The sequence below is a fragment of the Lancefieldella rimae ATCC 49626 genome (assembly GCF_000174015.1).
Classification (GTDB): domain Bacteria; phylum Actinomycetota; class Coriobacteriia; order Coriobacteriales; family Atopobiaceae; genus Lancefieldella; species Lancefieldella rimae.
Window position 1 is genome coordinate 115344 of the sequence record NZ_ACFE01000004.1, and the last position, 57671, is coordinate 173014.

A 57671-nucleotide genomic window follows, 5' to 3' on the forward strand; every position below is an offset into this window, starting at 1 on the left:
TTTTTAACGTTCAGTATTGTGCTGCTTATCACAAGAAATCTTGCATGGGCCACATGGGCAATGGGTCTGACGGCACTGCTCACCCTTGTTGCGGTTACCATACCTCTAGCGCTTCTCGAGACCGAAAAAAGCACGCCGCTCACTCTCAGAGGCATTAAGAGGATTTTTGTACAATGCTGGCCACTCTTTTTGGGCCTCTTTTTGTATAACCTTATTGATTCAATCCCAAAGTTTGCCATGGAAATCTCGCTTTCCTATGACAATCAGCTCTACTTCAATGCCCTATACTTCCCTGCGCATATGATTTTAATGCTATCAATTTTGATATATCGACCGCAGCTTGTTCGACTTGCCAATATCTGGGAGAATCCCGACTCCAAGCATCGCTTTGGCCTCGTAGTACTTGCAATGCTTGGTGTCATTATTCTCATTACTGCGGCCACGGTACTTTTTGTTGACAGCATTGGCATTCCGCTTAATACCTTCTTGTATGGCGTTGATTTTGAATCATATAGAGGTCTGGCGCGCGTGATGGTTATTACAGGCGGTATCTGCGCTGGTATCGACTACCTCTATCAAATTATTACGATTTTGCGCGCGCAGAAAAGTGTAACCCGAATCTATCTCATCTCAGTCATCATTGCCGTTCCCGTTGTCTTTATGATGGTGGGCTTTGACGGACTAAACGGCGCCGTCATCGGAAGCTTTACCAGTATGTCGATACTCTTCTTGTTACTGATAAGCGACTATATCAGTCTTCGACACCGTCAACGCCACGAATAAATCCATAAATACGCAAGAAGCCCGAGCATCTACCGCCCGGGCTTTTCTTACAGCACAGCTCACACTAATTGATTTGATTTACTGACTTGATTTAGAAAGAGCAACTTCCACCAATGGTGCAAGATCCACCGGCAGGTGCTGCATCGTTCTTCTCGCTTGAATCTACATGGTCAACACCAAATGTTTTACTCAGATAGGCAATGATATCGTTTGACTCATACATCGCAGTGCCGTCAATGAAAAGGCACGGCACCTGACGCTTGCCGCCGACCTCAATGAGACGATTACGAGCAGCTTCATCGGAGTCAATATCATGCAGAGGAAGCTCAATATTGTGATCCTTCATAAATGAAAGAACCTTGTGGCAATATGGGCAGGTAGGCTTAAAGAAAAGCTCTAGAGTAGGAGTAGCCATAATAGCTCGCTTTCTTCTATACAGCACACATGGCTGAGTGTTTCAATACATCCCTCATATACCCGCTTCAGGTCAAGCCTTTCAAGCATTCTCGTCTTGAGGCAACGCTTACCGCAAAATAAGGTAGGATCACCGATGAACTGTGTGCATCTTATACAAAAAGCTATACACTTTTTGTATAACTTGTCGGCTTATCAGCTTGTCGGCAGCAAGGCAGGAAGCCGGTTGCACAGATAAAACAATGCGGCACCTGCAAATTTGCGTCAAAAGGAGAGAAGATGTTGTTCAACGTATATGGAGACCACGCCATCTTTCAGTGGCTTGGTTGGATTGCGGTCTTTGTAGCGCTTATCGTCACCAACGAAATTGCACGACGCTCAAAGGCGGGCGGCATTTTTATGTTTGTTGTCCTACCGCTTGCCATGACCATCTATTGCATTGCAATTGCAATCGGCGTAGCAAACGGACAAGAATGGGCCATCAACAATCCAACCAACGTATATCAAAACAGCTGGTTCCATTATGCCAAGGTATATGCAGCGCTTACCGGCTGCCTCGGATTTATGGTCATTAAATATCACTGGGGAAAGCTCGGCAAAGCGCACTGGTTTAAGGCATTTCCTTTTGTCATCGTTGCCATCAATATTTTGATTGCCGTCGTCTCCGACTTTGAAAGTGCGTATCACTTCTTTGCACTTGGCGAGCAGACTTGGGTCACCTCCGAAGGCGCCACTCAGGTTGCCGGCTGGAACAATGTGTTTAACGGCATCGCCGGACTCTTGAACATCTTCTGCATGACCGCTTGGTGGAGCGTCTATACCTCCAAAGATGAGCGCGACATGCTTTGGCCCGATATGACCTGGGTCTTCATCATCGCGTACGATATCTGGAACTTCTGCTACACCTATAACTGCCTGCCGCATCACGCATTCTTCTGCGGCTTTGCACTCCTTCTTGCCCCAACGGTCGCCAACGCTCTGTGGAACAAGGGTGGTTGGATTCAGAATCGTGCAAACACGCTGGCCATCTGGTGTATGTTTGCTCAGGTCTTCCCTGCCTTCCAAGAGAACAGCGTATTTGTGACTCATTCGGTACTCAATTACAACACCAATGTCATCGTGTCTGTCATTGCGCTGATAGCAAATGTCCTCGCACTTGGCTATATCATTTACCGCTCTAAGATGCAGGATATCAACCCCTACACGCACGATGTCTTCCGGGGTACTCGCGATTTTGAGCAGGCAGTCGCCCGTATTGCTCCCGGTGAGATGGAGTAGAGTCCGGGCATTCCTCTCGGATAGTTTGAGGACTACCCTGCTATCAGCATTTGTTATCTGCACTAAGATATCCGGCTTGCACATGCAGGCCGGATATGTCATATGTATTACATTCATTTCGGCGTACTAAGGAGTACCATGTCAGAGATTTACCTTGCGGGCGGATGTTTTTGGGGACTCGAAGAATACTTCTCTCGCATTAACGGCGTCACAAAAACTACCGTTGGGTATGCAAATGGAACCACCGAGGCTACCGACTATCAGCAGGTACATACTACCGATCATGCCGAAACTGTTCATGTTACCTATGATGAAGCCGTAATTTCTCTTACGGATATTTTGCGTTATTACTTTCGCGTTATTGATCCTCTCTCGATTAACAGACAAGGTAACGATGTTGGGCGGCAGTATCGCACGGGTATTTACTACAGCGTGGATACAGACCTTCCGGTCATTAATAGAGTTGTCGCAAGCCAAAAGAAAAAGCTTAGTACTGAGCTTGCCGTTGAAATAGAACCACTTCGTAACTATATTCTTGCCGAGGATTACCACCAAGACTATCTCAAGAAAAACCCTGGCGGTTACTGTCATATTGATGTCAACAAAGCACATCAGCCGTTGACCCCAGAGGAATAGAGTTCGAAGAGAAAACCGCCAGAAATCACCGGTAAACTTAACTTTTAAAAATTCTGCTCTGATTTCACGGTTTACGGGTGGTTTTTAAAAGCAAAACTTGTGTTTAGTGGTGGTTTTTCTCGGATTTGAGCGTTTAGTGGTGAATCAAATCACCCGTAAACATTCAATTTGATACCAAACCGTTGTCTCATATGAAAAGCACAACTAAAGCAAAACGGCTGCCTGCAGATTTGCAGACAGTTGTTGATACGCAATTTCAACGATTGCGAGAAAACCTTACGAGCATAATCATACTGCCGAGCGCTGCCAAAAATGCGCCAAGTATGGCTTATATTGCCATATTTACTGCAAGTTTGGCATATATTTAACTAAACTTGCTGCAAGTATGGTTAATCGTGCCCAACTTGCTGCAAGTTTGGCAGCGCTGTTCCGGTAACACTAACTTGGCGCATTTCTGGCAGCGCCGTTCTGGCAACACCAAGGCAATCAAAGCGCTTCAAGCATCTCACACAAAAAAGGTAGCCGCCACAAAGCGACTACCTGCGATTTCATGGAGCCAGCTACCAGACTTGAACTGGTGACCCCCGCTTTACGAGAGCGGTGCTCTACCAACTGAGCTAAGCTGGCACACGATACGTTGTAAGGTCTCTTAAGACAAACCATACAAGCATGTGCGGCTAACAACTATACGGGGAACACCGGCGCATTTCAAGCCATAATTTAGAGAAGACGCAAAATACCCCTCACAAGCCGCTCAAAATCATCCGCGTAGTGCTCTGCCGCTTCAAGAACGCTCTTGTGCGTAGTACCCCGAGCACCGGCAGGATTGGCTGCCAGTGTAAGTCCCAACACATTCATGTTCAGCGCACGAGCCATAATAACTTCAAGCGCCGTTGAAACGCCCGTGTATGAGACATTCATGGCTCGTAGCATGTTCACTTCTGCTGGTGTCTCAAAGTTAGGACCGAGAAGACCGGCAAAAATCCCTTCTTCTACCGTAATACCCAGATCGTCGGCCACGCCTCGTGCAAGCGTACGGAGATAGGGAGAATACGCATCATTCATATCAACAAAGGGAGTTTCAACATTCTTGAGGCCGGCCCACTCAGCAAGAGGATTGGTACCGGTAAGGTTAATCTGATCGGTAATAATGCCAAGACCGGTACCGGCATTTCCCGGAACGGCTCCCGTGGCACCTGCAAAAATGATATCGCGACAGCCCAAATGATGTGCGTGCTGCACTAACGCCGTTACTTCGGCTGCGGAATATCCCTGGTATAGATGTACGCGACCCGGATATACCACAACGGGCACGCCGTCGATGGTTCCTATGGTAGCCTCAAAGCTATGTCCGGTAACCGGCTGGGCATCTACCGGAAATCCCTCAATATCACGGTAATCAATGCGACGCACCGGCTTCACGAGGTTTGCTAAATGTCCAAGACCGGTTCCCAACACAAGAGCAACAGGATGCTCAACGGATGGCTTTATCTCTTCGACGGTCTTCTCGGTAACCACACAAATCCCCTCCTCTTCTAAGTGACGGGCAAAAATACCCTCACCGGGAATGAGTTTTCCTGAATATGTACCATCATAGACCTCATGAACTCCGCAAGACGGGCTTTTAGCCTTCAAAACGGCAAGCGTTGCTCCAAATTCTCGAGCGGTGGCAAGGGAGCAGAGCGCTCCTTTCTGAAAGCTATCGGTAACCTCAGTGCCGTCCTTAAGCCATATACGACCATCCCGCTGTTCTGCCGGCGGCCGTGGGGTTGGCAGTCCGGAGCGAACCTCCGGACACAAGTGCATTGCTTCAACCTTTGAAGCAAGCTCCTGGACCGCACGAGATGTTTTTGCGCCGCCGTCATATCGAACGGGAAAGCCAAGCAGACACGCGCTTATTACAACCTTCATCACGCTTCCTATCTCCAAAATAAAACCTGTAATCATGATACTGATTACAGGTTTTATGGATTAGTGGCTACATGATTTTGCTCCACAAATTACACGACATACATCGCAGAGCATAAACCACCGAAACACAGACTATAGTGCGAGAGAGTAAATAGACACGGAGGACTTTTCGAGCAATTTATTTGCCGCATCGCGCCACTCTGCAGTTGCCTGAGCCGCCACCTGCTTGTAGTTGCTGCCGGCAACCTTGTAAGCCTCCAGAGCTGCCTCATACGTTGCAGAATCGTTAGAAATTGAATAGCTGTTCAGCGCCTTGTAATAAGGACCATCGGTAGAAGCCCACGTGTTCTTATCGGCACTCCACTCATCGCCTGCAAGATCAATAATGTACTTGGCATAATCCGCGTTTGCTGTATCTTGCTTGCCGTCGGATGGTGCGGTTGGCATGGTAGGAGCAGCGGGAAGTTTGGTGGTAATAACGGACTCGCGATACTTCTGTATGACTACCGCCTGGCGGAGAAGTTCCTTGGTAGCATCAGCTGAAAATCCGTACTGCTTACCGATAGCCTCATAATCATCGGTCTGAAGATTCTTCTTGGCGTATTCGCTTATCTCATCGTCGGATGCGGAAAAACCAGCCGCCTCAGCGCCCTTGAGAATAACCTGATTGCGAGCATAGGCAAAAGTCTTATCCATAGAAGGAAGCGTATACGTACCGTCTTTCTGCTTAGCGCCATCTACGCCGGTTGAGGAATCAAGAACCTGTCGAGCGGTGATATTTTCAGTCTTTCCGTCAACCGTATATGAACCAATAGGAGAATCAAGCTCAGCTTCGGAAACCGCGGTCTTACCGAGTACTGAAGTGGATCCGGCTCCTCCCGGAATAGGAAGGAAATGACCAATTACCACTCCAATAACGAGAGCAACCACAATCGCCACAGGCAGCACGATTTTGATGTTCATGTGCTTTACATCTACGTTTGGCATAACAAACCTTTCATACTCATACAATGCATACTTCAATTACTTACTTCGTAAGAAACCGTAAGAAGTGTACCCTATTGTGAAGGGTTGTGTGTCTCACGCACACTCTCCTTCACATATACATGCTCTCTTCTCTTCACATCCACCGTGGCGAGAAAAACTTCTTGCAGAAAAATAAAGCTATTGAGCAGCCGCCACGATCTCAGCAGAGAATTTCTGTATATATCCCGTTGCATTTTCTGCGTCGAACGCAAAGCGCTCTTTAAGGGCTGCTTTCGTCTCTTTAGAAATGGCGCCTTTCGCAAAATTCAAAGTTCCGACAAGCATGTCATAGTATTCTGCATCACCGTGGTAGCACTGAATTGCCTCATTTAAAAGCGGCCATGCCTGATCGGAGTGCTTTTGCGATGTTGCACCATAGCGTGTCAAAAACAGAAACGCCGCAAGACGAACCGTTGATGAAGTGTCATCAAAAAGTGATGCCTCTGCACCGTCAAACGCTTTGATAACTTCATTCCCATAAGACTCACTTAAGCTTGCTAAAGCGGCAAGAATCTCCCAACGAGTCTGAGCTTCCGGTCGATACAGCGCATCAATAAGATCTTCAACCCTACCTTCAAATGCTTCGGGAGTTGTCTGCGCAATCTCTGCAATTTCATGAGCTGCTTCTTGACGCCGGCGGCGGCTTGGGTTTGAAAGACTTTCAATAAAGGACTCAATTTCTTTCTTCTGAGTGGCAGTGAGACCCTTTGATTTTGAATCCTTTTTTGTGGGACTCACCGGAGCAGAAGTTTCTTCTTTAGAAGCCTTTTCTTTAGGGGACTCTTCTTTGGAAGCCTTTTTAGCCGCAGGCTTCTTAGTGGAAGTTTTCTTAGCCGCAACTTTCTTATCTGCGGACTCCTTAGCAGCAGGCTTCTTGGCTGTAAACTTCTTAGTAGTCCCAGAGGCCCTCTTACTCTTTTTATCGGTCTTCTCGCCGTCCTTATGGTCGGCTTTCTCAACGACCTTCTTATCAGTCTCTTTTTTAGTAGCCATCGAAGCAATTCCTTTCTCTGCTCTTCGGCTTACTCATCACTAAAACCGTCTACCATTGTTCCGGTTTTTTCATCCTTATGAATTTTAATAAATCCTAATCGCGAAGCTTCCTGAAGTAAAGCAGTAAACGTACGATATCCATATGTCGTTTCAGAGAAATCGGGACGCTTACGTTTCATGGTCAGCTTGAGTTGTGAGGCATAAATTGCCTGGTCATTTTCGCTTTGAAGCGAATCAATTGTCTGGAATAACAACTTATAGCAGCTCTGTTTATCTTTTGCGACTTTATTCTTATAGCTTGGGAAACGAGTAACCGCGCTAAATTTCTCTTTTTTCGCAATATCTTCATAAAAGATAAACTCATCACATACATTTTCAAGCAAGGATGCCGTTCCCTTTTTGCGCCCAATACCAATAACGGTTTTGTCATACTCCTTGAGCTTTGCCACCAAGGGAGAGAAATCCGAATCTCCTGAAAGAATGGCGAAGGTATCAATGTGATCTTTGGTAAGGCATGCCTCCAGCGCATCAACAGCCAAATGAATATCGGCGGAGTTTTTCCCTTTTTGAGAATTATCAGGAATCTCAATAAGCTCAACGCCAAGCTCGTGCAGGGCAGGCTTTACCGCCTCGTGACGACTCCAGTCGCAGTATGCGCGTTTTATGGTAATTCGCCCTTTGTCAACAAGCCGCTCAAAAACAAGCTTTAAGGCACCTCGAGACCCATTGGAACCTACCGGAAAATTTTCATAATCAATAAATACCGCAATGGAACTCTGCGGAGTTGTTATATCGCTCAATGTTGCTACTTTCTAGTGTTTATGGTGGTGATCGCAGGTGTGCTCATGACTGTCGTGGTGGTGACCACCGCAGCAATCATGGCCTTCATGATGGTGCTCACCACAGCAATCATGGCCTTCATGGTGATGATTGCCGCAGCAATCGCCGTCCTCGTGGTGGTGACCGCCACAGCAGTCGTGATCCTCGTGATGGTGGCCACATTCCTCTTCTTCGGAATCAAGCAGCGACCAATCAATCCCGGCGGCAGTTCCCGTTTGTTCATCACTATACAAAAGGGTAAGAGCTTGCGTACCCATACGGGATCCACCCACTTGACACAGCATATCAAAGAGGGCAAATGCCGTCTCAGTGCCCGGAAGCGTAATATCCAAATCCTCAGATTGTGCAAGTGCCAGCGCAATATCTTTGCGGAAGTGCTCGGCCAAAAATCCGGGAGTAAAATCACCCTCGAGAGACTTAGGTGCAAGTTCTTGAAGTGCGCGAGAAGAACCCATGCCGGACGCAATCATCTCAAGTGTCTGTTTGACATCCAATCCTCCTTGCTGGGCAAGAGCCATTGCATCTGCATAGCCAATCATGCAAGACGCAAGGGAAATCTGATTGCACAATTTGGCAATCTGACCCATACCTGCTTTGCTCATGCAATAAATTTTTGCAGAAAACGTTTCAAGAAGCGCTCGTATGGGCTCAATATCTTTCTCTTTAGCTCCGGCGATAAGCGTGAGCGTTCCGGACTTTGCACCGGCCTCACCACCGGTAACCGGACAATCTATTGCGTGCTTGTCGTCAATCTCTGCGGCATCATGAATATCGCGAGCCAACTGCGGAGACGAAGTCGTTAAATCAATCATCCAGGCCCCACGTTTACTTGCACGAAGAATGCCATCGGAAGAGAGATAAACATCCTCAACATCGCTCGGATATCCAACCATAGTAAAAATCACATCGGCATTGGTAACGGCATTAACAACACCATCAGCCCAATGAGCCCCCTTGGCGAGAAGTCCCTCAGCCTTAGATTGCGTTCTTGTGTACACCGTAACGTCGTACCCGGCATCAAGAATATGCTCCGCAATGGGCACGCCCATTATTCCTGTACCAATAAAGGCGATTTTAGAACTCTTGCCTAACAACATGTGTAAACCCTTTCATATACAAAAAACTGCTTATGGTAAATCCGTTTATTTTTACCCGCATAAAACAATTACGTACTATTGCTTGTTACCGCGAACCTTACTTGCAATCTTATCGGCAAGAGAGAGCTTCTCGCGGCGATCGGTACCCCAAAAGACAACCGCAACCATACCGGGTCCAACATGAGAGCCAATAACTGGGCCAACGGTACTCTGGATGATGGTGATACCCTCACAGCCTTTCTCTTTTCTCAGCTGTGCCTCAACCCACTCGGCATCTTTCTTTGCGTCTGCCGAGACGATAGCCACAGGAAGCGAGAGATCGTATGAGTAGTTATCACGAAAGTCCTGGATAATAGCGCGGAGCGCTTTTTTGCGACCGCGACAAATACTCTTGAGCGAGAGTGCTCCAGCAGCATCGTAGGATATCTCAGGTTTGACATCCAGCTTGCCACCAATATTTGCCGCAGCAGGCGGGATGCGACCTCCCGCTGCAAGAGCGTCAAGCGTTTCAAGCGTAAAATATCCATGCAAGAAGTAATGAGCATCGTTTGCCCACTTGGCAAGCTCATGTGCCGTGAGTCCGGAATTTGCCTGATGAACCGCCTCGATAGCAAGTAATTCTGCCGCTACTGACGGAGCACCATTATCTATCACATATAACTCAAAATCCGGATATTGCTCCTTAATCATCTGAGCTGCCTGCTGAGCCGCATAAAACGACGAGGAAAGAGCCGCCGGAAAGCAGAGATACACCGTTGGTATACCGGCCTTTGCCGAACGCTCAAAAACCTCAAAGTAATGACCAGGGGTTACCGCGGAAGTTTTATAGTGAAGCTGCTTGTTCTTGCGCATACTTTCATAGAACTCATGCGCGGAAGCACTCTTCCAACCATCGTCGAACTTCTCGCCATCAGGTCCTGTATACGGGAACTGGATGACCTCAACTCCCAGCTGTTCTGCAACCCCTGGCGCAAAGTCTGCGGTTGAATCCACAATAATGTGGACACCACTTGGCTTGTGGTACGCCGTACTAAGCGTATGGTTTTGGTTAGCCGTAACCTGCTCGGTTGCAGAAGTTTGTACACTCGTCTCATCGACGTGTTTAGTCATTCTGTTCCTCAATCCTTGGTTTAATGATGCCGTATCCACCGTTCTTACGATGGTAAATAACATTCGTCAAACCTGTTGTAGAGTTCACAAAAACGTAAAAATCATGGCCGAGAAGATCTGTCTGAACGAGTGCTTCCTCTTCTGTCATAGGCAACAGATCAATGTACTTCTCACGTACAAGCTGATCATCAAGATCTTCAGCCGGTGTTTCAATGAGGTTGGCCAGCTCTTCTTGAGACAGCGCACGTCCACGCGTATTTTGGGCATGATGGTGCTTATCAACAATGCGCGTCTTATACTTGCGAAGCTGACGCGTAACCTTTTCTGCGGCCTCATCAATGGCACCATACATATCATCGCCACTTGAAACCACACGTACAACGCTGTTTCTCACAAATACCGTTACCTCAACCGACTTACGTTCAAGATTTGAGGGGTTTTTATCCACACGAAGTACAACGTCACACGTCATAGGTTGGATATCAAAAACCTTTAATGCGTCACCAATTTTTTCTTCAACATGAGAACGCAGTGCATCAGAAACCGTTACCTTGCGCCCGGAGATTTTGATATCGACCATTCGGACCTCCTATCGATGACAAACGCAATCTTTGATACAAAGATTGTTGCTCATTTGATACCCATTAGTACCCCAGATGTGTCCGTAGATACCAAAATAACGGTAAACGGAAGAGGATATTCGGCAGACGTCTTTTGTTAATGCTCTTATACCTGCCACATCGGTACACGTTTTTCCGTATGCTCACAACACTCATATAGCGTTTTGTATCAGAAAATAAAGTGCCTTTCCAGCTGACCTGGTATTTGACCCCACACTCGCGCACTGGAGCGTTTGCTCAAGAGTTTGCTCAAGAAACACTATCACTCAAAGCTCTCTCGTCTGTGAGACTACCTGTCTCAAATATATCAGACGGTGCGACTTACTTCTAGGACGAGCCATGCTCGTTTGGAACCGCTCTTGGGTTTCAAACTTACGTGGATCCTTTTGACCTCGTCTGCCTTGGACTAAAGCGGACACCTGCGCATTTACGTCGTTTGTGTATTTACACATCCCTGCAATCACACATTCTCGTCTGCTCGCAACCACAGACCTGGAAAGGCTCTTTAAGTATACCCTTTGCGCACCAAGCATCTCTCGCTAAATACGTGCAGATATCCCCTCATACACGCCCGCAGGTTGACCGAATACCTTACGTTTCACCAAACGCGCGCAAGTGCCCCAACCGTTACCGATTGCGCACCGTGAGCCAACAAAACACGAGCTGCCTCCCTCGTTGATGAGCCTGTTGTAATGACATCGTCAAGCAGCAGCAAACAGGCGCCTTCCACATCAGAAACTGAAGTTATCGTTCCGCGTAAATTTGCAGCGCGATCATGCGCATTGAGAGTTCGCTGATCTTGTGCGGCCGGGCGTGCAAGTACGTCAATGAGCGGCAGCTGTGATTGTTGGCAAAATGCCTGAGATACCAAGTGCATATGGTCAAAGCCGCGGCGGATAAACGCCTTTTTCGTAGCGGGTACAAAGCATACTCCGTCAATAGTTCCTGCATCCCATCGAGGCAGACCGTCACGAGCTTCCCACTGCGCCGCCTCCTCCAATGCAGTCAATATTGCGGCAGCCACAACAGGCGCAAGCCTGAGTTCATGAGCATCTTTGAGATTGGTTACAATGCGCGCAGGAGGTCCTTTAAACCCCATCGCACAAACGGTACTTCTACTCTCCCATACCACATGAGGTTCTTTTCTGGTTATACACTCCGAACAGACAAGAGAGCCAAACGGAGCGCCGCAATTTGGACAGGCCCACCTTTGTTCAATCCACGGAAGCTTGGAGATGCATTCTTTACAGAGAAGCTCCCCGGGCATGTCACACGCCACACAACGCGTTTGCCACAAAAGCTCGGATACGCCATCAGAAACGTAATGGAACACCGGAATTAAAGACATACCAACCCCCGTATACTGGGGGTCTTTTCTTGTAAGCACTATAGCATAACGACCTTGCTCAAAATCCCAAGACAGCACTGAGGAAGCATCCGGCACATTTGATATGCACAACTATGCCAAGACTAAGCTGCGACACGGCCGCTTCTACGCCGTCAGCACAACCATTCCTAAGATAAGCCCGAACCCAATGAAATCGGTCACGCTAAAGGAAGTCCCCAGAACAATAACGGTCGTAATCGTAGCCATTACCGGCTCAATGGTTCCAAGGAGCACCGCACGCATGGAGCCCGCATCCTGAACGCCTTGTAGATATAGTCCGTATGCAAAAAAAGTGCCGACGGTAATACCAACAACCACAAGAATCCAACCAAAAGAATCAAGCGGCGGCATATGGTTCCACGGTTGATATACAACGGCAAGACACACTGAAGAAAACAAGAACGCAATCCCGTTAAAGACAAAGTTGCCCCACTGTTCCATAAGTTTTTTAGGCAGAATCGACAGCGAAGTTTGTGCACAGGCACACAGAGCTCCCCAAAATACGCCGCGCAAAGGTAAACGTAAGCTTGAAAGATCTCCGCCCGTAACCAGCAGATAAGTGCCGATAAGAGCCATGGCAATCCCAAGCACTTCTCGCTTACGAGGCCCCCTGCGTGCCTTAAAACATACAAAGAATAAGACCCCAAGCATGCCGAGTGCCTGCATGATAGTTGCCGTGGCTGAATTTGTAGCATCAACCGCATATATGTAGGCAATCTGGGAAAAAAGAATTGCCGTAAAACTTACTGCAAAGATCTTACCCAAAGCCTGTCTGTCATGTATCGCCTGCGTCAGACGTTTGCGATCAACAACAGTCGCTGCTCCTAAAAAGAGTAATGCCGAGAAGAACTCACGTACGTCAATGAGCCAAAGCGGTTCAACGTGATACACGTCCAGCAGATATTTTGCGGCCGTACCAAAAGCTCCCCATGCCGCGCCTCCAATAAGCACACACAGCATACCTCGGTGAATGCGCGCCTTATGTCTATCCGATACAAGGCCAATGGAAGCCTCAGCTGCCTCCTGTTCAAACGTTTGGGCGTCCTCAGAGGTCTCTTGCACCACGCGCTCTGAAGTCGCGCCAGATTGAGGAGACATATGGGACCAAGAAGACGAATCTGATGGAGAGGGACAAGTCATAGAGATATAAATCTTTCGTTACAAATGGCGCACAAGCCATACTATCGTGTGCCAAACAGGTACAGTTAAACATATAGGTAACCATACACGACTCAACCTATGTAATACGCGAGAATCACGCGAGAATTCGAGGAGCGTTCCATGACAATAGATACATCACAAAAACTCCACGTCAATGACCATATCGGTGACTTCGTTGTTACAAGCATCGAAAAGTTACCTGAGATATCCGGAACCGCGTTTGTCTTTTCCCACGTGCCCTCAGGGGCTCGCTTGCTCTGGCTTGCCAACGATGATGAAAACCGCTCATTTGCCATCGGCTTTAAGACGCCTCCTCAAAACGACACCGGCGTCTTTCATATTCTTGAGCACTCCGTACTGTGCGGATCAAAAGCCTACCCGGTTAAAGAGCCATTTGTAAACCTGCTGAAGACTTCCATGCAGACGTTCTTAAATGCCATGACGTTTCCTGATAAGACAGTCTATCCCGTTGCCTCAACAAACATTACCGATCTTGAAAACCTTATGAGTGTTTACCTCGACGCGGTTCTCCATCCTGCAATCTATCAGCGTAAACGTATTTTTGAACAAGAGGGTTGGCATCTTGAGGCAGACGACGAAGGGGTCTTGTCCTACAACGGCGTTGTCTTTAATGAAATGAAAGGCGCCCTGTCAGATCCCGACCGCGCGCTCTATAGCCACATCAGCGCCCGACTCTTTCCCGATACCGCATACGGAAAAGAATCGGGCGGGATGCCACGCGCCATCCCTCAGCTCACGTACGAGGAGTTTCTTGATACACACGCACGTCACTACACTCTTTCAAACAGCTATACCATTCTCTATGGAGACCTTGACATCGCGCGCGAACTGTCCGTTATTAGCACACATTTTGCAGGTGCCGAGAAGCGCAATGCTGCTGCACCCAACCCTCTCCACGCACAAACGCCCGTCTCGCCGGAGCCTGCCAAATTTGAAATGGCAACCACACCCGACAACTCTGCCATAGGCCTTGGGTATGTTTTGGGAAGCGCAGATCAACGCACGCGCATGCTTGCCGCCGACATTCTCTTTGATACCCTCATGGGCTCTAATGAGGCTCCTCTTAAACGTGCCATACTCGACACAAACCTTGCCGACGATTTCAGCTACTACTTATCCGACGGCCTTCTTCAACCCTTCTTGTTCCTTGAGATCAAAGGCCTCCGCAGCCAAGAGGCTCCGCAGAGCTTCCGCACACTTGTCGAGAATACCTGCGCAGAAATTGCAGCTGCTGGCATCCCGTATGCCAAACTTGAAGCGTCCGTCGCGCAAGCCGAGTTTAATCTGCGTGAACACGACCTACCTTTCTCCGACGGCATCGAATATACGCAAAAATCGCTTGAAAGCTGGCTTTATGACGATGCTCGTCCATACGATTACATCAAGTATGAGGATGCCCTGACAGAAGTTAAAAAAATGCTTGCCGGTTCTGGGTGCCCCGGAGGAGCTTTTGAAACGCTACTCCTTGAACTTGTCTGCCACAACTCCCACCGTGCCCAAGTCGAGCTTGTACCAACAGAAAAGGAGCAGGTGGATGAAGAAGTAGCGGAACTCAAACGGCTTCGCCAGCAGATGGATGCAAACGACATCGAGCGCATCCGCGAAGAGGTCAAAGAGCTTCGCAAAGAGCAGGAAACACCTGACGATCCTAGCGATATTGCAAAGCTTCCGTTTCTCTCGCTCTCTGATATTGGGCCCGCAAAACCGCAACCACAGCCGATTGTGGTAGAGGCGCCGCTCCCCTGTCTTGCCCATGAGCTTGATACCCATGGTATTGACTATGCCTATCACTACTTTGATCTCACACACGCCGTTTCCTACGATGAACTTCCTCTCGTAGGAATTCTCTCCGATGTGCTCGGTAAGCTTGATACCGTTCAACATTCAGCTTCTGACCTGGACACTCTTATTGAAGCAAATCTAGGAGCGCTTGCATTTTTTACCGAAGTTTATTCGAAGGATCGCACCGACTTTGCACAGCCGGTACTTGTTGTTGGCGCCTCCGCTTTGACAGATCACACACAGCAGCTTGCGTCCATCCCCGCCGAAATATGGAGCAGTACAAACTTTACCGACCTCACGCGCCTAAAAGACATCCTTACGCAACGACGCATAGGTCTTGAACAGTATTTTATAAGTTCCGGACACGCCGCCGCAATCAACCGCACACTCACTTCTTACGCCGCCTCAGCGGAGGTTACCGACATGCTCGGAGGTATCTCGTTCTATTGCTACCTCAAGGATCTGCTCGCCCACTGGGACGAACGTGCACAAACCCTTCCCGCACAACTTGCCGATCTTAGTGCACGCATCTTTTGCGCCAATGCGGTCACGGTCAGCTTTACCGGATCGGCAGCAAGTCGCGAGAAGTTCTGGCAAACCGCAGGAACTCTCGGACTTCCCACACAACCCGCGCACGACCACACGCTTATTGTGCCCGCACCGGCACTCAAGCGAGAGGGCTTCACTATCCCCTCAAACGTCAGCTATGTGGGCTTTGGATTTTCCAACGCGCGCGATGGACAACGTGAAACCGCCGGCGCATGGCAGGTTGCAAGCCGCGCCATCACCCTCGATTATCTCTGGAATGAAGTGCGTGTTAAAGGCGGGGCGTATGGTGTTGGCTTCAGGCCTTCTCTTATGGGTCTTGACTCGTTCTTCTCGTATAGAGATCCATCCGTGGATGCCACTCTTAATCGCTACCTTGGCACCAATGAGTGGCTCTCACAGTGGACTCCTGACAAAAATGAGCTTGAGGGCTATATAGTTGCCTCGGTTGCAACCGTTGACGCTCCTGTTCGCCCTCGTGCCCTCGCACGTCGTCAGGATATCGAGCGCTTCAACGACCGTCCTCAAAACCGCCTCGATCAGCTCCGTGAGCAAATGTTGCATACCGATGCCAAAAGCTGTCAATCTCTTGGTCAGTCGCTTCCAACGAACGCTACCGACAAGTCCATAGTGGTTTTTGGTCCGCGAGAAGCGCTTGAAGCGTCGGAGCTTGACCTTGAAATTATCGATTTGATGTAGTTTGTCAGATTGTTTACGTGAAAAAACCTCCCGTTATAAAACGAGAGGCTTTTGTACCTTACATATGGCCGCTTAACTCTTAATCACGAAAGTGTTTAGCTTTATATGTGCGCACTGCAGAGGCACCGACAAACGCTGTGCCAAGCAGAGTAGCAGCACCGATGCCAAGTGCGCTGGCATCGCCTGTTTCAGGCAGGGTCTGTGCGTTCTTCTTATGAGCGCTCTTTTTGCCCGCCTTTTTCTTAACTTTTACTTCTTTTTTCTGCGAATCTTTAGCGGGCTGAGTCTGTGGGGTTGCCTCTTTTTCAGCAGACTGCCTGAGCATATGAAGATTTACCTCGGCAGCAAGTTTGTCGGAATCTGCCTGATCAGCTTTTGCTTTTGCATCATCATAAGCAGCTTTCTTTTTGGAAAGAGCTTCATCCGCTTGCTGAGCAGCATCGACGGCGCTCCTCAGACGCTGGATATACTGATTGAGATGGGTAAATTCGGCATCGGTTATATTGGGGGTGTCTGTACCCTTATAGTCAAGCGCTTGCGCACGCGTATTGGTATCGCGAGCGGAGCGCAGGCGAGCTTTTGCGGCAGTAAGACGTGCGGGAGCATCGGCAGCATTCTGCTGTGCGTCTGCAAGTGCAGTCTGCGCCTTTGCAAGCTCCTTTGACGCCGCGTCCGCTGCAGCACGCTTGTCAAGCACCTCCTGCCAGATACCTAGGTGCTCATCATAGTCATCACGGAGTTCCTCGTACTTCTCCTGAGCGGAAGCAGATTTTGCAGCGGCGTCATCAGCCTCAAGCGTTGCCTTATCCAGATTCTTTCGAGCGGTTTCCTCTACAGCACGGGCTTTATTCAGTGCTTCCTGGGCGGCTGGGCGGTCCTCAGGAGCTGCGTCTCTTAAAGCCTGTTCCTTAGCGGCAAGATCGGCTCCGGCTGCAACGGCTGCTTTATGAGTGGCCGTAAGCTTCTCCTGCGCTTTCTGTACAGCTACTTCAGCATCGTCGAACTTCTTCTTGGCATCGTCCATCTTTGCCTTATCCTGCGCAACGACTGCCTCAGTCACACCAGCATACGCAGCGTTTTTCTCGGCTGTTTTGAGCTTGCTTTTTGCATCGGCATCTTTAGCGGTTGCACCGGTAACGTTCTTCTGAGCATCAGCGATGTTCTTGGCTGCATTATCAACGTCAGCCTGTGCTGTATCAACCGCAGACTTTGCAGCATCCTCAGCAGCCTGTGCGTCTGATTTTGCCTTATCAAAAGCACTTTGCGCGTCAGTATGAGCCGTATCTTTCGCAGCATTGGCCTTATCTGCAGCTTCCTTTGCCACATCAAATTCACTCTTTGCAGTTTCTTTTGCAGCACGAGCAGCATCCGCAGCAGCGGTTGCTTCAGCGACTTGCTTCTCGGCCTCAGGAATGGTAGTGGGTCTACCATTTGTGCTCTTGGCTTCAGTGGCCAGAAGACCACTTGTCAAAGCTTCTTGAGTGGGCTGAGCAAATGCGGGGGCGGCACCAGCGGCCACAATGGCAGCTGTGGTAATTGCCGCAGTCACCGTGGCAATACGTTTGGGTCTTTTGACTCTTTTGACGTTCATGTCACCTTCCTGTTCACGTTCATAACCTTTTACGCAATGTTTATCTATGACCAGATAAACGACGTTTAACCCTATCATAAAAGGTTTTTGTTTACGAGTAAGGGTATGCTTACTCGCTTCTGAGCGCCCGAACAGGATTGGATTTAAAAGCTCTTCTCGCCGGTAAAAGACCTGCAAGCAAGGTAGGTACCATGCTGATACTAATTAAAATAAACGCCGTGTATATAAGCTTACTTATCTTTGTTGATATCGGCATCCTTGGAAAGTGTCTCGTGATAGTTACCCGGCAAAGATGATTCATTTGCTTTGGAAGAAGCCTTTTGAGAAGTCTTGGGGTGAGAAGAGCTGTCCGCAAGAAGATCTTCGTCCTTGCTGTCCTTCTCGCCTACCCTTATTTGCATCTTGGTTTGAGCCCAGCTGAGCCCATATAAAAAGCCAAAAACTCCTATTGCCATGGGCATCATAATTGCCACCACAAGCAACAGCGAAACAATAACTTTAAAGAGGTGGATAGGGATGCTGAAGATGACGGGTGAAAAAACCATCAATCCAAAAACAATTCCTGCCAGCACTCGAAAGACTATCTTGGTCACGTATGAAAGCTGTATACTGGTAAAATTGCTAATCAGAAGGCTGATAAGCGCCAGTGCGGAAAACCAAAGCATGGCAGAAGAAAGCGCGTACATCATTAAGAGGAAGACATTTTCCGGCTGAACTTCTGGTTTTGTGACGATAAAAACAATCGAGCACAGCGCAATTAAAACTAACAGAATGGCATTGGTAAGAATTGCCGGAGTTTTCCATATTTTTTTCATAGCGCACAGCTCCTTTGTGCTCTTCGCCCGATTATACTTGAACTTGCTTATTGTTCCCTGATGGCCTGTGCTTTAATCAATAAAGCACAGCTATGGATTGAGACGCAAGGAGAAACACTATGACTGATGAGGTTTTGAAAGCCCAGGTTGACGCCTATGTTGACGAAAACTGGGAAAACATTATTGAAGACATTCGCTATCTTGTTCAAGTAGAATCCGTGGAGGATCTCTCCGCTGCAGAAGCAGGAAAGCCCTGGGGGCCAAAGTCGTTTGAAGCACTGCGCCGTGGCCTTGAGCTTGCTGAGCGCCTTGGCCTTAAAACCACCAATGTGGACGGATATCTTGGTTTTGGAGATCTTCCCGGAGCGTCACAGAAGTACATCGCCACCATTGCTCACACCGATATTGTGCCGCTTGGCCTTGGGTGGACGGTTGACCCGCTCGACGTCACACGCAAAGACGGCTATCTGCTCGGCCGAGGCGTTTTGGACGACAAGGGTCCTTTTGTGCTTTCTCTTTGGGCTGCGCATTTCTTTGTCGAACACGTCAAAAAAACCGGCAAACTTCTCCCATACACCCTGCGCGCAATTGTCGGCAACAACGAGGAAACCGGTATGGGCGATGTTCCCTACTATCTTGAGCGCTATCCCGAGCCTGCATTTTGCTTTACACCTGATGCTGAGTTCCCGCTCATTTGTGGCGAGAAGGGCGTCTATCACGGCGAGTTTACCTCTGCCGCCATCGCGGGCGAGAAGATCGTGGAGCTTGACGGCGGCACGGTCCCCAACGCCATCCCCGGTCTTGCATGCGCAGTGGTACGCGCCGATTCCACTACATTGCCCAAGGCTCCCCACATTGATGTCGAAGACGCAGGCGTTGATGACCAGGGCAACCACCTCACCCGTATTTCTGCTCACGGAAAGGGCGGACACGCCTCTATGCCTGCGGGAACCGTGAATGCCATTGGTCTTCTCGACGCATATCTACTTGAGCACAATCTATGCAGCGACACCGAGCGTGCCTTCCTTGAATTTTCTGCCCTGCTCTGCTCAACAACCGACGGTACCGGCACAAATATCCAAAGTTCAGACGATAAATTCGGACCGTTGACCTGCATATCCGGAACCGTCCGTACCAAAAATGGCTGCTTTGTCCAAACCATCGACTCGCGCTATCCCACCTCTACAACCGGTAAAGCCATCACCTCTGCGATGGAAGATCTCGGCAAAACATATGGGTGCACCTACCGGGTAGTTGCAGACGACGTGCCCTTCTATATTGATCCCAAGTCCCCTGAAATTGCCACTCTTTTGGATACGTATCATGAATACACGGGACATGAGGGCAAAGCATTTGTCATTGGCGGCGGCACGTATGCCCGTCATTTCAAGCACGCCGTTGCATTTGGCCCCGTTGAAAGTGCCGAAGCAGATCAAATTCCTGCATGGGTAGGTGCAGAACATGGTCCTGACGAGGGTGTGTCTGAAGAATGGCTCCGCCGTGCATTAAAGATTTACATTGTCAGTATCGCCCGTCTTATGGAATTGGATCTATAAACACCGAATAGTACTCGGTTAAAGTTCTCTTCCAAGCCATGTCTTTCGGCTTTATTGTGCGCGGTGTCTGCTCGTTTTTAAGCAGGCACCGCTTTTACGTCTTGCCTGTTGGGCAAATCCAGGCGAGAAGTGCTTAGGATACTGTATGGTCTTTCTTTGTATGAGAGAGCACCTTTGCGACAATACTGTCCGGCAGTCCCATTTCAATACGAATTCCCAAATATAGCGTAATGAGGTTATATACAATAGCGCCCACACTACTTGCCTGCACTTCCGAAAGACCCAAAAAGAGGGCACTTACTATAAGGGCGGCCACATTAAAAGATGTCACCAAAAACTGAATGATCACAAACGGTCTGATATAACGCGCGTTGTTTGATCCGCGTAAGGCTATTGCTGCCACAAGTAACGTAAACAACGCAGAGATTGTATCCAACAAAAGTGACAGAGGGCGTATCCCCGCAACAAACACCCGTATTTCTGTTGTATACGGTATTGAAACATAGTTACTCATATCCGCCGCACCAAGCAGAAAGGCGTACACCACAAAATAAGCAACGTTGATTACAATGGTGGTAACTGCGATAAAGTGCAGGACACGCTGGTAGCGAGAACGTATAAAAGTTGTTCCGGATATACCGGCGTCATATTCGCTCTTTACCCTTTCCCCTAAATTTGAAAGAATTCCCACATAAACAATGGTAGTAATAATAACCATCGGATCAAAGATAATAATCTTTCCATTGCCCCACGCCCAAAGCGCCACCACTACCAAAAGAAGTGCGATACCGTAACAAAGCGCTCGAAACGGATTGACCTTTGCGGCATCATTTGCCGCACGAATACCCAAAAATCCCGTGAGCATCTGAAGCATTCCCAGTGCAATGACAAAGCCATAAAACAAAAGGTACTGATTACTTCCTCCCACCAAATATCCACCTAAGTGTGTAATATCAGTAGAAAATGCAGGAGAAATTCCCATAAGTACCGCATACCCCGAGATAAGAGACGTAACAATATCCGTAATACCAAAGAGCAGAGCAATCCACGAAATCACATAGAGCGTATGCTGTGCGGTAGTTCTTGGGATGGAAGCCTTAATGTCGTTGCCTTGGGGAGACGCAGCTGAATCACGCTCTTCTGCCACTAAAATCTTCTCGGCAGCCGAAGCCGCATCACCAAGGGCGGCTGCTCCTTTGGCGAGAAGTTCTTCCCCTTCTTGAATGTGCTTGGTAACTTCACGGCCCAATGACGCTTGTGGCTTTTTTTGATCCATACTCCATCGTTTCCCCACGTGTGTTTGGATACCAGTGTATATGTGTTCAGCCTAAGCGCGCCACGTATTTTTATCATGTCACAACACGCACAGACCAAACCCTAAAATCCGTTGTGTGAACGATCGATTAAATCATTTTATGAATGAGCCATAAGCCCTTGTATGACATATCTTTTTTGCTATGATAGCAGGCTGTTGGTATCAATAAGCAGTCTACCTGTATATCTTTTCTTTATTGGCGGATTGAGACAACAGCATCAATCAATCGTATGCACTGAAAGGGAGCTTTAGGGTTATGTTTTTGTGATGACACATTTTCGCATTGCGCTTCATATTCGTGATACAGCCTGCATATGCCGAGCTATACGTCTTGACGCATGCTGCACAACATGAAACTGAACGGTTCTACGAAAGGGTGTTATGGAACAAAACAAACTCTTTGCAGAAACTCCCCCGCTGCAACTCTTTTTACGCGCTGCCATTCCCGGCGCCATCGCCATGCTCGCATCCATGCTCTACGATACCGCTGACGGTATTTTGGTTGGTCGCTTTCTTGGAGCCGACACCTTTGCTGCCGTTGCCATTTCGCTTCCGCTGGTCATTATGAGCTTTGCCGTTTCTGATTTGGTAGGCGTTGGATCGGCTGCCGTCATTGCCGTTGAACATGGAAAGCATAACTATGATCGTGCCAACGACGTATTTACCACCTCAGTTGTTATAATTTTTGCAGGTGGTTTCATACTGGGTATTCTCTTTTTCCTCTTTGCCCCAAACATTTTGACTCTTTTAGGAGCAAAAGGTGAGCTTGTAGAAAAAGGTTCAATCTACCTCCGTGTATATGCAGCCTTCCTACCATTTGTCTCTATTAACTACGCTGCCGATAATTTCCTTAAGATTTGCGGGATGATCCGTCGTTCAATGATCTTGAGTTTTATCATTGCCATTCTCGGTACGATTCTTGAGTTCTTTTTTCTGGCTGTTCTTCATCTTGATGTCGCATATTCGGCCCTTGGATATTGCATAGCACTGCTCTTCTCGGCCGTCTTTGGTATGTGGCCGTTTGTGCATAACAAGCAAATCCTCAAGTTTGTACAACCTCACTTCTCTTGGGAGATCATTCGTGAGGTCTGTGCTAACGGTATGGCCGTCTTTTTGCAAAACATTTCGGGACGCATCTATAGCCTTATCATGAACTCCACGCTCCTCGCCCTCGGTGGTGCAAATGCCGTTACAACCTATGGAGTCATTTTCTTTTCCGCGGGTATCATTACGCCGCTTGTCTATGGCGAGGCAGATGCTCTGCAGCCTGCCATCGGCTATAACTGGGGTGCCAAAAACAAACATCGGGTGATTGCCCTTACCCGATATGTTTTTATGGCGGCCGGTCTTATCGGCCTCACCTCGGCATCACTCATGTTCTTCTGCCCCGAGCTTCTCGTTCATCTCTTCATTTCCGATGCAACACCCGAGCTTGTCGCCATGGCGGTTCCCGCTATACGCACCTACGCAGCTGCAATTCTCATCAACTGGATCTACTTCTGCACGCAGGAATTTGTTATCGCGCTGAAGCTCACTCGTATCTCAAGTGTTCTCAGCGTGCTTGCAACTTTTATCTACCCCACTACTGCCGTTGTGCTTCTCGCTCCATTCGGACTCAACGTACTTTGGTGGGCACCTGTGATTGGTGCTGCTCTCACGGTACTTACCAGCATCGTCATTTTGATTCATATTCGCACCACGCACTTTGCCGGAATACCCGTACGTCACTCACGAGAAATCCGCTAGTAAACATACCGTGAAGAATTTGTGAGAAGCAAAGGAATCTTTGGCTGAACTTACTGTCCTACGGTATAGAGCGCCTTGAAATACCCGTCTCGTGCCATAAGTTCATCAAAGGTTCCCTTCTCGCAGATGGAACCGTCGCGTAAAACGACAATACCGTCAAATTGCTTCAACTGAGCAGCGTCGAGGCGATGTGTTACCACCACGCGTGTTGTGTCCGTCAAATCCAAAACGGAGCGAGTAATCTTATCGGCAGTCACCTGATCAAGAGCCGAAGTGGCCTCATCAAGCAGAAGAACCTCAGCGCCACGCAAGAGACTACGCGCAATGCATACACGCTGACGCTCACCGCCCGACAAGTTGCATCCCCCTGAGCCGCACGCATAGGCATAGCCGTGAGCAGCCACAAACTGAGTAAGTCCCGCCTGATCAACGGCAGATTTGAGTTCCTCATCGGAATAGGTTCCAAACATGGTGATGTTATCGCGAAGCGTGGCATCAAAAAGGAAGGTATCTTGACGTACAAGTGAAATATTGGTGTACAGTGACTTTTTCTGAACATCTTTCAGCTCAATGTTGTCATACCTGATTTCTCCCGTATAGGCATCATGTGAACCCATCAAAAGAGAAAGCATCGTTGACTTACCCGATCCCGAGGCTCCCACAAGAGCAGTGCAAGAGCCTGCTGGAAGTTCAACTGAAACGTCAGACAATACTGGTACATCAACGTCATAGGAAAATCCAACATGCTTAAATGCAATGCCTTTCTTCAGACCGGAAGGCAGCTCGCGGACACCGTCCTTCTCGGCATGAGATGCAAGAGCTTCTGCAAGTTTATCAACCAACTCACGCACCGATTTACGGGCGGCAATCACAGGGGGAACGTCTTGTGCAGGGCTTGAAATCCACGTCATCAACTGAGCGGCCATTAAAATACCACCGGGTGTAACGCCGTTACCGGTTGCGCAAAGATACGCACCAAGTACCATTACAAACATCTGAGAAAGTCCCATGGTGACAGACGACATAACCATAATGAGCTTCTCGGTTTGCGTGCGGCTCTGCTTCACCTCTTCGAGCTTATTGTTGCTTGTATCAAAAAGCCCCTGCGACTCCTTCTCAATGGAAAAGCTTTTAATCAAGGGGAAGCCGGAGAGTAAATCACTTACCTGAGCCACAAACGTATCAAATTGATTTGAAGCTTCATGCTGTTTTTGAGCGAGCGTATCGCCGGTTTTAAGGGTCACTATGAGTGGAATAAAAGCTGCTACGATTGCCATAATCGCCAAAAGGGCATTTTGGTAGAACAGAATGCCCACCGCAACCACACAACTTAATACCTCGGCTATGGTCAAAAATACTTTATCGAGATAGGTGGTCTCTATCGTATTCGTATCGTTAGTCAATGCCGAGATATACTGACTCACGCCTTCCTGAGCAAAAGAGCCAATCCCTTTTGTAAGCAGATTTGAAAAGGCTACCGCGCGATATTGCGAAAGTGCACGTCTCAGGAACACGGGATGAATGCGGCTGCGTATGATGCCGAGAATTGCCTCAAGAACGCACATCGCTGCCCACGCGATGCCTCCCCACAAAACACCCATCGCATTACCGGCAACGGCAAAGTCTATGATTAAAGCAATCACGACGGAAAACAGCACGTAAGAAAGGTAAGAGAAGCTGTTAAGCGCAATATTGAGTACAAATAACCCCTTATTACCTTTGAGAAAGCTCTTTAGGAGTTCTTTTTTAATGGCTTCTTTCTTTTCTTCCATCATGTTCATCCCCTTGAACAGACACACGCTAACCCTCAAGTACCTATTGCACCACGAGACTCAATGTCTTTTTATAAGTAACGCAAGAACACAAGCGGTGGCGCCGTATTGGATAACCCAGGCACCGAACGCTCTGTTGAATATCAGTATGCTCGCGTATTTCTAAAAGTACATTACGTATACGTTGAATCAAGCTTGAGGATCCGTTGATTTTGCTCAACCTTCCGTTGAATTTCCTGCTCACAGGCGAGTCTGAGGTTAAATATCAAAAATAACCCGCACCGATTCAGCCGGTGCGGGTTATCTGAATACCATTGTTGGATTCATATGGGTATATGACATCCCGTGCAAATCTTATGTAGCGCGAACGCACGACACATCCTGCGCGACGGAAGCAATACACCTACGAGAGTGCAACGCCTCCGAGCCAGCCCCAGCGAGGCGTAGATAGACCACCGAGGTTGGAAATCCAAGAAGACAGGCTTTGTGTTTTGACAACACCTGAAATATTGTGGCGAACCATGCCTCCGCCGATATAGATTCCGACGTGTCCATAAATAAGCGCTGCGGCAGAGCCTCCCAGAGATGCAACGGCGATAATCATGCCTGTTTGAATGGTACTCTGATCGGATGAGTGACACCACCTATAGTACATATCGCATGCGTTTCCATAGAAATTTCCGATACCGGCATTCGAGAAGACAGTGGAAACCCATGCCGCACACATACCCGCACCAGTAGAGCCCGTATAGTTAGCCGCGCTGACTACTGCAGCCGCCGACCCGGAACCTCCACTGGAAGAACCCCCGCCGGAATAGGAACCTCCACCATACGAAGAACCCCCACCGGAAGAGCTACCGCCATACGAAGGACCCTCACCGGAAGAGCCTCCACCGGAATAGGAATTCTCATTGGAACTCTGCTGTGCCGCCGCAAGAGCAGCTGCCTGCTGAGCTTCAAGGAGTTCTGCATCATGCTGAGCGATAAGCTGCTTTACCTGATCGTCAAGGCTATTTACATACGAAACAGCCTCGTTTTGCTTGGCGGTAATCTTATCAAGCTGGGCACGCTGATCTGCCTGCAATGTCTGAAGACTTGCCTTTTGGTTCTCAAGGTCGGCCTTCTTGCTCTCAAGTGCTTGACGCTCTTGATCAAGTGAATCGCGCAGAGCTTTAACGTCAGCAATCATCTTCTTGTCAGACTCGGAAATCTTATCAAGGTAGTAGATGTTGCTCGTAAGCTCCTCAAAAGAGGCAGACGACAGAAGGAGCTCAAGTGCACCCTGCGGACCCGCCTTATAGTTACTTGACATACGAGCACCGAGCTGCTTGCGCTTCTCGGCCATCTCGGCTTCTTTTTGCTTGATCTCTTGCTGCTTGGATTCGATATCGTTTTGCGTGCTATCAATCTGCTTCTGAACGTCTTCAACCTTATTGTTGGTTTCGTTCATTGCACTTTGCATCGATGAAACCTGCTCCGACAGCTCCTTCAGCTTTGCCTGAGCCTCATCGTACTTGCTTTGAGCAGCATCAATTTCACTCTGTGTAGTTGCCAGCGCAGTAAATGGACGCAAACTTAAGGATGCCGTTACAGCAGCGGCAGCTCCTGCTCCAACAAACAGTTTAAGTACCTCACGGCGAGAAATCGCCTTGTTCTGTATACCATCTTGGCTCGTACGAGCGTCTTGGTCAAAAGTCATTTGGTCTCCTTGTGCGGATAGGGAACGTGGGACCTATCGAGTTATTCTACCCGCTTTTGAGTTTTGAACCAAACTTTTAGCAAAAAGATTGTGAATTTTTTGACGGAACTCCTTTTGTGGCGAGAAGAACCACTGGTAGCCATTACTTTTATCGGTTTTCAATATGTGCCACGTTTTTGATGGAGATTGTCATTCTGCCATCTGATTCTCGTGTAAACTCCAAAAATCCCGGATGATTAGTCATCTCCGAAGGAAAGGTAATCTCGATGCCGGTATCCGTCCGAATCTTGTGACTACGTGTCATGCGTCCGGCAGGCCCTCGTTTAACCGAGACTTCCTCCGGCAAGTGCTTCTCGGCGGCTCGCGCCTCATAGCGCTCACAAATCTCCGGCCTGTCCTCAAAAACCTGGCGCCCGACGTTGACGGGATCAACCGTTTCGTGTACTTCAACGGCGGCGGCAACGGCCGCTTTTGCACGAGACACTTCCACTGCCGGCTCAAGGTTATACTCTTCGGCCAATTCCTGAACAATGCCGGTAACCTCGCTGATTACTTCTTGGCTTGACGCCTCGGAAGAGCACTGCAAAAAGAGTTCGGACATGATATGACGAGCCTGACCAGCCATAAGGCGCTCATGATCGTGAAAATCAATTGAACCCGTACCCAAATCAATGACTGCATAGGTATCGACTTTTTGTGTGGGATTTGGAAGTGTGGCATCCTGTCGCAAAATCTCATTAGACGTTGCGGACACGTCGTGGACAAATGCCTGTTTTCTTGGGAGAAGCACAATCGCAAAGAGTCGGCGAGTATCCCCGTCAAAAGCATCATCATCGCCACTCGCCTCATCTGCAGTATCCGCAGATGTTGCAGCATCGGTGTTGAGATAGTCTGCCACCAAAAGATCACACTGCTCGGTTTCATCAACCTTGCGAAGATTTTCCCAGAACCACTGGGCAATCTGCGCGGAAAACTCCACGAATCCAAAATCGCCGTGTGTATATTCTTGAAGCCCGCCTGCAAAGTTGCTCTTCTCGGCAAACTCACCGTGGCGAGATTCCGGATTTGACGTAATCTTGCGAAGGCGGCGCTGCACGTACGAGCGCGTCTGCCTGTCCTCCAGATCCAAAGCGGTGTCAGAAAAGTGCTTTGTGCCCGTCTCAAAATCAAAGACGTGCAGGATGGCTTTGGAAACGCGAAGCATGTACTAAAACTCCTAACGGGGCAAAAAAGCCGAACTCTATCGTGAAACGTGCAGAATAGGATCGCCAAGCTTGACCAAAGGACGGCCGCCTACCAGTGTGCCCGACTCCCCAACCAAATCGATATGACTAAACTTGTCCGCATTGGTAACGGTAATGACAATCACGTTTTCATATCCGGCAGACTCAATGCCCAACGAATCAAATGCGATAAGCGGAGTTCCGGCCTTAACGTTGTCATTTGCATGCACGAAACGCTTGAAACCCTTACCGTTCATCTTGACGGTATCCACGCCAATATGAATCAAAATCTCAATACCGCTCTCAGTAGTCAGACCAATTGAGTGGTTGGTTACATTGGTAGCGGTTACGCGAGCATCACACGGAGCGTAGATACAGTCAAGGCCAACGGGCAAAATGCCATAACCTTCGCCAAAAAGACCGCTTGAGATTATCTCATCATGAACCTCTTGTACGCTCACCAAAACACCTGAGCAGGGGGCATATACGGTGTCCTCCCGTGTCGTAAACGTGGCCTTCTGCGGTGTCTCGTCATCGTTGGCAGACACGAACACATTTTTGACCTTGGACCAAAGACCCATGATTCCTCCTGTAGCTCAATACGTTTGACGAGAAGCGCTTCATGCGCGCGGTATCATTCTACCGGTAACCATTCTACCTAAGTGGGACGCCAAACGAAACGGACGGATATTCAAAAGTTGAATATCCGTCCGTTTTACCCACCGGTGTAAGAAACCAAGCGCGTAAATGCTTTCGCCTGTGCCTCTTTAGCTGATCCTGCGATTACCCCGGAAGATAATGCTGCGCGCCGTGAAATAGGTCAGCAGGAAATAGCCGCCATATACCGCAAGCACCAATGCAATCGTTCCGACTAACGAAGAGGCGATATCGATGCCCCCTACAATAGAAACCACATCCGCCACAATTGAAAGCGCTACAAACGCATGAGCACTCGCAACGATCAAAGGCAAGAGGAAATAAACACCGATCTGAATGAACAGCGCTCGGTTTACCGTGCTTCTCTCAGCACCAAGCTCCGCCAAAACCCGATACGCGCGTACGTTATCCGATGCTTCAGAGAGCTGCTGCAGAGCAAAGATTGAAGCGCAGGCAATAAGCAGGATAAAGCCAATATACAGCGCAAGATAGGTAACGGCTGCCGTCATAAGGCTGGTTCTTTCTGCGGTCTCTTTGGTTGAGGAGAGATTCAGCACTGCCCACTCGTCTTTATCTTCATCACCGAGAAGAATGCCGTTACCAAAAGCGGTCTTTTTGGCATCTTGAAGGGTCTTCTCGCCCGCATCTTTTGTTTGAGCGTAGTTGACGAAAAGAACCGAGCTCTCCAGAGAAGCTTCTTTGGGCAGAGCATTATCAGAGACGACCAATGTTCCTGTTGCAGAATGCTCACTTACACTGCCGGGCATCCGAAGCTTATCGTCGTAGCCACCGGCAACCGAATGATACGTCGTACCATAGAGATCAAGTGTCTTGTTGTCCTGCGAATACTTCTTCCAGAAATCTATTACTTTGGCATTTGAAGTGGTCCAGACGAGATATCCGTCTTGGCCAAAGTCAACCGGAGACAGCCCGTTTATTTGCCGTATACGGTTATATTGCGAAGCCGTAATAATGGGAACGGGCAGAGATCCCACCATATCATCGTCTACATACCCGGGATAAATAGAGCTTGGATTAACGCCGGCATGTTTTGCAAATACCCCAAAGTTCAACTCAACCTCACCACGAGAATCTTTGACCATATAAAAGTCAACCTGAGTAGAAGTATCCATCAAAGAATCCCACTTGGGATAGCGGGAGCGAGCAAGCTCATTTAGGTCCATCGTAGATATGCTTTTGGGATCCATGCTGTGGTTGACGGTCATGGAAAGCGTTGCATCAACCGAAGTAATGGCTTTGAACTGTGCATTTATCGCTTCAACAAGCGAGAAACCCGAGCAAAAGCCACAAATAGCAATAAAGAGCATGGCGCACACCATCGAGATGGAAAGCCACGCCGTATTTACCCTGCTGTTGAACTGGCGCAGAGTAAAAGCATTCAAACCGCGAAAATAAAAACTCTTCCTTGATTGCACAAAGCGAAGCAAAAACCCCGACATCGAAAAGAAAAAGAGCAACGTTCCTACAGACACCAAAGCCGTTGCGCCCGCAAATTCTCCGTCCATCTTTCTCATACCGTTATGCAGCAGCATACGATATGAAATGCCGATGATAACAAGTGAGGCAATAAACAAAACGACGGAAACAGCAAGATTTCTGACTTTTATGTTTTCACTCACCTTATCGGCGTCAATAAGATCAATGAGCTTGTAGCGTGAAATCGTCACGACATTAAAAAGCAGTGACACCGCAAACATAATGGTGAAGTACACAATGGTTGAAATACATGAATGTGCAGAAAAGACAAAGGTAAATTCTTTAATCTGCGCGTCAAAAAGACGTGCCGTGGCATAGGTCATCAGCTGTGAGCCAAAAACACCCGCAACAAGTCCAACCGCAAGCGCCAACACACCAACAATCAACGTCTCTAACACGATAATTTTTGAAACATCTTGTCGTGTCATGCCTAAGGTGAGATACATGCCAAACTCATGTTTGCGGCGGCGAATCAAAAAACGATTTGCATAGACAACCAAAAAGCCTAAAACAATGGCCAGAAATACCGAAACACCCGTGATAACCCCGGCCAGCAGTTGCACGATGGCGCGGCTGTCATCACTGAGATTTAAGACAACCGTCTGTTGTGTGATGGAATTGAACGCATAAAAGAGAGCCACACCTATCGCAAGCGTCAAGAAATAAACGCTAAAATCACGGATGGACTTACGTACATTTCCAAGAGCAATTTTAGCGTACATCAGCGCCCTCCCCTCCCAGGAAGGAAACGACGTCCATAATCTCATCAAAGAACTGCTTACGGCCCTTCTCGCCACGAACGATCTCGTTAAAGATGCGACCGTCTTTGATAAAGACCACACGGTGCGCATAGGAGGCCGCAAACGAGTCGTGGGTAACCATGGCAATGGTAGCTCCCGTGCGGTTCATACCCTCAAAGCTCTCAAGCAGAGCGCGGGCATTCTTGGAATCAAGGGAACCCGTGGGTTCGTCCGCCAGCACAAGCGAGGGGTTGGTGACGATTGCGCGAGCCGCAGCTACGCGTTGACGCTGGCCACCGGACATCTCGTGCGGGAACTTGTCGAGCACCTCGGATATCTCCAGGCGATGCGCCACTTCCTCCACGCGCTGAAGCGTCTCTTTGGCGCTCACGTGGCCGATGGTCAGCGAGAGCGCAATGTTCTCCCGGGCCGTCAGCGTATCCAACAGATTGGCATCCTGAAAGATGAAGCCCAAACGATCGCGGCGAAACGTTGCAAGGTCACGGCCACGCAGACTGGTAATCTCTTGATCGTCAACGAAGATGTGGCCTGCCGTCGGCTGGTCGATGGTGGAGATGCAATTCAAAAGCGTTGTCTTACCGGATCCCGAAGGTCCCATAATGGCAATGAACTCACCGCGTTGAACGGATAGGTTGATGCCGTCGAGTGCCTTGGTGATGTTGTTTCTCGCTCCGTAATATTTCTCAAGATTCTGACATACCAGTACAAACTTCGGTAAAGCAGAGTTGTGAGTTGGCTGAGCTGTCTGCTGCATATGGACACCGGCAGGGGCAATGGGGCTATTGGGCATGAGATGTCTCCTTTGAACAAGACGTTCTTCTCGCGTACGAATGTCTTTATCATCACACGGGCGCATCCACAAAGCCATCGATACACCTTACAAAAACCTTACGGTTTTATCACATTGCTTGCGCCATAATAGGATAAACAAAATGGCAACCATACGGGAGCTTCTATGGAGCTTGTAATCAAACGATTCGGTGAGTTGAGTGCGGAAGAACTCTACGAGATTCTTTCTCTCAGAGCGGAAACCTTCATTGCTCAGCAAAAAATTGTCTACAACGATTTAGACGGTCTCGATTATCGTGCCACACACGTTTTTTATCTGGATACTCCACAAGGTGAAGAGACGCAGGGCGAGAAGACCGTTGCTGCCTATCTGCGTATACTTGATCCAGGTATCGTATATCCTCAACCGACGATCGGTCGTGTGTGCTCGCGCCGTAAGGGATGCGGTATTGGTGGCAAACTCTTACGCGATACCATTGCCTATCTGGCAGAAAATACCGGATCCTCGACACTTCTTGTAGAAGCTCAGGCTAGTGCGGAAGCCGTATACCGCCGTGAGGGCTTTGAGCAGACGGTTCAAACAGACGGTCCAATTGAACACTTTGGCGTTAAGCACCATCTGATGTCGCTTGACCTCAACAAGGTACGCAAAATCTCAGGCATTGACGGCATGCCTGAAAAAATTGATGAATCCTGCGTAACCATACGCCCCGTACACGCAGATGAACTGTCACTTTTACAGCGTATCAGCACCAATGCCTTTGTCGATACCTTCTTAGCTTTCAAGACCGCCGACGATCTTGCCGATTACGTCGAGGATGCGTACGGCGCAGATACCCTCGCACAAGAACTTGCAGACCCTGAAGCTGCCTTTTATTTTATTGAAGTCAACCGTGAGGTTGTGGGATACCTTAAACTAAGCGTCGGATACGCACAAACCGAAGCACAGCGTGCAGACTCCCTTGAGGTGCAGCGTATTTACCTGCTGCCTTCCTATCAGGGTCGTGGTCTTGGATCTCTCCTCATGTCGTTTGCCCTTACGCAAGCCCAAAAGTTGGGTAAAACACGCGCGTGGCTCGGCGTTTGGGGACACAACGAGCCTGCAAAAGCTCTCTATGCCAAGTTTGGTTTCAAAAAGTTTGGTCATCATACCTTTGTCATAGGATCCGATCACCAGACAGATGAACTTTGGGAAAGAGCCATTTAGCGTGCGAGAAGATCTGCCATGCTCTCGCTAAACGTAATGGTAACCGCAGTTCCCACACCTACCTCAGACGATACGGCCACGGAAAGTCCCATCTTGGTACACAGCTGATGAACCAAATACAATCCAATGCCGGTTGATTTGGCATATTTGCGGCCGTTTTCCCCCGTGAATGCCTTATCAAAAACCCGGGGAATATCTTGTGCGGGAATGCCGATACCGTTGTCAAAAACGGTAAGACTTGTCACATACGTTCCTGCAGAAACTTCTTTTTGATCTGCGGATATTTTAACTTCTGCCTCTCCGGGAGCAAGATCTTCTCGCCGATATTTTGCCGCATTGATAAGCAGCTGGCTCAAAATAAATTCGAGCCACTTAGGGTCTGCTTTGACGCAATATGCAAGATGTTCGAGGTGCGGTACAACGCCCGCATCAATCAGAGCGCGTGCATTGGCGCGAAGTGCGGCTCTCACGACACTTTCCAGACGTACCGAACGAATGGAGAAGTCTCTATCAAGAGCGGCTCCCCGTGCATAAAAAAGAGCCTGTTCAACAAGGGACTCCACCTTAGAAAGCTGAAGGTCCATGGCATCGGTTGCTTGTCCGGGATTGTTCTGTGCAATTAGGTGGGCTGCGGAAATGGGAGTTTTTATCTCGTGTACCCACATCTCAATATATTCACGATATTCTCGCGATGCCGCACGATTCTTTGCAAGCCGGTCTGCCATTGATTTTGACATGGCTTTCAGCGCCTCATAAAAAAGCTGCTCTTCATAGGTGGTAGGTGCAGCCGACATTGAAGGTGTCAAAAAAGCATTGACGTCCATGGCTTTAAGATCTTGCGAAAGTCTTTTATAAAAGCCAAACCGATGAAGATAATCGGCGATAAGACCCACAAAAGACACGATTACGATTAAACAGATGCTGTACCAAATGATAAACGGAGTAACGCCCGCTATATACAACGTGGCAAAAAGCACTATCGACATCGCAAGGATTGCCAGTATGGCAATCGTTCGGTTTTTGAGATAGATAAAAAAATTCATGTTTGTGCACCACACAACCCGCAGAGCCGTATGCCTATATGACGATATACCCAAGACCGCGCCGCGTGCTCACATACTCTTCCACACCAATACCGGCAAGCGTCTGCCTCAGATGGCTCACATTAACCGTGAGCGTATTGTCATCGACAAACTCATCCGACTGCCAAAGCTCTTCCTGAATGCGCTGACGGGACACAACGGTGCCGGCGTTACGCATCAAAATTGCCAGTATCCGCAGCTCGTTTTTGGTTAACTCCGCGCTTCCTCCTGCCGCATGAACCCGACAGGCCGCGGTGTCAAGGGTAACGCCACCGTGTGTGATCTCGGCTGACGGTTCTGCCACTACACCAACGCGACGAAGTACCGTTGCAATATGGAGCAGTAAAATCTGTGTATTATACGGTTTTGCCACAAAGTCGTCGGCACCCAAAGAGAGCATCATAAGTTCATCAAGATCGGAGTTTCTGCTGGTTACTGCAATAATGGCAACGTTGCTCTTTTGTCGCACTTCTCGGCATACGTGCTGTCCGTCCACTCCCGGCAAATTGAGATCCAAAAGAACCAAATCAACTCCGGACTGTAAAATTTGCCCGGGAACATCGACAAACGACGTAAGCGCACATGCGTCATATCCATTGCGCTGCAACAGCGTCACAAGCTCATCTCTGATTTTTTGGTCGTCTTCAACTACCAGTAGTTTTTGCATCATCAATCCAAACCACACAGGCGCAGCGCATTGGTCCAAAGCGCATCATAGGTTTCTTGTTTTGAAGCCACACCGGCTTCGGCACGTATGCGGGCGAGAAGTTCTGCGGAAAACGCCACCATCGCAGGTTCACACTCACTGCCGCGCAAGGGCTCGGGAGCCATATAGGGCGCATCCGTCTCCGAAAGTATCTGCGCACTTGGACATGCCAGTGCGGCACTCCGGATATCTTCCGAGCGCTTAAACGTTGCCGCTCCGCCAAATGCGACATAACAGCCAAGTTCCACAAAGGGTGCCATAACTTCCACGCCGTCAGTAAAGCAATGCAGATCGCAGCCGGCCTCAGGGACACCTTCCTGCTCAAGAATGGTTTGCGCCACATCATGTGCGTGGGTATTGCCTTCTCCGTCACGAAGATGCAGCTCCACGGGCAAACGATGCTCATGCGCCATACGGAGTTGCGCCCGAAAAGCACGTACCTGAGCTTCCTCACAAACCTCACAGTACGGCCCAAAATCAAGGCCAATCTCACCTACACCAAGCGTACGCTCACATGCAAGCAACTGCTCCATGCGCGCACGGGCGTCATCATCAAAATCCGCCGCCGAATACGGATGCGCACCCGCAATGACGAAAACATTTTCAAGAAGCTCCGGAACATTCTCGTATGCACCCGCAAACGTTGGCGGCACGAGACCGCACTCTGCAAAGCGTGAGAGATATTCGCGAGCCTTTGCAATGGTTTTGCCAAACCACGCCTCCAGCGCCTGAGGATCTTTCCACGTATCCGGAAACTCATGAGCAAACGCTGGATCTATGGGGCATACCAAAAGTCGCACACCCGCAAGAGCCGCACGCACAAGCGATAGAGCCGCATCATGGTCTTCCAGAGATCCCAGGTGCCCGTGGGTATCAGCAAGAGGAGCAAGAGGGGTGGGCGCTTCATGGGCACGACCGCGAATATCGTGAAAAAGACAGCTGTCTTCAAACGTCAACGAATCGACGTCAGCCATGGACAAATGTGGTTTCTTCCCCATACGCCCCTCCTTCTGCCAGCGCCATGGCAAGGCGCACAAAATCCTTCACTCCCAACGCTTCCGCACGAACGGTAGGCTCTATATGTGCGGCGAGAAACGCTTTCTCTAGTGTATCTTTTTTAAATCCCGAAGCTCCCATAGAGTTACGGATGGTTTTTCTGCGCTGCGCAAATGCGGCGTCAATGACGCGTGCGACCCAGGCAAGCTGCTCGGATGTCAATACGCTGGTGCCCGAAGGATCTGTCATGGGAGCTCTTTCAAGACGTACGACGGCGGAATTGACGCGCGGAGGTGGCATAAAATTACCTGGCGCTACCTCAAAGCGGCCGGAAACCTGTGCATAGAGAGCAAGCTTGGCAGTATATGCGCCATACGCTTTGGTACCGGGCTTTGCCGCAATACGATCGGCAACCTCGGCTTGCACCATAACGACAGCCTGTTCAAGCGTTGTAAATTCCTGAAAAAATAGAAGGATCAGAGTGGCCGCCACCTGATAGGGCAAATTGGAAACAAACTTATTGGGGCCAATCAAAGCCCCACTCGCTTCTTTGCCCTGCGTGTCTGCAAACACCCCAAGCGAAGCATACGCATCCCCCACCAGCTGAGGCGTTGCTTTCAGGGCATCTCCCATGCACAAAACAAAAGAGTCTTGATGCGGCTCTTTACACGTTGCCGCAAGCACACCCTCAAGCTCGCGGTCAGCCTCAATCGAACAGACTGCACGAACGTAGTCGAGCATTGCTACCGTAAGCGTTCCGAGCCCGGGTCCTACTTCCAAAACCACATCATCTGAGGTCAGCTCGGCAAGCCGGATGATTTTGCGAATGATGTTGTCTTCCACCAAAAAATTCTGACCCAGCCGATGCTTTGTGGCAAGCCCAAAGGCTTCCAGTGTCTCACGAGTTGCACGAGGATTGGCCAACCATGAGGCTGCATCTTGCGCGGCAAACGTCACTTCTCGCTCACCTTTATTTTGTGGAAGCAAGACGGGGGAACAGTGCTTCTCCCTTGGTAACAGCAAGTCCGCCGGAAAGCTTGCCCCACGTACAATCTTTTTCAAGCGCACATGAAGTTATCTCATCCTCGCCCAAACTCATACGGCTGAGTACCTCAGCCGATGTCGTAGGCATAAAGGGCATCAAAAGATGGGCACTGATACGAATGGCCTCCAGCAGCGAGTAAATGATTTCCGCAAGCTCGCTCACGCGCGCAGGATCTTTTGCCACGTTCCAAGGCGCGGACTCTTCAATGTAGTGGTTGGCGGCATGAACAAGCTCCATGACCACATCTTTTGCTCCCACATAGTTCATATGATCCATGCAGGTAGCGTAGCGCCCATAGATACCGTCAGCCAGTGCTTTTAAGGGATTTTTATCAGAGATGAGCGCACCGTCAACGTGAGGCGTGCACCCTGCAAAGTACTTGTCGCTCATATTAAGCGAGCGAGAAACCAAATTGCCCCAGCTGTTTGCAAGGTCCGCATTGTAAACCTGCTCCATACGCTCAAAGGAAATGCCGGAATCTTCACCGGGTACCACGTCAGTCATGAAGTAATAGCGATATCCCTCAACGCCCAAAAGCTTTACGACATCCTCGGGTGCAATGGCATTGCCGCGCGACTTTGACATCTTCTCTATCGCACCGGTCTCAGAGTTCCGCACGTTAAGAAAACCATGGGCAAATACGCGCTCAGGTACACTCTCACCAAGAGCCATAAGCATTGCCGGCCAGATAACACAGTGAAAACGGATGATGTCTTTGCCTACTACGTGCATCTGAGCAGGCCAGAAGCGTGCACGCAAGGCGGCCGCCTCCGGAGAATCATCGCCATACCCAACCGCGGTATAGTAGTTGAGCAGCGCATCAAACCACACGTAGGTAACATGGCCTTCATCAAAGGGAACGGGAATTCCCCAGTCAAAGCTTGTACGAGAAACGGATACGTCCTGAAGTCCCGACTCCACAAAGGAACGAACCTCATTGAGACGAAAATCAGGCTCTACGAACTCGGGATGTTCTTCGTACAGTTTAAGGAGGCGATCCTGAAACTCGGAAAGTTTAAAGAACCACGACTCTTCCGTTACACGCTCAAGCGGACGATGGCAGTCGGGACATAGATGCTGTCCTTTTGTCCCTTGCTCTTCATCGGCCTTCTCTACCTGCGTCTCGGTGAAGTACGTCTCTTCATGAACGCAATACCATCCGTCATACGAACCCTTATAGATATAGCCCGAATCGCGCATACGCTCCCAAAGATACTGCACGGCGCGATACTGGCGGGGCTCGGTTGTCCGAATGAAATCATCGTAGGAGACCTCAAGCTCATCCCACAAATCCTTGAAATACGGGGCCTGAGAGTCACACCACGCCTGCGGCTCCATTCCGTGCTCAGCCGCAGCCTGGGCGACCTTCTCGCCATGCTCATCCATGCCCGTCAAAAAGAGGACATCATAGCCGGCAGCTCGACGAAAACGTGCTTGTACGTCGCACAAAAGCGAGCAATACGCCGTACCAAGATGCGGCTTTGCGTTGACATAATAGATGGGCGTTGTAATGAAATATGGCTGTTTACCCTCGGGCATACCGGCTCCCTCAACAAACTTCAGTAACTTTGAAATTGTACCGCAGGATGGCACTCCCGTTGTTCAAAAGCCATACTTTACTGGCTCCGCTTCTCGGGAGCCCTCCGCTCACGGCGTATGCACGGCTTTCAAAATGGCTTCATACACAACATCACGATCAAGCGAGAAGGACTTGGAGAGCCGCTTTGCAAGCGTAGACTTACGTTCTCCCGCTTCAAGCCCTGCCTGGATGGCATCTGCAAGCGTTTGCTCTGCTGACGGGTTCATGGATGCCTCGGAGGCCTTAGAGCCTTCTTCTGACTCATGCTCTTTGGGAGCGGAGACCACGATGACACATTCTCCCTTGAGGTGTTCCCGCGCCGCAACGGTTGCCGCCAACTCCGGTGCCAACCCACGTATCACTTCTTCGTGGACTTTCGTAAGCTCTCGCACAAGCGCAAGACGACGGCGCGGCATCACCTCGGAGATGGTTGCAAGTGTTGCGGCAACCCTTCGAGGAGATTCATATATCACCAGCGTCGCCGGAATGGCTGCCAGTTGCACTAGGCGATCTTTCTGCGCGCCATGTTTGCGCGGCAAAAAACCTTCAAAAAAGAAATGTTCGCTCGCGAGCCCCGATGCCACAAGAGCGCACGTTACCGCAGACGGCCCCGGAACAACCTCCGTTGCAAATCCCGCATCAAGCACGGCATCCACCAAGCGCTGTCCCGGATCAGAAACTCCCGGCATCCCCGCATCCGATACAAATGCAAGATGTTGACCTTGCGCAAGTCGTTTAAGTGCGGGAGCGATCTGAGCCTCAATAACGTTCTCGTCGCACCTCTGCAGAGAGGCATGTAAGCCAAATGCCGAGAGGAGCTTTGAAGTGACGCGTGTATCCTCACAAAAAATGACATCCGCAGTGGCAAGCGTATCGAGGACGCGTGGTGATGCGTCCGAAAGGTTTCCTATGGGTGTTCCTACCACCGAAAGCAGACCCGATTTTGCAGGTGAAACACGCGGTTGGTTTTCCGCTTCCATCAGTTGAGCATTCCTCTCTCAAACGAAGCAAGAGCAACGCGCGCGTCCCACCCTGCCAAAAACGCGCTCGTCTTCCAGGTCTGGAAAAACCAGGCAGGACATCCGCGATATGCGGCAAGCTGTCCGGAAGCATAAATACGCTCAAGGGCAATGCGACCCTCAGCGGTCATGGAGCCGTCCGGCGTGGGAAGCGAAGCCGACCACTTTCCCACCATCACCGGCAAATCTCCCGATGAAACCTGAAGAAGATAAGAACGCTTTGCGTCTATCACTCTCTGAATACCTAAAGGGCCGGAACAGTCAACGGAAGAAGGTGTTTTGTCCAAGTGACAATCAAGCCATACATTTGTATAGGATTGTTGACTCATAAAACGCCGCCAGCCTGAAGGCCATCCCCCGTCGGGAAGAATAACCACCGGATCTTCTCCCGCAACCGTACGGACAATGTTGTATGCGCGGCGATAATAGTTGCGCAAAGAGTGAGCCGGTACCCCGTCAATAACGCGCAGTCCCTGACGGATACGCGGTTGCACCTCATCGGCAACTTCAATGCCAAAAAATCCCAAACGATGTGCATAACGTTGCGCAAGCTTTTTGATAATTTCAAGGCTCTTCTCGCAAGAAATGCGAGTACGGGGAGAACCTCCGGGAGTACTGTCTTGTCCGTCAGGAAGCCCCGGATTGACGGCAAGTACGAAGATGACGTGGAGCCCGATTTCCTCGGCCCACTCAAGCGCTCTGTCCACCATATCAATGCACGGTTGATATGGTGTGTTTTGAGGTTCAAAGACATACCACGGTATCGGCAAGCGCAACGCATTAAAGCCTCGCGCCGCAATCCGAGAAAAATCTTCGGAGTGAATGAAAGAGGCGCGATGAGCACGCACAAGCTCTGCGTATTCATCCTTTCCAAGTTTGGCCGCCAACGACACCTCATCAACCGTGGCAGTTCGTGCAAACGGTTCAGGAGTTACCCAAGGTTCCAACGTCAACCAACCCGTTAGGTTAACTCCCCGTAAGACCTTGGTGGCCGCCATTGCCGCCCCTTTCAGAATACGCATACACGTTACGTATACACGTAGCGCTTTTATAATCTAGTCTCAGTATACCCGGCTACTCGCGCGTATAGATGGCACAGTTAAGAGGCGTCTCATAAACTTCAATTTGCGAGACAGGCACACCTTGTGCGGCAAGTCGGTCAAAAAAGTATTTGGCAAGATTTTCCGCCGTCGTACGAAACGGAAGAATCGAAAGGGTAAAGCCCTCTTCATGAAGGCACTCGATGGTCTTTTCCATCAAAGACCCCTCTTCGACTAAAAACGTATGATCGAGTTCATCGGTAAGCTCACGGAGCCTCTTTTTGAAAACGCCAAAATCCATGACCATGTCTTTCGTGGTTCCCTCGCTCCCAAGATAAGACTGTGAGATATATGCCACCACGCGCCACCGATGGCCGTGCAGATTCTCGCACTTTCCATAATAGTCAGTCAGAAAATGCGAGGCATCAAACGAACTTTCAGTTTTTAAGCTATACATTGTTACTGTTTTCACCATGTGTCTTTTTACTTGTTTGATTTTTCCCATGATGCCGGCGGCGAGAAGAAGCATTTTGCTGTTCTGTGGCCGGCGCTTGAGCCTGCGACGTTGCATGAGAGCGCCGCGGACGACGTATTTGCTTGTCGTGCGGTGGTGTCTTCTGTGAAGTCTGCGGCTCTGCTTCACGCATGCCCGCACGGTCTCCCGGATGGCGTGTACGTTTTGTGCGCTGGGGAGTATTCTGAGTTGATGTCTTGGTCGTCTCAGGCAACCCCGCTTCCTGACGGTGATGGCGACGGCGACGTGGCACATCAACGGGTATTTCAACAGGACTTACGTCTTTGGCATCTTTTGTTTCATTTTCATACGTTGGCGCCATGCGAGAAGGACGTACCCGATGAGTGCGCGGTACCTTAACAAACAGATCGGGATTTATCTCAGGCTCTTCTTCCTCAAGAACGCCATGCTCGCGATCAAGTTCGGCCAAAGCCATCTGCACATCGGGAGATTCGAGTTTTTCAAGCACTTGTCGCGTTACGGTATCAGGGCGACACGCGCAGCCAAACTCTTCCGCTTTTTTCTTCGCGGCATCGGAGGCCGTCATATCCCCCAAGGGAATGCGTACCGTTTTGCCATTTTCCAGACGGATTACAACTTCCTCTTTCGGCGTGTTGTATTCAACAATTTTTCCGGTTCCAAGGGGAGTTTCAATGACGGCATTGCGCTTGGGAGCACGATTCTTAAAGTCCTTATATGCCTCAAATTCATAGCGCAAACAACACATGAGGCGTCCGCACGCTCCTGAGATTTTCGTGGAATTAAGAGGCAGGTCTTGCTCTTTTGCCATACGGATAGAAATAGGCTCAAACGAAAGGCCAAATCGGCGGCAGCAAAGCTCTTGTCCGCAATGACCATATCCGCCGATAACGGCCGCTACCTCACGCACGCCAATCTGTCTCATATCAATGCGCTGATGCAGCTCATGAGACAAGTCTCGTACCAGCTGGCGGAAGTCAACTCGCTCATCGGCCGAGAAGTAACACACGACCTTCTCGCCATCAAAGAGATATTCCGCTCCCACCGGCTTCATATCAAGATTTTCTTCAGCGGCAAAGCGGCAAAATATGGGGAAAGCGTCATCTCCCATCTGAGCAAGTTGTTCCGCGCGTTCAAGATCCTCAAGCGAGGCCACGCGGAGCACCGGTTTAAGCTCGGCATCCCCAATGGTATCTGCGAGTTCGTCGTCCGTGACATCGCGAACATCATCGATAACGAGTCCAATCTCTTGTCCTCGTTCCGTCTGGCAAATAACGTGATCGCCCTCTTGCGCGCCTGAGTCTGACCAATCAAACCACAGGCCACGAGCGGCATATGAAAACTTTACCGGTACAACGGCGGGCATGTAAGCGCCTCCTTGATAGCAAGCAGCATCGTCTCTACGACGAGCTGGGGAGTTACCATGTGCTCGAGGTTGAAAGAGGCTTCCTGAATGGCAGCAAGCGCTCTGATCACCCCGCGCGTATATGTTCGTGAAGCAAGGCGGTCAACCACGTCGGCAACGTCCTCGTTCACAATTGGTTCTGATATATTCTCGCAGCGGACAAGGACGTCTCGAAGGAGCGACTCTGCAGCAGCGAGAGCTTCCATCATACCTGAACGTTCCCGTACGGTAAGCTCTCGCTTATTGGCCTTCTCAACTTCTTTAAGAACTTTTTTCTCCAAAAAATCCTTATGAGTCTCAAGGGCCTCCTCTTGAGCACGTTGAAGCGTGCCGAGCGGTATTTTGACTTCTGCCACGATTTCTCGCGCATTTCCTAAAATATCCCACGAATCGCAGCGCAGCGTATCACCTACCGCCTCCACCATCAGACGACGCACTTCTCTTCTTGATGGTGAAGCGAGAAAATCCAGCGCCCTTGAAGGAGTTCCGATAACCGCAAGTGCCACACGTGCTTCCGTTTGGCTTGCCACCGTCTTACGCATAACCGCCGAAAGTGCATCTTTTTCCGAAAGCGTACGAAACGGAACCACTTGGCAGCGAGAACAAATCGTGGGAAGCACGGTTGAGGTGCTTCGTGCACAAAGAATAAATATGGCGTCACGCGGAGGCTCTTCGATGGTTTTCAGCAGTGCGTTTGCCGCTTCGGTCCGCAAAAGATCGGCCCGATCAAGAACGTATACCTTATTTTGAGCTTTGATGGGAGCAAGCATCACGTCGGAGATAATCTCTCTGACCTGACCGATAAGATATCCCGAAGCACTCTGCGGCTTGTACCAGTGCACATCGGGGTGTGTATGATGTGATACGCGGATACAGTCCTCACAGGTGCCATCTCCCCCATGCGGGCATACAATGCTCTTTGCTACGGCCTCGGCAGCGGCGATCTTTCCGGATCCCGGGGCTCCCACAAAAAGATACGCATGGCTCAAACGCCTCTGCTCAAAAGCCCGTCTGAAAAACTCTCGTACCCGTGGCTGCTCATGTAATGTCTCAAAGGCCGGGATTTGAGTTTTTCCGGTCTTTGTCAAAGGCGTATGTTGTAGCAACTCCTTAGGCATCTTGAGCTCCAACCTCAAGACCAAACGTTTTGGCTTCTTGTATCTCCGGTACAAGGTCACAAAGGTCGGCAACCGTACGAGCATGAACCTCTGCAATGGTGCCATATGCCGATACAACATGCACGCGAGAAGGTTCTGCCACGGAAAGACGTATATATGCCTCGCGTACACACCTTTGAAAGGCTGCTCCTTCTGCTTCCATACGATCGGCACCGTTGGTGGTTGCGCGCTGAAATGCCTCAGCGGGCTCTAAATCAAAAATAAGCGTCCGTGTGGGAACAACGCCACAGCTCCCTAGATCATTTGCCCGACGTACGACCTTCTCGTCAATGCCGCGACCGCCTGCCTGATACGCAAATGTAGAATCATAAAACCGATCACAAAGCACAATTGCTCCGCGAGCAAGAGCAGGTTCAATGACTTGGCGCACCAACTGCGCACGAGATGCCTCATAGAGCAAGAGTTCGCACTCATCGGCCATATCGGTATTGGACGCATCCAAAAGAAGGGCCCGAATTTTTTCGGAAATGGCCGTTCCTCCGGGTTCACGCAGACGCACTAGTTCTTTGTCGGTTTGCATAAGTGCTTCTGCGAGAAGGTCTGCCTGGGTTGATTTGCCCACACCGTCTATGCCTTCAAGCGTGATGAACAGACCGCGCGCCGACATATCCGTTGTTTCATCTAAACACCGACGTATCATTGTATCCGGCAAATCATTCCCTCCTCTGCAGAACCCATAAATGTGAGCAAACTTCTCTCAATTGTGCTGAAACTATGGTGATGCAACATTTTTTCAGTCCTTCTATCATACCCACTTCGTTTGGGGTATCAATGAAGAAGGACGGACGTTGGAGAGGGACGTCCGTTCAAGAAATTCTTAGAGCTTACGGCATGTACGTATAGGCTCACGCAATCACCTGACTTCATTTTTTACTCGTTTTTCGTCCTGTTTTTTTGTGAGAAGTGCGCTTTGTCCCAGCGCCACGTCCCCGTGAAGCAGACGTTTTCTTCTCTTTACCGGGACAATCGTAATTGGGGCAGAGCTTCCAAGGCCCTCTCTGCGTCGTAACGACCACCAAAGGAGCACCACAATCAGGGCAGACTTCGTCTGTACGCTCAAGTTCTCCGCGCGCAGGCAAAGGATAACTTGTTCCGCATTCTTCGTAGTTTGTACAGCGGATAAATCGCTTGCCGGTGCGCTCGGATTTATGGGCTATGAGATCTCCGTGTTTTCCGGCTGCCTTACAGACGGGACACTCGCCCACGACAAGGTCGGGCTCTGCATTTGTAGGACAAGCGGGATTGACGCACATCTCATATGCACGCTGACGAAACGGCTGTACCTTGATACGCGGGGCACCGCACTCAGGGCACACCCCCGCTTCGCCCTCAAGGGGCTCAATGCGTCCCTGGGGCAATGGATAGGTCACGTCACAATCGGGCCAACCCATGCAGCCTACAAAGCTGCCGCGTGTCTTGGCCGATGTCTTCACAACCAGATCTTTGCCACATTTGGGACATACGCCAACTTTGGCATCCGCCGTTACGGCGTCCGCAATAGCCTCGGATAAGTCTTCTTCATGCTCGATGAGAGTGTCAATCATGTCTGCCAAAAGAGTTCTCGAATGGGTAACGACACCGTCACGGGTATCTTTGCCTTCGGACACCTTTGTCATGTCTTCTTCAAGTTCGGCCGTCATATTTGACGTGGTGATCCGCGGAACAAACTGCATAAGCGCATCAATGATTGCCATACCGAGTTGGCTGGGCTCGACGGGATCGTTTTTGAGATATTTTCGCTGGTAAAGAGTATCAATAATGGAAGCTCTCGTAGCTTTTGTACCAAGGCCGCGCTTCTCCATCTCCTGAATCAGTTTGCCCTGGCTATAGCGTGCCGGCGGTTCTGTCTGCTTCGCATCAAGATTGAGCTTGGTAACGTCAACAACCTCACCCTGGCTAAGTTCCGGCAGCTGATCGTCCTTCTTAAGCCCAAAAGGATAAATGGCACGAAAGCCCTTCTCGGCAAGAACATTACCGTTTGCAACAAACGGTTGTCCGGCAATGTCCAGCGTAATCTTGGTACCTGCAATGGTAGCAGGCCCCATAAGCGTTGCCAAAAAGCGGCGCGCGATGAGGTTATAGAGCTTCCAAGCAGCAGGTTGGAGCTTATTTTGATCGGCTGCGGCAGTGGGATAGATGGGAGGATGGTCGGTAGACTCTTGTTTGCCTCGCGTTGCGCTCAGCTTCCCGGCAGCAAGAAGCGTCTTGCATACCCCAGCATACTGTGGAACCGACGACAACGTACGGACACAGCCCTTCAAATCCAGCGAAGACGGATAGACCGTGTTGTCAACGCGCGGATACGAAATCAAACCATCCATGTACAGTGACTCTGCGAGCCTCATGGTACGCGCAGGCGACAAACCCTCAGAGGCTGCGGCTGCCTGCAGAGACGTTGTGTTAAAGGGAGCAGGAGGCTGTTGCTTGCGCGATTTTGATTCAATACGAACCACCGTGGCTTGATGCTGCTCTTTCACCGCATCAAAAACCGCATCCGCTTCTTCTTTATTCCAGAAACGAGAAGTGGCGTGCGTAATTTTAAAGGTTGCATCGGAGTTGTCCTCAAGAGGTGTCGCTTCTCCTGAGATAACCCAATAATCTTCAGGGGTAAACGCCAGGCGCTCTCGCTCACGCTCTACCACCAATGCAAGCGTTGGCGTCTGTACACGGCCGGCAGAGCGCGTATTGCCAAAACCGCCGAAACGCACACAGGTCAAATACCGGGTAAGCACGGCGCCCCAAATGAGATCAATGAACTGACGTGACTCGCCTGCAGCCGCCAAATCATAATCAAGTTCAACGAGGTTGTTAAACGCGGTGTCTATCTCATATTTGGTAAATGCGGAATACCGCGCACGAGAAACAGGGAGATCGGCTTTAACCGAAAGTACCTGAGCGAGTGCATCGGAGCCAATGAGCTCTCCTTCGCGGTCAAAGTCCGTAGCAATAATGACGGCATCGGACTTCTTGGCAAGATTTTTAAGAGAACGAATAATTTCTTTTTCCGCAGGCTCTTTTTCCACCGGAGCCCAGATGAGATACGGCAGGCTGGGTATTTTCCAACCTTTAAGATCAATTCCTGCTTTGAGATAAGGTTTCCGTTTTTCCTTATACGGAGGACGCGCAAGGCCGTCGGGTACATCAGCAGGAATATGCTCTCCGTCTTCCGTTGCACCATACCAGCCCTCATCCGCATCAAAGAGCAGCTGTGTTGGGAAATCGGGCTGCAGAATGTGGCCGCGCAAACCGATGGTCACATACTCTTCTCCGCCTTTTCTAAAACGATAGACAGGCGTGTTGTATACCTTATCAGCCTCGGGTTTACCTGACTCAGACAGAAGTCTGGCGATTTGCTGGGCTGCATCGTTTTTCTCGGTAACAATTAGAATCAAGGAAGTGCCTTTCCCGACATTTATACATACAGGCTCAACAACAAATCACCTGTAAGACATCCTGTTAGTCACGATTTGCATACTCTTCTCGCGTCCACTTCAAAGCAGCTTTGCCGTCTTTGGCAATGATCACTGAGCGTGCAACTCCAAGAGCAACCTCATAGAGCAGGATAAGCGCCGCGAACATGAGTGCCATGGTAACCGGGGAGGCGTCAGGCGTGACGACGGCAGAAAGCACGAGAAGTCCCACGTACACGTAGCGCCACTGCTCCCGCAAAACCTTATAGGGAACCAAATGCAAAATAGCAAGGTAAAAAATAACCAACGGCAACTGGAACGCAATGCCAAAACCAACCTCAAACATAATAATGATGCTGAGATAGTCTTCTGCCTCATTGAGCGTTGCAGCAAACTCGGTTGACTGCTGAATGAGCCAGCCAAATGCGGTGTTCAAAATAATGAAATAGCAGAAAATCATTCCAAAGAAGAACAAAAACACCATGGCCGCTACCGTGGGAACCACCCAACGACGTTCCTTCTCATTAAGTGCCGGAAGGAAAAACGCCATAATTTCCCAGATGATAATTGGAGTGCAGATAATAAAGGCAAAGAAAAATGCCACCTTAAAGCGGATGGAAAAGCCTCCAAGAACCGAAAGTACCGTCAGAGTACCTCCCGTAAGAAATTCTCGAATGGGATTTGTCAGCACTTCAATTAAGGCAGGTGTCGCAAAGTAAACCACAATGGCCGTAACAAAAACCGAGACGACTACGATGGTTAGGCGCCGACGAAGCTCACCAAGGTGATCCATCAAAGGCATACGAGCTGGAGTAATTGGCATAATAATCGAAAGCAGGATTTACTCCGTGCCTTCACCCTCCTCTCCTAACTCAGAGGTAACGGACTCATTGGGAAGGGTCTTCTCGGAAAAAGCAGGGGTTGCACCTTCAGCCTCTTTTGCGTCCTCTTTCGCGGCCTCTTTTTGCGCGCGAGAAGAACGCCTGTCTCCCAAATGATACAAATCACGTGCGGAGTTTGTCTTTTTCTTTTCATTGGTATCGGAAGCTGAAGCCTTTGGAGCAGCTCCAACTTCCTCATGAGCTGAATCTGTTTTGGATTCAGTGTCACCGCCATCAACGTCTTTGTTTGAAGCGGGAGCGGCGTCTGCCGGAGCTTCAGTATCCGCTTGGGCACTGTTGTCGGTATCACCCTCGGCACTCTCATGAGCAGCCTCTTTTTTCTGAGCTGCCTCACGCTCAGCCTTAAGACGAGCGCGACGCTCGGCAAAGGTTTCTTGTTTGGGAGCTTCTCCGTCAATGTCAGAATCATCCGATGCCGCAGAACGGAGCTTCTCGGAACGCTTGGGTTTTTCATTCAATACGTCAGCGGCGGGATCCAAAAGATCGGATTGAACCACCTTATTAAATCCTTCCTGCGCCGATCTAAACTGACGCAGTGCCCGGCCAAGCGTCCTGCCCATGCCAGGCAACTTGTCAGGACCAAAAACTAAAAACGAGAAGAGCAAGATTAAAACAAGCTCCGTTTCACCAATACCAAACACGTTTCTAACCCTTTCGGATCATCGTCTTCTAATCATTCTCGCGGACATTAAGATCTTCCGTAACGCCGAGAAGATCAAACACGCGTGCCACGTTCTTTTGCGGATGAGCAACGACAAATACAACCTGTGCTTCCTGAGCGCGATGTGCTATCCCCACAAGAACACCAATACCCGTTGAATCAATATATGAAACATCGGAAAAATCTGCGGTAATTTTTGATGTGTCACCGGTAAGTGCGGCCTCAAGTGCCGAACGAAGCTCGGCTGCGTTTGATACGTCAACTTCACCGTTCACACAAACGATGCATTTGTCTGCCTCATGTGTAACCGTAATATCCAAAGCCATGTTCTCCTCCTTAACTTTACTGTTTGCTCTTGTCCTTACTATCAAGTAACTTCTGAGCGATATCGCGAACATTTTGTGAACCGTCGGAGTCTGCCTCAACAGCTTTTTGAAGAGCCGCATCAGCATCCTCGGCATTACCCATCTTAAGATATATCATGCCAAGGTTGAGCCAGGCGGCGGCACAATCAGGTGATTTTTCGGTCAGATTCTTAAGCGCCGTAACGGCACCTTCCTGATCTCCACTCTGAAATTGAGCAACGGCTCTATCGGCACGAACGGTATCCGAATCACTGCTTGCAAGGTATACGTCATATTCTGATAATGCCTGTTTTATGTGGTCATCCGCCTGTTGCTTGGTGGTGTCATCGGATGCCACCTTACGCAGTGCCACTCCCCAGTTCAGATGAACCTGTGCCAGCTTAAGAGTGGCGGCAAGATTGTTTGGATTTCCCGACAAATCATCGGTGAGTTCTTTTTCCTGCGCAGCGTACTGAGCATTAATGGAATCAGGCGTAGGAGTTTGCGTTTGCACTTTGGAAACCGTGGTTTTTGAGGTCCCGCCACCAAAAATCATGGAAAGAGACGGGATCATCATTGACAGTGCGATAAACAGCGAAAAAATGCCGATGGCAACTTTCTTTCCTGTTGACAGTCTCCCCGATGCTCCCTTTGAGCTCTGAGCCTTAGCATTTGCCGCGTCTTTCTGAGCCTGCAGAAGCTCAGCATCGGAGCGGTTTTTTGACTTGGCCGAACGAGCGGAGTGTTGCCGTATACTTTTTTGCTTTGATGCCTTCTTTGGCATGACATACCTTTCACTGTCCCAAAACCTTCGGGACATTTTCCAAGCGCATTTACTAACTGTTCAGGGTACGCCAGTTTGTGCTTCCACGGAAGAACAGAACGTTCCCGCCGAAGATTCTACAGAATTTTAAGCGTTTGAGGCGTACGCAAAAAACCATTGTTCCCAAGACTTATATAAAGGCGCTTTGCCCCCTATCGACTTTTGCAAGTCTTGCGGCTACCTGTTTGGCCGCAACGACAAACACATCAAGTGCGAGAGAAAGCTCTTCGAGACTTGGATAGCTTGGGGCGAGACGGATGTTGGAATCAAAAGGATCGTTGCCTGATGGCCAGGTAGCTCCTGCAGGTGTCAGCGTTACTCCCATCTCACGCGAGCGAGACACAATGGCGCGAGCAGAACCAACGGGTCCATTAAACGATACGAAATAGCCTCCCTGAGGATGCGACCATGTTGCAACCCCAAGGTCTCCAAGTCCTTCTGTCAGCTTTTGTTCCACCAGTTCAAAACGCGGCCGTAGAAGCTCTGCATGACGTTTCATGTGAGCCTCTACCCCCGCCTTGTCTTTTAAGAAACGCACATGCGCAAGCTGTGAGAGTTTTTCCGGTGATACACGCCGCACGGAAAACGATGTACGAATCTCTTGAATATCGTCTGTGGAAGCGCAAAGCCACGCCATTCCCGACGATGGAAACGTAATTTTAGCGGTAGATGCAAACTCAATAACCAAATTATCCGCACCCTGCTGCTTAAGAGCATCGAAGATGTTAAGCAAGGGCGGGCGCTTCTCGCCTTCTTGCGCAAATACATGGTAGGCATAAGCGTTATCCCATAGAATACGGAAATCCGGTGCTGCAGGCTTCAGAGCAGCAAACGCACGCACAACCTCATCGGAATAGCTCACTCCGGACGGATTGGCGAAACGCGGAACGCACCAAATACCCTTAACCGTTGGATCTTCTTCCACAAACGTACGGACAACATCCATATCGGGGCCATTTTGTGTCATCGGAATAGCAACGTTTTCAAAACCGTAATACTCACTAATCCGAAAATGGCGATCATAGCCAGGAGTTGGACACAAAAACTTAAGACGAGCACCCGGATGCGCAGAAGCAAGCTCTGATGCTTGCCGGGCTAACGGTGGCTGACCCGCGATACCGTGTGTATATGCCATATCAATAACATCATGCATAAGATTCAAGCTGGAAGATCCCGCCACGATAACGTGCTCAAAATCAACATCCAAAAGCTCCGCCGCCAATGCGCGTGCAGACGGAAGACCGTCGGGGTCTCCATAGTTGTCCGCATACGAAGCACCGTCCATCAGATTGGAAGATGAATTCAAAAGATCAAGCATGGGTTTGGAGAGCGCCGTTTGCTCTCGGCTTGGCTTACCGCGCGCCATATCAAGCGTGAGGTGCTTATCCGCAATCTGCCGCGCTTCTTCTCCAATCTCTTTCAGCGCCCTGTCAAGATCCGCATCACTCATACGCTGATAGACATTCCGCTCCTGCAAAAGCATGTGCTGAAAAAGCTTCTTATCTACGGTAATTGGCATGATATCCCCCTTTGGACCGTATACAGAAGTATAAAGGCGAAACCGGACAACAAATGGCTCTCCTTCAAAAAGCTGCTAGACTGTCACACAACGGCAACGATTGGAGGCACTATGGCGAGACCGGGAATTCGAGCAGACGAGTATGGCGATCTGCAGCGGCTGGTCGATAACGTATATAAACACGCTCCGTCAAGTTATGCCTCAAATATTGATGTTTTGGTCAGAGCGGAAATTGATGACCTTAACCAAGATCTCTTGGAAGTAATCAATCTCATTCCTGCGGGCACCTATAAGCGAGCCACACTTTGTGATCAAATAAACTCTATCGTGACTGCTCATGGCTGGGGCTTTACGTACGGCACGGTGGAATAGTTTTATCCTATTTTTTATCTGACGGACGCTCTTTTGTGGCGTCGTGCAATATGTCGGCCACACGAACAAAAGCTATTCCCAAAAGACTTGCCGCAATGGAACCCGCTAAAATTGCGCACTTAGCCGCAAGAACGTTGTTCTGATCGCTAAACGCAAGACCTGAAATAAGAATCGACATCGTAAAGCCAAGACCTCCCATAAGGCCAACGGCTGTAATTTGCATCCAATTCACACGCTTGGGAAGCTTACAGATACCCGACTTAACGAGAATAACCGTCGTAAGAATAATACCCACGGGTTTGCCGATAACCGCTCCAAAAAACGTACCGTATGCCACGGGATTTAAAACAATGCTTCCAAAGTCAGAACCCATGAGAGTTATCTGGGCGTTTGCAAATGCAAAGAGAGGAAGAATAATGAAGTTAACCGGCACGGAAACATATCGCTCAACGCGTTGCAGAGGAGGCGTTACATGATGCATAACATGCTCAACGCGAAGAGCGCTTCGGGTAAAGTCGTGCTGTCCTAAAATATGATGCTCGTCGTCATAGTTGGCGTTTAGTTCACGAGCACGGCCTTCAAGCCAGCCTCCGAGATGATTGAGACGAACATCCGAGCGGCTCGGCAAAAAGAATGCCAAAATGACACCGGCAAGCGTTGCATGAATACCCGAGTGGTACATGCAAATCCATAAAATCAGTCCAACAAACAAGTATGGAGCAGATGAGTAGAGCTTCATGCGACTCATACCCCACAGCACCAAAATCACTCCAAGTGCTGCCGCGCACCAGGCGATATCAGGAGTCTGGCCATAAAAAAATGCGATGACCACAATGGCCAAAATATCATCCGCAATGGCAAGTGTCTGAAAGAAAACTTTTGTTTGTGTTGAAATTCTACTTCCCAACAGACTCATAACCCCAAGGGCAAACGCGATATCGGTAGCAATGGGAGTAGCCCACCCATGCATGGCTCCGCCATAGTTGCAGAGCAAATATATACACGCGGGAACTGCCACACCGCCAACCGCAGCAAGCATCGGAAGCATGGCTTGACGGGGTTTACGCAGCTGACCCACCGTAACCTCGTACTTAAGCTCGATACCAACAAGTAAAAAGAAGATGGCCATAAGAAAATCGTTAATAAACGACTCAAACGATATACTGACGGTAAAAGCTCCCACTGTAAAAGAACATTCTGCTTCAAAGAACTTCTCGACAATCCCATGCGCGGGCGAATTGGCCACGACAAGAGCAAGAAGCGCCGCCATAACCATGGTTGCCGCCGCAACGGTACTGTTTGAGGTAACCTTGCGAACTTCCGTACGATATTCAATGCGCTTTACAACAGCGGGCTCACCATAAATACTTGGCATATCTAACCTATCTGGCTCAAGTTTCTTTTCCTCATCTAGTTTATCATGTGCTCATTCAGCTTTGCATGGGCGCCCCAGATGCACGCCATATCTTGCAATTCTCGCTTTTACCAAGCGCTCTGGTGGGTAGAGTTATCGTAAGATATAGTGTTAGTCCGTGGTTTCAGTTTTTATGAGCCTCGTCTTTTCAATAGTTTGGAGCAATGTATGTCCAAAAAAAGGATTGCGGTCCTTACCGACTCAGGCACCAACACACCGGCAGAGTTCATTGCCGCTCATGACATTCGTGTTGCGCCACTTCGTATTAACTATTCAGACGGCACCACCTATGAGTCCACCGTCAACATTACTCCGGAACAAATTGCCTCCCGCTTTGACCAAGAGATTCCAAGCACTTCGCTTCCCTCGCCGGAAAAGATTCACACTCTTTTTGATGACGTAAAGGCTTCGGGTTATGATGCCGCTGTCTTTATCTGCATCTCTTCAGGACTTTCGGCAACATGCGATACCGTTCGTATGATTGCTCAAGACATTTCGGATCTGCCCATCACGGTCATCGATACTAAAAATATCGGTATTGCCGCAGGTCTTATTGTCATAGAAGCCGTTCGACTCATCGAGGCCGGTGTCCCTTATGAAGAGCTCGAGCAAAAACTTGTGGCAGCTTCGCAGAGAACTCGCGTGTTCTTCTCCGTCCCTGCTCTCAATTTTTTACGTAAGGGAGGACGCATCAGCGAAGCCGTCTATCGCATTGGCTCTGTATTGAATATCAAGCCCGTCTTAACCTGTGAACCAACCGGTACCTACGGTGTTGCCAAGCGTACCCGCGGCTGGGAGAAGTCTCTGAAAGAAGAGCTGGTACTTGCGGCAACGGAAGCTCAGAAATATCCGCATGTTCACGCCGCAATTTCTTGTTCCGCTCCCAACCTTATCTATACCGAGATGGAAGAGCGGATGCGCCAGGCAATTCCCAACATTGTTGATTTTGTAACTTCAGATATAGGCTCTGACCTCTTGGTTCACACGGGGCCAGGACTTGTTGGTATTGCGGTACAAGGTATTGATGAGGCCTCTCTCTAGCCTCATCTTTATGGCCTCGCACCTACTCGCCTTGAAAGCCCACATCCTCGAGAAGATCTTGTCCATCTGCAGCCGTAGTGGCAAGTTCGTCGCAGCGCTCATTAAGCTCTTCTCCGGCGTGCCCTTTTACCCACACGTAGTGCACCTCGTGAGAAGAACTTGCAACAAGCAATCGCTTCCACAAGTCAATGTTTTTGACGTTCTGCTTGTTTGAGGTTTTCCAACCACGACGCATCCACCCAAAAATCCACCCTTGGTTAAATGCATCAACCACATATTTTGAATCGGAATGAACCTCGACCACACAAGGCTGAGTAAGAGCCTCCAGAGCCACAATTACGCCTAAAAGCTCCATGCGGTTGTTGGTTGTCAGACGATACCCCTGCGAAAATTCACGCGTATGACGTTTGCCTGAAGCATCAACGTAAACCAATACGGCCCCATATCCACCGGGACCGGGATTACCGCGAGAAGCTCCGTCCGTATAGGCAACTACCTGTGCTCTCTTTGAAGAGCTGCCTATTGTCTCGGACTGTGTATACACATCCTCATACATAGCTTATTTAGCCTCTGCCCAATTTGGACCATATGATACGTCGGCAATCAGAGGAACCTTCAGCTCAACTACCTCTTCCATGGTCTCTTTTACAAGCCGGGAAACAGCTTCTATTTCATCATTTGGCACTTCAAGATCAAGCTCGTCATGAATCTGCAGGATGAGCTTTGCCGCACATCCCTCTTTACGCAGGCGCTTCTCGACACGAATCATTGCAATTTTGATAATATCGGCAGCGCTTCCCTGCATGGGGTGATTCATGGCAGTACGTTCACCAAAGGCAATAAGCTGACGATTGTGCTGACCAAATTCACGAATATGGCGCTTTCGACCATACATGGTCACCGCATAGCCCTTCTCGTGTGCGATACGTACCGATTCATCCAAATACGCGCGCACTCCGGGATATGCGGCAAAATAACGGTCAATCATATCTTGTGCCTCAGCACGCGGTATCTTGAGCGAAGTTGCCAATCCATACGCCTGCTGACCGTACACAATGCCAAAATTAACCGCCTTTGCCCTGCTCCGGAGCTCCGGGGTAACTTCTTCCACCGGCACCCCAAAGGTACGCGAGGCGGTAGCCGCATGAAAGTCCGCCCCTGACTGAAACGCCGCTATCAGATGCTCGTCACCTGACAGGTGAGCCAAAAGCCGAAGCTCAATCTGTGAATAGTCGCACGCTAAAAATACATGACCGGACGGAACGGTAAACGCGGTACGAACCCGATGTCCTAGCTCGGAGCGGGTGGGGATATTCTGCAGGTTTGGATCGGAACTTGAAAGACGCCCCGTGGCTGCCACCGTCTGGTTAAATGTCGTATGGATTCGGTGATCGCCTCTGATAAGTGCGGGAAGCGCATCCAGATAGGTTGATTTAATCTTAGCGCGCTCACGATACTCAAGAACGTCAGCAACAATCTGATAGGTATCGGCCAAATCGGAGAGTACCTTTGCGTTTGTCGAATAGAATCCCGAACGGGTCTTCTTAAGCCCAAACGTTGGCAAACCGAGCACGTCAAAAAGCACATGGCTCAACTGACTGGGAGAATCAAGGTTAAAGGTCTCTCCCGCTGCTTCATGAATACGCTCCACGCGAGAAGCAATGTCTGCTCCAAGCTCTTTCGATTGTTCCGCGAGCTTTGCGGGGTCCACAAAAAGCCCGCGCCGCTCCATTGCGGCAAGTACCGGAAGAAGCCCCATCTCAATAGTCTCAAAGAGCTCCAACGACTTATCATCCTCAAGCTTTTTGGTAAGCGTAGCCTTGAGCGCTCTTGCGGCAACTGCTTCATATGCGGCTGCGGGGATCTTATCGGAACCGACAGAGAGTTCCACCCCAAAGTAGAACTCAACAAGGCTGGGTATTGTAAAGCTGGAACGATCGGATTCAAGCAGATAAGCAGCCACTCCTACGTCAAAAATACGGCTCGCATCAACGTCATCAGGGACAAAAACCTCAGGCTCGGAAGAATCAACGGGACTTACATCATGTAAGAGTGCCTTCACGTCTCCGGACACCATCAGGCCTTTTTCAAGGATTTCCCTCAGTGCCGAGGTGGCATTGTCGTCTTCAAACTTACACAGCTCCTGTGTTGTTGCAACCCAAAGTGTATGTCCAAAACCAAAAAGGGAACCGTCTTGTTTGCCCGTATCGAGAGCAACGCCCAGCCACTCCTTACGCGACAATGCCGCCTTTAGAGCTTCCCACGCATCCTCGGCCTCCAATAGCTTTGCGGGAAGTGCAAGCTGAGGATCGACGGGCACTTCCGTTTGCTGTGGATTGGCAGAAGAGACGCCCTTCTCGCCGGCCAAGCGTACCAGCCGGCCTGTCATACCGGTAAATCCAAGCTTTGAAAACGCAGCAACGACTTTATTCGGATCAAACGTTGGGAACTGAGCGTCAGCCAGATTAATGTCAATTGGCGCATCCGTACGTATGGTGGCTACTTTACGAGAGAGAAGCGCATCTTCTTTGTGTGTACGCAGATTCTCGCCCATTTTGCCTTTCACTTCATCGGCATGAGCCAACACTTCGTCAAGACTGCCATACTCGACAATGAGCTGAGCTGCTTTCTTGGGACCAATCCCCGGAACACCCGGAATATTGTCGGATGAATCTCCTTTGAGACCATAAAAGTCCGGAACCAGCTTTGGCGTGATACCGGCATAAAGATCCTCCACAGACTCAGGCGTCATAATGGAAACATCGGAAACGCCTTTACGGGTAGACACAATCTTGACGTTTTCGGTAGAGAGCTGATACATGTCGCGATCTCCCGTAAAGAGCAGCATCTCATATCCGGCTTCCTCACCGCGCCGTGCGAGAGTGCCTAAGATATCGTCACCCTCCCAGCCTTCAAGTTCGCACACGGGAATATCTAAGACCCCAAGGAGAGTCTTTACGATCGGAAACTGCACGTGAAGCGCATCATCCATGGGAGGCCGCTGTGCCTTGTACTGCGGCAGCATATCAATACGCACCTGTGGTTTTCCCTTGTCAAATGCGCAAATGACGCCATTGGGCCTAAACGATTCAATCATCTTGATAAACATATTGAAGAACCCAAAAAGCGCCCCGGTAGGAGTTCCGTCGGGAGCCGACATGGGCTGTCTGATGGCGTGAAAAGCGCGGTGCATCAGTGAATTTCCATCAATGACCGCAATGGTTTTACGTTTTTTGTCGGTATGGGTGCCGGCACCGTCTGTCTCAGGCATACTTCTCCTATCTAAAGTTACAAATCCATTGTACCCGGCATGTCGACCGGCCTGCGGCGAGAAGTACGCGCGGATGTAAGACACATGCCAAAAGTCTGCCCTGCACTCACGGGGCGCCTGCAACGGGCCTCAAAATCGGATTTCATGTCTTGAGGGCCGGTTCAATCTTAGGGAGCTCATGTGTATTTATTGCAGTCTCCATCACAAAGACACGATTTTCTCGTCCCCGTGCGAAAGTCAATGGCGTACAGTAGAGTTTGTGGCAAGAAGTACTTCTCGCCCTCACCTATTCATCCAAGGAGGCTTTCGTGGCAAACGACAAGGTATCGCGCGAATTTGGCACACTTCTTTTTACCGACGCCGATATGCAAGAAAGGCTGCCTAAACCAACCTATAAACGTCTGCGTGATGTTATCAGACATGGAAAACCACTGGAAAT

The 57671-nt window shown here is 49.6% G+C and carries 50 protein-coding genes and 1 tRNA gene (2 of these 51 cut by a window edge); 10 read left to right on the plus strand and 41 right to left on the minus strand.

Going from position 1 to position 57671, the window contains the following annotated elements:
* Window positions 1–783 carry the 3' portion of a lipopolysaccharide biosynthesis protein gene (locus ATORI0001_RS06615; RefSeq protein WP_003150431.1) on the plus strand. 636 nt of this gene lie to the left of the window's left edge, so the window shows 783 of its 1419 coding nt (coding positions 637–1419); its start codon lies off the left edge, out of view; it ends in the stop codon at window positions 781–783.
* Window positions 784–874: 91 nt separating this feature from the next.
* Here the strand turns inward: ATORI0001_RS06615 and ATORI0001_RS06620 are convergent, their stop codons facing one another.
* Window positions 875–1198, minus strand: a complete 324-nt coding sequence (locus ATORI0001_RS06620; RefSeq protein WP_040324650.1) for a glutaredoxin family protein — start codon at window positions 1196–1198, stop codon at window positions 875–877.
* Window positions 1199–1476: 278 nt separating this feature from the next.
* Between ATORI0001_RS06620 and ATORI0001_RS06625 the strand changes: the two genes are divergently transcribed.
* Entirely contained in the window at window positions 1477–2475 is a 999-nt protein-coding gene (locus ATORI0001_RS06625; protein WP_003150275.1) for a DUF5692 family protein, read from the plus strand.
* A 138-nt stretch (window positions 2476–2613) separates the two neighbouring features.
* Window positions 2614–3111, plus strand: coding sequence for a peptide-methionine (S)-S-oxide reductase MsrA (gene msrA / locus ATORI0001_RS06630; RefSeq protein ID WP_003150386.1), 498 nt, complete (start codon window positions 2614–2616; stop codon window positions 3109–3111).
* Between the two features lie 551 nt (window positions 3112–3662).
* Here the strand turns inward: msrA and ATORI0001_RS06635 are convergent.
* The 10 genes from ATORI0001_RS06635 to ATORI0001_RS06680 all read right to left on the minus strand — a co-directional run bounded on the left by ATORI0001_RS06635 (window position 3663) and on the right by ATORI0001_RS06680 (window position 13193).
* A tRNA-Thr gene (locus ATORI0001_RS06635) sits at window positions 3663–3738 on the minus strand.
* 93 nt (window positions 3739–3831) lie between these two features.
* Window positions 3832–5022 (minus strand): 2-thiouracil desulfurase family protein, encoded by a 1191-nt coding sequence (locus ATORI0001_RS06640; protein ID WP_003150426.1) that lies wholly within the window; start codon window positions 5020–5022, stop codon window positions 3832–3834.
* Between the two features lie 132 nt (window positions 5023–5154).
* Window positions 5155–6009 carry a SurA N-terminal domain-containing protein gene (locus tag ATORI0001_RS06645; protein ID WP_003150359.1) on the minus strand — a complete coding sequence of 285 codons (855 nt, stop codon included), beginning with the start codon at window positions 6007–6009 and terminating at the stop codon, window positions 5155–5157.
* 177 nt (window positions 6010–6186) lie between these two features.
* On the minus strand, window positions 6187–7041 hold the full coding sequence (locus ATORI0001_RS08045; protein WP_003150194.1) for a HEAT repeat domain-containing protein: 855 nt from the start codon (window positions 7039–7041) through the stop codon (window positions 6187–6189).
* Between the two features lie 29 nt (window positions 7042–7070).
* Window positions 7071–7841, minus strand: coding sequence for an NYN domain-containing protein (locus tag ATORI0001_RS06655; RefSeq protein WP_003150154.1), 771 nt, complete (start codon window positions 7839–7841; stop codon window positions 7071–7073).
* Between the two features lie 12 nt (window positions 7842–7853).
* Entirely contained in the window at window positions 7854–8978 is a 1125-nt protein-coding gene (locus ATORI0001_RS06660) for an NAD(P)-dependent oxidoreductase (protein ID WP_003150257.1), read from the minus strand.
* 75 nt (window positions 8979–9053) lie between these two features.
* Window positions 9054–10088 (minus strand): DegV family protein, encoded by a 1035-nt coding sequence (locus tag ATORI0001_RS06665; protein ID WP_003150178.1) that lies wholly within the window; start codon window positions 10086–10088, stop codon window positions 9054–9056.
* Window positions 10081–10668 carry a ribosome hibernation-promoting factor, HPF/YfiA family gene (gene hpf / locus ATORI0001_RS06670; RefSeq protein WP_003150357.1) on the minus strand — a complete coding sequence of 196 codons (588 nt, stop codon included), beginning with the start codon at window positions 10666–10668 and terminating at the stop codon, window positions 10081–10083. Before hpf ends, ATORI0001_RS06665 begins: the two co-directional genes overlap by 8 nt.
* A 638-nt stretch (window positions 10669–11306) precedes the next feature.
* Window positions 11307–12056 carry a ComF family protein gene (locus ATORI0001_RS06675; protein WP_040324651.1) on the minus strand — a complete coding sequence of 250 codons (750 nt, stop codon included), beginning with the start codon at window positions 12054–12056 and terminating at the stop codon, window positions 11307–11309.
* Window positions 12057–12200: 144 nt separating this feature from the next.
* On the minus strand, window positions 12201–13193 hold the full coding sequence (locus tag ATORI0001_RS06680) for a DMT family transporter (protein ID WP_003150273.1): 993 nt from the start codon (window positions 13191–13193) through the stop codon (window positions 12201–12203).
* 183 nt (window positions 13194–13376) lie between these two features.
* Here ATORI0001_RS06680 and ATORI0001_RS06685 point away from each other — a divergent pair, with 183 nt between their 5' ends.
* The gene (locus ATORI0001_RS06685) at window positions 13377–16304 is read left to right on the plus strand and encodes an insulinase family protein (protein ID WP_003150196.1); all 2928 of its coding nucleotides are present in this window, start codon (window positions 13377–13379) and stop codon (window positions 16302–16304) included.
* 79 nt (window positions 16305–16383) lie between these two features.
* Here ATORI0001_RS06685 and ATORI0001_RS06690 read toward each other — a convergent pair whose 3' ends face one another.
* Complete coding sequence (locus ATORI0001_RS06690) at window positions 16384–17895, minus strand: coiled-coil domain-containing protein (RefSeq protein WP_155811571.1); 1512 nt, start codon at window positions 17893–17895, stop codon at window positions 16384–16386.
* 230 nt (window positions 17896–18125) lie between these two features.
* On the minus strand, window positions 18126–18710 hold the full coding sequence (locus ATORI0001_RS06695) for a hypothetical protein (protein ID WP_003150288.1): 585 nt from the start codon (window positions 18708–18710) through the stop codon (window positions 18126–18128).
* A 119-nt stretch (window positions 18711–18829) separates the two neighbouring features.
* Here ATORI0001_RS06695 and ATORI0001_RS06700 point away from each other — a divergent pair, with 119 nt between their 5' ends.
* Entirely contained in the window at window positions 18830–20266 is a 1437-nt protein-coding gene (locus tag ATORI0001_RS06700) for a Sapep family Mn(2+)-dependent dipeptidase (RefSeq protein ID WP_003150287.1), read from the plus strand.
* A 133-nt stretch (window positions 20267–20399) separates the two neighbouring features.
* On the opposite strand, the gene ATORI0001_RS06705 is transcribed toward ATORI0001_RS06700, so the two are convergent.
* Window positions 20400–21542, minus strand: coding sequence for a hypothetical protein (locus ATORI0001_RS06705; protein WP_003150419.1), 1143 nt, complete (start codon window positions 21540–21542; stop codon window positions 20400–20402).
* A gap of 420 nt (window positions 21543–21962) precedes the next feature.
* On the opposite strand from ATORI0001_RS06705, the gene ATORI0001_RS06710 reads away from it, so the two are divergent.
* Window positions 21963–23327: an MATE family efflux transporter gene (locus ATORI0001_RS06710; RefSeq protein ID WP_003150245.1), complete on the plus strand. Its 1365-nt coding sequence runs from the start codon at window positions 21963–21965 to the stop codon at window positions 23325–23327.
* A 50-nt stretch (window positions 23328–23377) separates the two neighbouring features.
* Here ATORI0001_RS06710 and ATORI0001_RS06715 read toward each other — a convergent pair whose 3' ends face one another.
* The 6 genes from ATORI0001_RS06715 to ATORI0001_RS06740 all read right to left on the minus strand — a co-directional run bounded on the left by ATORI0001_RS06715 (window position 23378) and on the right by ATORI0001_RS06740 (window position 31690).
* Window positions 23378–25102 carry an ABC transporter ATP-binding protein gene (locus tag ATORI0001_RS06715; protein ID WP_003150439.1) on the minus strand — a complete coding sequence of 575 codons (1725 nt, stop codon included), beginning with the start codon at window positions 25100–25102 and terminating at the stop codon, window positions 23378–23380.
* Between the two features lie 400 nt (window positions 25103–25502).
* The gene (locus ATORI0001_RS06720; protein ID WP_003150348.1) at window positions 25503–26798 is read right to left on the minus strand and encodes a coiled-coil domain-containing protein; all 1296 of its coding nucleotides are present in this window, start codon (window positions 26796–26798) and stop codon (window positions 25503–25505) included.
* A 148-nt stretch (window positions 26799–26946) separates the two neighbouring features.
* A complete protein-coding gene (locus tag ATORI0001_RS06725; RefSeq protein ID WP_003150285.1) occupies window positions 26947–28002 on the minus strand; it encodes a nucleoid-associated protein in 1056 nt (351 codons plus the stop codon).
* Window positions 28003–28038: 36 nt separating this feature from the next.
* Window positions 28039–28602: a PTS sugar transporter subunit IIA gene (locus ATORI0001_RS06730; RefSeq protein ID WP_003150155.1), complete on the minus strand. Its 564-nt coding sequence runs from the start codon at window positions 28600–28602 to the stop codon at window positions 28039–28041.
* 186 nt (window positions 28603–28788) lie between these two features.
* Entirely contained in the window at window positions 28789–30897 is a 2109-nt protein-coding gene (locus ATORI0001_RS06735) for an FtsX-like permease family protein (protein WP_003150238.1), read from the minus strand.
* Window positions 30887–31690 carry an ABC transporter ATP-binding protein gene (locus ATORI0001_RS06740; RefSeq protein WP_162010747.1) on the minus strand — a complete coding sequence of 268 codons (804 nt, stop codon included), beginning with the start codon at window positions 31688–31690 and terminating at the stop codon, window positions 30887–30889. Before ATORI0001_RS06740 ends, ATORI0001_RS06735 begins: the two co-directional genes overlap by 11 nt.
* 201 nt (window positions 31691–31891) lie before the next feature.
* Here ATORI0001_RS06740 and ATORI0001_RS07800 point away from each other — a divergent pair, with 201 nt between their 5' ends.
* A complete protein-coding gene (locus tag ATORI0001_RS07800) occupies window positions 31892–32932 on the plus strand; it encodes a GNAT family N-acetyltransferase (protein WP_003150296.1) in 1041 nt (346 codons plus the stop codon).
* Here ATORI0001_RS07800 and ATORI0001_RS06750 read toward each other — a convergent pair.
* The 17 genes from ATORI0001_RS06750 to ATORI0001_RS06830 form a co-directional block, all read right to left on the minus strand.
* Entirely contained in the window at window positions 32929–33975 is a 1047-nt protein-coding gene (locus tag ATORI0001_RS06750) for a sensor histidine kinase (protein WP_003150158.1), read from the minus strand. The two genes, ATORI0001_RS07800 and ATORI0001_RS06750, sit on opposite strands and share 4 nt — an antisense overlap.
* A gap of 34 nt (window positions 33976–34009) precedes the next feature.
* Complete coding sequence (locus tag ATORI0001_RS06755) at window positions 34010–34681, minus strand: response regulator transcription factor (protein WP_003150228.1); 672 nt, start codon at window positions 34679–34681, stop codon at window positions 34010–34012.
* Between the two features lie 2 nt (window positions 34682–34683).
* On the minus strand, window positions 34684–35718 hold the full coding sequence (locus tag ATORI0001_RS06760; protein WP_003150421.1) for a TatD family hydrolase: 1035 nt from the start codon (window positions 35716–35718) through the stop codon (window positions 34684–34686).
* Window positions 35687–36673: a 16S rRNA (adenine(1518)-N(6)/adenine(1519)-N(6))-dimethyltransferase RsmA gene (gene rsmA, locus ATORI0001_RS06765; RefSeq protein WP_003150331.1), complete on the minus strand. Its 987-nt coding sequence runs from the start codon at window positions 36671–36673 to the stop codon at window positions 35687–35689. The genes ATORI0001_RS06760 and rsmA overlap by 32 nt, the downstream gene beginning before the upstream one ends.
* A gap of 13 nt (window positions 36674–36686) precedes the next feature.
* Window positions 36687–38300: a methionine--tRNA ligase gene (metG, locus tag ATORI0001_RS06770; protein WP_003150188.1), complete on the minus strand. Its 1614-nt coding sequence runs from the start codon at window positions 38298–38300 to the stop codon at window positions 36687–36689.
* Window positions 38301–38408: 108 nt separating this feature from the next.
* The gene (rsmI, locus tag ATORI0001_RS06775; RefSeq protein ID WP_003150313.1) at window positions 38409–39320 is read right to left on the minus strand and encodes a 16S rRNA (cytidine(1402)-2'-O)-methyltransferase; all 912 of its coding nucleotides are present in this window, start codon (window positions 39318–39320) and stop codon (window positions 38409–38411) included.
* On the minus strand, window positions 39320–40357 hold the full coding sequence (locus ATORI0001_RS06780; RefSeq protein ID WP_003150365.1) for a glycoside hydrolase family 5 protein: 1038 nt from the start codon (window positions 40355–40357) through the stop codon (window positions 39320–39322). Before ATORI0001_RS06780 ends, rsmI begins: the two co-directional genes overlap by 1 nt.
* A 76-nt stretch (window positions 40358–40433) precedes the next feature.
* Window positions 40434–40856 carry a 6-pyruvoyl trahydropterin synthase family protein gene (locus ATORI0001_RS06785; RefSeq protein ID WP_040324652.1) on the minus strand — a complete coding sequence of 141 codons (423 nt, stop codon included), beginning with the start codon at window positions 40854–40856 and terminating at the stop codon, window positions 40434–40436.
* Complete coding sequence (locus ATORI0001_RS06790) at window positions 40849–42258, minus strand: PSP1 domain-containing protein (protein WP_003150381.1); 1410 nt, start codon at window positions 42256–42258, stop codon at window positions 40849–40851. The genes ATORI0001_RS06785 and ATORI0001_RS06790 overlap by 8 nt, the downstream gene beginning before the upstream one ends.
* The gene (locus tag ATORI0001_RS06795; protein ID WP_003150191.1) at window positions 42237–43415 is read right to left on the minus strand and encodes a DNA polymerase III subunit; all 1179 of its coding nucleotides are present in this window, start codon (window positions 43413–43415) and stop codon (window positions 42237–42239) included. Before ATORI0001_RS06795 ends, ATORI0001_RS06790 begins: the two co-directional genes overlap by 22 nt.
* On the minus strand, window positions 43408–44127 hold the full coding sequence (gene tmk, locus ATORI0001_RS06800) for a dTMP kinase (RefSeq protein ID WP_003150260.1): 720 nt from the start codon (window positions 44125–44127) through the stop codon (window positions 43408–43410). Before tmk ends, ATORI0001_RS06795 begins: the two co-directional genes overlap by 8 nt.
* A gap of 211 nt (window positions 44128–44338) precedes the next feature.
* The gene (locus ATORI0001_RS06805) at window positions 44339–46867 is read right to left on the minus strand and encodes a DNA topoisomerase I (protein WP_003150200.1); all 2529 of its coding nucleotides are present in this window, start codon (window positions 46865–46867) and stop codon (window positions 44339–44341) included.
* Window positions 46868–46931: 64 nt separating this feature from the next.
* The gene (tatC, locus tag ATORI0001_RS06810; RefSeq protein ID WP_003150222.1) at window positions 46932–47708 is read right to left on the minus strand and encodes a twin-arginine translocase subunit TatC; all 777 of its coding nucleotides are present in this window, start codon (window positions 47706–47708) and stop codon (window positions 46932–46934) included.
* A gap of 18 nt (window positions 47709–47726) precedes the next feature.
* Complete coding sequence (locus tag ATORI0001_RS06815) at window positions 47727–48428, minus strand: Sec-independent protein translocase subunit TatA/TatB (RefSeq protein WP_003150171.1); 702 nt, start codon at window positions 48426–48428, stop codon at window positions 47727–47729.
* 28 nt (window positions 48429–48456) lie between these two features.
* Window positions 48457–48774 (minus strand): STAS domain-containing protein, encoded by a 318-nt coding sequence (locus ATORI0001_RS06820; RefSeq protein WP_003150226.1) that lies wholly within the window; start codon window positions 48772–48774, stop codon window positions 48457–48459.
* A gap of 16 nt (window positions 48775–48790) precedes the next feature.
* Window positions 48791–49576, minus strand: a complete 786-nt coding sequence (locus ATORI0001_RS06825; protein ID WP_003150203.1) for a tetratricopeptide repeat protein — start codon at window positions 49574–49576, stop codon at window positions 48791–48793.
* A gap of 169 nt (window positions 49577–49745) precedes the next feature.
* Window positions 49746–51134, minus strand: a complete 1389-nt coding sequence (locus ATORI0001_RS06830; protein WP_003150259.1) for an aspartate aminotransferase type Ic — start codon at window positions 51132–51134, stop codon at window positions 49746–49748.
* A 111-nt stretch (window positions 51135–51245) separates the two neighbouring features.
* Here ATORI0001_RS06830 and ATORI0001_RS06835 point away from each other — a divergent pair, with 111 nt between their 5' ends.
* Window positions 51246–51506, plus strand: coding sequence for a hypothetical protein (locus ATORI0001_RS06835; protein ID WP_003150352.1), 261 nt, complete (start codon window positions 51246–51248; stop codon window positions 51504–51506).
* Window positions 51507–51513: 7 nt separating this feature from the next.
* Here the strand turns inward: ATORI0001_RS06835 and nhaA are convergent, their stop codons facing one another.
* Complete coding sequence (gene nhaA, locus ATORI0001_RS06840; protein WP_003150243.1) at window positions 51514–52881, minus strand: Na+/H+ antiporter NhaA; 1368 nt, start codon at window positions 52879–52881, stop codon at window positions 51514–51516.
* Between the two features lie 207 nt (window positions 52882–53088).
* Between nhaA and ATORI0001_RS06845 the strand changes: the two genes are divergently transcribed.
* The gene (locus tag ATORI0001_RS06845; protein ID WP_003150173.1) at window positions 53089–53961 is read left to right on the plus strand and encodes a DegV family protein; all 873 of its coding nucleotides are present in this window, start codon (window positions 53089–53091) and stop codon (window positions 53959–53961) included.
* Between the two features lie 22 nt (window positions 53962–53983).
* Here the strand turns inward: ATORI0001_RS06845 and rnhA are convergent, their stop codons facing one another.
* From rnhA to ATORI0001_RS08075, 3 genes are read right to left on the minus strand one after another with little or no spacing between them, the layout of a single operon-like run.
* On the minus strand, window positions 53984–54517 hold the full coding sequence (gene rnhA / locus ATORI0001_RS06850; protein WP_003150280.1) for a ribonuclease HI: 534 nt from the start codon (window positions 54515–54517) through the stop codon (window positions 53984–53986).
* A 3-nt stretch (window positions 54518–54520) separates the two neighbouring features.
* Window positions 54521–57232 carry a DNA polymerase I gene (gene polA, locus ATORI0001_RS06855; protein ID WP_003150396.1) on the minus strand — a complete coding sequence of 904 codons (2712 nt, stop codon included), beginning with the start codon at window positions 57230–57232 and terminating at the stop codon, window positions 54521–54523.
* 17 nt (window positions 57233–57249) lie between these two features.
* The gene (locus tag ATORI0001_RS08075; RefSeq protein ID WP_280513030.1) at window positions 57250–57378 is read right to left on the minus strand and encodes a hypothetical protein; all 129 of its coding nucleotides are present in this window, start codon (window positions 57376–57378) and stop codon (window positions 57250–57252) included.
* A gap of 162 nt (window positions 57379–57540) precedes the next feature.
* Between ATORI0001_RS08075 and ATORI0001_RS06860 the strand changes: the two genes are divergently transcribed.
* Window positions 57541–57671: the 5' end (the start) of a glutamine synthetase III family protein gene (locus ATORI0001_RS06860; RefSeq protein WP_003150157.1), read on the plus strand. The gene runs 1963 nt beyond the window's last position; 131 of the gene's 2094 nt are visible here — the first part of the coding sequence; it begins with the start codon at window positions 57541–57543; its stop codon lies beyond the right edge, outside the window.

Bases quoted from the DNA above. Each gene is read 5' to 3' on its own strand.
- ATORI0001_RS06640 (WP_003150426.1), bottom strand. From the start codon at position 5,022: ATGAAGGTTGTAATAAGCGCGTGTCTGCTTGGCTTTCCCGTTCGATAT.
- ATORI0001_RS06660 (WP_003150257.1), bottom strand. From the start codon at position 8,978: ATGTTGTTAGGCAAGAGTTCTAAAATCGCCTTTATTGGTACAGGAATA.
- ATORI0001_RS06705 (WP_003150419.1), bottom strand. From the start codon at position 21,542: ATGGATCAAAAAAAGCCACAAGCGTCATTGGGCCGTGAAGTTACCAAG.
- ATORI0001_RS06710 (WP_003150245.1), top strand. From the start codon at position 21,963: ATGGAACAAAACAAACTCTTTGCAGAAACTCCCCCGCTGCAACTCTTT.
- ATORI0001_RS06685 (WP_003150196.1), top strand. From the start codon at position 13,377: ATGACAATAGATACATCACAAAAACTCCACGTCAATGACCATATCGGT.
- ATORI0001_RS06700 (WP_003150287.1), top strand. From the start codon at position 18,830: ATGACTGATGAGGTTTTGAAAGCCCAGGTTGACGCCTATGTTGACGAA.
- ATORI0001_RS06645 (WP_003150359.1), bottom strand. From the start codon at position 6,009: ATGCCAAACGTAGATGTAAAGCACATGAACATCAAAATCGTGCTGCCT.
- ATORI0001_RS06845 (WP_003150173.1), top strand. From the start codon at position 53,089: ATGTCCAAAAAAAGGATTGCGGTCCTTACCGACTCAGGCACCAACACA.
- hpf (WP_003150357.1), bottom strand. From the start codon at position 10,668: ATGGTCGATATCAAAATCTCCGGGCGCAAGGTAACGGTTTCTGATGCA.
- ATORI0001_RS06720 (WP_003150348.1), bottom strand. From the start codon at position 26,798: ATGACTTTTGACCAAGACGCTCGTACGAGCCAAGATGGTATACAGAAC.
- nhaA (WP_003150243.1), bottom strand. From the start codon at position 52,881: ATGCCAAGTATTTATGGTGAGCCCGCTGTTGTAAAGCGCATTGAATAT.
- ATORI0001_RS06790 (WP_003150381.1), bottom strand. From the start codon at position 42,258: ATGCCCGCCGTTGTACCGGTAAAGTTTTCATATGCCGCTCGTGGCCTG.
- ATORI0001_RS06785 (WP_040324652.1), bottom strand. From the start codon at position 40,856: ATGTATAGCTTAAAAACTGAAAGTTCGTTTGATGCCTCGCATTTTCTG.
- ATORI0001_RS08075 (WP_280513030.1), bottom strand. From the start codon at position 57,378: ATGAAATCCGATTTTGAGGCCCGTTGCAGGCGCCCCGTGAGTGCAGGG.
- polA (WP_003150396.1), bottom strand. From the start codon at position 57,232: ATGCCTGAGACAGACGGTGCCGGCACCCATACCGACAAAAAACGTAAA.
- ATORI0001_RS06830 (WP_003150259.1), bottom strand. From the start codon at position 51,134: ATGCCAATTACCGTAGATAAGAAGCTTTTTCAGCACATGCTTTTGCAG.
- ATORI0001_RS06760 (WP_003150421.1), bottom strand. From the start codon at position 35,718: ATGGGGAAGAAACCACATTTGTCCATGGCTGACGTCGATTCGTTGACG.
- ATORI0001_RS06735 (WP_003150238.1), bottom strand. From the start codon at position 30,897: ATGTACGCTAAAATTGCTCTTGGAAATGTACGTAAGTCCATCCGTGAT.
- rsmI (WP_003150313.1), bottom strand. From the start codon at position 39,320: ATGGAAGCGGAAAACCAACCGCGTGTTTCACCTGCAAAATCGGGTCTG.
- ATORI0001_RS06715 (WP_003150439.1), bottom strand. From the start codon at position 25,102: ATGATGGAAGAAAAGAAAGAAGCCATTAAAAAAGAACTCCTAAAGAGC.
- ATORI0001_RS07800 (WP_003150296.1), top strand. From the start codon at position 31,892: ATGGAGCTTGTAATCAAACGATTCGGTGAGTTGAGTGCGGAAGAACTC.
- ATORI0001_RS08045 (WP_003150194.1), bottom strand. From the start codon at position 7,041: ATGGCTACTAAAAAAGAGACTGATAAGAAGGTCGTTGAGAAAGCCGAC.
- ATORI0001_RS06725 (WP_003150285.1), bottom strand. From the start codon at position 28,002: ATGCTTCGCGTTTCCAAAGCCATCCTGCACGTCTTTGATTTTGAGACG.
- ATORI0001_RS06730 (WP_003150155.1), bottom strand. From the start codon at position 28,602: ATGGGTCTTTGGTCCAAGGTCAAAAATGTGTTCGTGTCTGCCAACGAT.
- ATORI0001_RS06750 (WP_003150158.1), bottom strand. From the start codon at position 33,975: ATGAATTTTTTTATCTATCTCAAAAACCGAACGATTGCCATACTGGCA.
- ATORI0001_RS06695 (WP_003150288.1), bottom strand. From the start codon at position 18,710: ATGAAAAAAATATGGAAAACTCCGGCAATTCTTACCAATGCCATTCTG.
- tatC (WP_003150222.1), bottom strand. From the start codon at position 47,708: ATGCCAATTACTCCAGCTCGTATGCCTTTGATGGATCACCTTGGTGAG.
- ATORI0001_RS06625 (WP_003150275.1), top strand. From the start codon at position 1,477: ATGTTGTTCAACGTATATGGAGACCACGCCATCTTTCAGTGGCTTGGT.
- rnhA (WP_003150280.1), bottom strand. From the start codon at position 54,517: ATGTATGAGGATGTGTATACACAGTCCGAGACAATAGGCAGCTCTTCA.
- msrA (WP_003150386.1), top strand. From the start codon at position 2,614: ATGTCAGAGATTTACCTTGCGGGCGGATGTTTTTGGGGACTCGAAGAA.
- ATORI0001_RS06740 (WP_162010747.1), bottom strand. From the start codon at position 31,690: ATGCAGCAGACAGCTCAGCCAACTCACAACTCTGCTTTACCGAAGTTT.
- ATORI0001_RS06620 (WP_040324650.1), bottom strand. From the start codon at position 1,198: ATGGCTACTCCTACTCTAGAGCTTTTCTTTAAGCCTACCTGCCCATAT.
- ATORI0001_RS06665 (WP_003150178.1), bottom strand. From the start codon at position 10,088: ATGACTAAACACGTCGATGAGACGAGTGTACAAACTTCTGCAACCGAG.
- ATORI0001_RS06795 (WP_003150191.1), bottom strand. From the start codon at position 43,415: ATGCCTAAGGAGTTGCTACAACATACGCCTTTGACAAAGACCGGAAAA.
- ATORI0001_RS06680 (WP_003150273.1), bottom strand. From the start codon at position 13,193: ATGTCTCCTCAATCTGGCGCGACTTCAGAGCGCGTGGTGCAAGAGACC.
- ATORI0001_RS06675 (WP_040324651.1), bottom strand. From the start codon at position 12,056: ATGTCTTTAATTCCGGTGTTCCATTACGTTTCTGATGGCGTATCCGAG.
- ATORI0001_RS06825 (WP_003150203.1), bottom strand. From the start codon at position 49,576: ATGCCAAAGAAGGCATCAAAGCAAAAAAGTATACGGCAACACTCCGCT.
- ATORI0001_RS06690 (WP_155811571.1), bottom strand. From the start codon at position 17,895: ATGAACGTCAAAAGAGTCAAAAGACCCAAACGTATTGCCACGGTGACT.
- ATORI0001_RS06820 (WP_003150226.1), bottom strand. From the start codon at position 48,774: ATGGCTTTGGATATTACGGTTACACATGAGGCAGACAAATGCATCGTT.
- metG (WP_003150188.1), bottom strand. From the start codon at position 38,300: ATGCCCGAGGGTAAACAGCCATATTTCATTACAACGCCCATCTATTAT.
- ATORI0001_RS06755 (WP_003150228.1), bottom strand. From the start codon at position 34,681: ATGCAAAAACTACTGGTAGTTGAAGACGACCAAAAAATCAGAGATGAG.
- ATORI0001_RS06780 (WP_003150365.1), bottom strand. From the start codon at position 40,357: ATGGCGGCCACCAAGGTCTTACGGGGAGTTAACCTAACGGGTTGGTTG.
- ATORI0001_RS06835 (WP_003150352.1), top strand. From the start codon at position 51,246: ATGGCGAGACCGGGAATTCGAGCAGACGAGTATGGCGATCTGCAGCGG.